This window comes from Plantibacter sp. LMC-P-059a, from assembly GCF_030209505.1.
Taxonomy (GTDB): Bacteria; Actinomycetota; Actinomycetes; order Actinomycetales; family Microbacteriaceae; genus Plantibacter.
This window is the reverse complement of sequence record NZ_JARVRZ010000002.1, coordinates 227,824-284,017: the sequence shown is the minus strand read 5'-3', so window position 1 is coordinate 284,017 and position 56,194 is coordinate 227,824. Positions and strand designations below refer to the sequence as shown.

52 protein-coding genes, 4 tRNA genes and 1 pseudogene (1 of these 57 cut by a window edge) are annotated in these 56,194 nt (G+C 69.7%); 40 read left to right on the top strand and 17 right to left on the bottom strand.

All coding sequences use genetic code 11. The features are described from left to right. Both coaBC and QRN27_RS04765 read left to right on the top strand, forming a co-directional pair. Positions 1-87: the 3' end of a bifunctional phosphopantothenoylcysteine decarboxylase/phosphopantothenate--cysteine ligase CoaBC gene (gene coaBC / locus QRN27_RS04770; protein ID WP_285040921.1), read on the top strand. 1,167 nt of this gene lie to the left of the window's left edge; only the last 87 of its 1,254 coding nucleotides appear in the window; its start codon lies off the left edge, out of view; it ends in the stop codon at positions 85-87. Between the two features lie 65 nt (positions 88-152). Next, the gene (locus tag QRN27_RS04765) at positions 153-1,454 is read left to right on the top strand and encodes a M23 family metallopeptidase (RefSeq protein WP_285040920.1); all 1,302 of its coding nucleotides are present in this window, start codon (positions 153-155) and stop codon (positions 1,452-1,454) included. A 27-nt stretch (positions 1,455-1,481) separates the two neighbouring features. Here the strand turns inward: QRN27_RS04765 and QRN27_RS04760 are convergent, their stop codons facing one another. Continuing rightward, positions 1,482-2,129, bottom strand: a complete 648-nt coding sequence (locus QRN27_RS04760) for an SGNH/GDSL hydrolase family protein (RefSeq protein WP_285040919.1) — start codon at positions 2,127-2,129, stop codon at positions 1,482-1,484. A gap of 125 nt (positions 2,130-2,254) precedes the next feature. On the opposite strand from QRN27_RS04760, the gene QRN27_RS04755 reads away from it, so the two are divergent. The 5 genes from QRN27_RS04755 to QRN27_RS04735 are packed head-to-tail and all read left to right on the top strand — an operon-like array spanning position 2,255 to position 6,224. Beyond that, positions 2,255-2,659 (top strand): TOBE domain-containing protein, encoded by a 405-nt coding sequence (locus QRN27_RS04755; RefSeq protein ID WP_194669190.1) that lies wholly within the window; start codon positions 2,255-2,257, stop codon positions 2,657-2,659. Next, on the top strand, positions 2,656-3,477 hold the full coding sequence (gene modA / locus QRN27_RS04750; RefSeq protein WP_285040918.1) for a molybdate ABC transporter substrate-binding protein: 822 nt from the start codon (positions 2,656-2,658) through the stop codon (positions 3,475-3,477). The genes QRN27_RS04755 and modA overlap by 4 nt, the downstream gene beginning before the upstream one ends. 4 nt (positions 3,478-3,481) lie before the next feature. Then, positions 3,482-4,324 carry an ABC transporter permease gene (locus tag QRN27_RS04745; RefSeq protein WP_285040917.1) on the top strand — a complete coding sequence of 281 codons (843 nt, stop codon included), beginning with the start codon at positions 3,482-3,484 and terminating at the stop codon, positions 4,322-4,324. Next, entirely contained in the window at positions 4,321-5,403 is a 1,083-nt protein-coding gene (locus QRN27_RS04740) for a sulfate/molybdate ABC transporter ATP-binding protein (RefSeq protein ID WP_285040916.1), read from the top strand. The genes QRN27_RS04745 and QRN27_RS04740 overlap by 4 nt, the downstream gene beginning before the upstream one ends. A gap of 59 nt (positions 5,404-5,462) precedes the next feature. Continuing rightward, the gene (locus QRN27_RS04735) at positions 5,463-6,224 is read left to right on the top strand and encodes a GH25 family lysozyme (RefSeq protein WP_285040915.1); all 762 of its coding nucleotides are present in this window, start codon (positions 5,463-5,465) and stop codon (positions 6,222-6,224) included. 27 nt (positions 6,225-6,251) lie between these two features. Here the strand turns inward: QRN27_RS04735 and QRN27_RS04730 are convergent, their stop codons facing one another. From QRN27_RS04730 to QRN27_RS04695, 8 genes and pseudogenes are all read right to left on the bottom strand, one after another. After that, positions 6,252-6,392, bottom strand: coding sequence for a hypothetical protein (locus QRN27_RS04730; protein ID WP_194669195.1), 141 nt, complete (start codon positions 6,390-6,392; stop codon positions 6,252-6,254). Positions 6,393-6,669: 277 nt separating this feature from the next. Next, positions 6,670-7,095: pseudogene (locus QRN27_RS04725) on the bottom strand (arsenate reductase ArsC); the annotation flags it as partial. Then, on the bottom strand, positions 7,092-7,691 hold the full coding sequence (locus QRN27_RS04720) for a TetR/AcrR family transcriptional regulator (RefSeq protein WP_285040914.1): 600 nt from the start codon (positions 7,689-7,691) through the stop codon (positions 7,092-7,094). The gene QRN27_RS04720 and the pseudogene QRN27_RS04725, both read right to left, overlap by 4 nt. A gap of 53 nt (positions 7,692-7,744) precedes the next feature. Next, a complete protein-coding gene (locus QRN27_RS04715; RefSeq protein ID WP_285040913.1) occupies positions 7,745-8,203 on the bottom strand; it encodes a hypothetical protein in 459 nt (152 codons plus the stop codon). 555 nt (positions 8,204-8,758) lie between these two features. Next, positions 8,759-10,030, bottom strand: a complete 1,272-nt coding sequence (locus QRN27_RS04710; RefSeq protein WP_285040912.1) for an HNH endonuclease signature motif containing protein — start codon at positions 10,028-10,030, stop codon at positions 8,759-8,761. Between the two features lie 465 nt (positions 10,031-10,495). Further along, positions 10,496-10,568, bottom strand: a tRNA-Phe gene (locus tag QRN27_RS04705). Between the two features lie 78 nt (positions 10,569-10,646). Further along, positions 10,647-10,720, bottom strand: a tRNA-Asp gene (locus QRN27_RS04700). A 116-nt stretch (positions 10,721-10,836) separates the two neighbouring features. Then, positions 10,837-10,912 (bottom strand) — tRNA-Glu (locus tag QRN27_RS04695). Between the two features lie 291 nt (positions 10,913-11,203). On the opposite strand from QRN27_RS04695, the gene QRN27_RS04690 reads away from it, so the two are divergent. Further along, the gene (locus QRN27_RS04690) at positions 11,204-12,499 is read left to right on the top strand and encodes a M23 family metallopeptidase (RefSeq protein WP_228506510.1); all 1,296 of its coding nucleotides are present in this window, start codon (positions 11,204-11,206) and stop codon (positions 12,497-12,499) included. A gap of 84 nt (positions 12,500-12,583) precedes the next feature. On the opposite strand, the gene QRN27_RS04685 is transcribed toward QRN27_RS04690, so the two are convergent. Next, the gene (locus QRN27_RS04685) at positions 12,584-13,075 is read right to left on the bottom strand and encodes an inorganic diphosphatase (protein WP_056008441.1); all 492 of its coding nucleotides are present in this window, start codon (positions 13,073-13,075) and stop codon (positions 12,584-12,586) included. 130 nt (positions 13,076-13,205) lie between these two features. On the opposite strand from QRN27_RS04685, the gene tilS reads away from it, so the two are divergent. The 11 genes from tilS (at position 13,206) to QRN27_RS04630 (ending at position 23,028) form a co-directional block, all read left to right on the top strand. Continuing rightward, positions 13,206-14,213, top strand: coding sequence for a tRNA lysidine(34) synthetase TilS (tilS, locus tag QRN27_RS04680; protein ID WP_285040911.1), 1,008 nt, complete (start codon positions 13,206-13,208; stop codon positions 14,211-14,213). A gap of 63 nt (positions 14,214-14,276) precedes the next feature. Further along, on the top strand, positions 14,277-14,828 hold the full coding sequence (gene hpt, locus QRN27_RS04675; RefSeq protein WP_056008438.1) for a hypoxanthine phosphoribosyltransferase: 552 nt from the start codon (positions 14,277-14,279) through the stop codon (positions 14,826-14,828). Between the two features lie 153 nt (positions 14,829-14,981). After that, positions 14,982-17,000, top strand: coding sequence for an ATP-dependent zinc metalloprotease FtsH (gene ftsH, locus QRN27_RS04670; protein ID WP_056008435.1), 2,019 nt, complete (start codon positions 14,982-14,984; stop codon positions 16,998-17,000). A gap of 5 nt (positions 17,001-17,005) precedes the next feature. Continuing rightward, positions 17,006-17,668 carry a GTP cyclohydrolase I FolE gene (folE, locus tag QRN27_RS04665; RefSeq protein WP_285040910.1) on the top strand — a complete coding sequence of 221 codons (663 nt, stop codon included), beginning with the start codon at positions 17,006-17,008 and terminating at the stop codon, positions 17,666-17,668. Between the two features lie 70 nt (positions 17,669-17,738). Continuing rightward, positions 17,739-18,530 (top strand): dihydropteroate synthase, encoded by a 792-nt coding sequence (folP, locus tag QRN27_RS04660; RefSeq protein ID WP_285037033.1) that lies wholly within the window; start codon positions 17,739-17,741, stop codon positions 18,528-18,530. Continuing rightward, a complete protein-coding gene (gene folB / locus QRN27_RS04655; protein ID WP_082455910.1) occupies positions 18,523-18,912 on the top strand; it encodes a dihydroneopterin aldolase in 390 nt (129 codons plus the stop codon). Before folP ends, folB begins: the two co-directional genes overlap by 8 nt. Then, positions 18,912-19,472: a 2-amino-4-hydroxy-6-hydroxymethyldihydropteridine diphosphokinase gene (folK, locus tag QRN27_RS04650; protein ID WP_285040909.1), complete on the top strand. Its 561-nt coding sequence runs from the start codon at positions 18,912-18,914 to the stop codon at positions 19,470-19,472. The genes folB and folK overlap by 1 nt, the downstream gene beginning before the upstream one ends. Then, the gene (locus QRN27_RS04645) at positions 19,469-19,948 is read left to right on the top strand and encodes a DUF3180 domain-containing protein (protein WP_056008427.1); all 480 of its coding nucleotides are present in this window, start codon (positions 19,469-19,471) and stop codon (positions 19,946-19,948) included. The genes folK and QRN27_RS04645 overlap by 4 nt, the downstream gene beginning before the upstream one ends. Further along, on the top strand, positions 19,908-20,519 hold the full coding sequence (locus QRN27_RS04640) for a PH domain-containing protein (RefSeq protein ID WP_285040908.1): 612 nt from the start codon (positions 19,908-19,910) through the stop codon (positions 20,517-20,519). Before QRN27_RS04645 ends, QRN27_RS04640 begins: the two co-directional genes overlap by 41 nt. Then, complete coding sequence (locus tag QRN27_RS04635) at positions 20,516-22,318, top strand: PH domain-containing protein (protein WP_285040907.1); 1,803 nt, start codon at positions 20,516-20,518, stop codon at positions 22,316-22,318. Before QRN27_RS04640 ends, QRN27_RS04635 begins: the two co-directional genes overlap by 4 nt. After that, complete coding sequence (locus QRN27_RS04630; protein WP_285040906.1) at positions 22,315-23,028, top strand: Rossmann-like and DUF2520 domain-containing protein; 714 nt, start codon at positions 22,315-22,317, stop codon at positions 23,026-23,028. Before QRN27_RS04635 ends, QRN27_RS04630 begins: the two co-directional genes overlap by 4 nt. Positions 23,029-23,112: 84 nt before the next feature. Here the strand turns inward: QRN27_RS04630 and QRN27_RS04625 are convergent, their stop codons facing one another. Next, entirely contained in the window at positions 23,113-23,619 is a 507-nt protein-coding gene (locus QRN27_RS04625; protein WP_285040905.1) for a DoxX family protein, read from the bottom strand. Positions 23,620-23,837: 218 nt separating this feature from the next. Here QRN27_RS04625 and lysS point away from each other — a divergent pair, with 218 nt between their 5' ends. The 6 genes from lysS to QRN27_RS04595 all read left to right on the top strand — a co-directional run bounded on the left by lysS (position 23,838) and on the right by QRN27_RS04595 (position 31,414). Continuing rightward, positions 23,838-25,358 (top strand): lysine--tRNA ligase, encoded by a 1,521-nt coding sequence (lysS, locus tag QRN27_RS04620; protein ID WP_285040904.1) that lies wholly within the window; start codon positions 23,838-23,840, stop codon positions 25,356-25,358. Positions 25,359-25,400: 42 nt separating this feature from the next. Beyond that, on the top strand, positions 25,401-25,547 hold the full coding sequence (locus QRN27_RS04615) for a hypothetical protein (RefSeq protein WP_157579829.1): 147 nt from the start codon (positions 25,401-25,403) through the stop codon (positions 25,545-25,547). Positions 25,548-25,647: 100 nt separating this feature from the next. Further along, positions 25,648-25,845 carry a hypothetical protein gene (locus QRN27_RS04610; RefSeq protein ID WP_327078811.1) on the top strand — a complete coding sequence of 66 codons (198 nt, stop codon included), beginning with the start codon at positions 25,648-25,650 and terminating at the stop codon, positions 25,843-25,845. 77 nt (positions 25,846-25,922) lie between these two features. Beyond that, a complete protein-coding gene (gene cls / locus QRN27_RS04605; protein WP_285040903.1) occupies positions 25,923-27,392 on the top strand; it encodes a cardiolipin synthase in 1,470 nt (489 codons plus the stop codon). Between the two features lie 187 nt (positions 27,393-27,579). After that, the gene (locus tag QRN27_RS04600; protein WP_285040902.1) at positions 27,580-28,713 is read left to right on the top strand and encodes a baeRF11 domain-containing protein; all 1,134 of its coding nucleotides are present in this window, start codon (positions 27,580-27,582) and stop codon (positions 28,711-28,713) included. A gap of 172 nt (positions 28,714-28,885) precedes the next feature. Further along, positions 28,886-31,414 carry an ATP-dependent Clp protease ATP-binding subunit gene (locus tag QRN27_RS04595; RefSeq protein WP_285040901.1) on the top strand — a complete coding sequence of 843 codons (2,529 nt, stop codon included), beginning with the start codon at positions 28,886-28,888 and terminating at the stop codon, positions 31,412-31,414. A gap of 127 nt (positions 31,415-31,541) precedes the next feature. On the opposite strand, the gene QRN27_RS04590 is transcribed toward QRN27_RS04595, so the two are convergent. Next, positions 31,542-32,468, bottom strand: coding sequence for a Ppx/GppA phosphatase family protein (locus QRN27_RS04590; protein ID WP_285040900.1), 927 nt, complete (start codon positions 32,466-32,468; stop codon positions 31,542-31,544). An 82-nt stretch (positions 32,469-32,550) separates the two neighbouring features. Between QRN27_RS04590 and QRN27_RS04585 the strand changes: the two genes are divergently transcribed. The 5 genes from QRN27_RS04585 to QRN27_RS04565 all read left to right on the top strand — a co-directional run bounded on the left by QRN27_RS04585 (position 32,551) and on the right by QRN27_RS04565 (position 40,953). After that, positions 32,551-33,927, top strand: a complete 1,377-nt coding sequence (locus tag QRN27_RS04585) for a glucose-6-phosphate dehydrogenase (protein WP_285040899.1) — start codon at positions 32,551-32,553, stop codon at positions 33,925-33,927. Positions 33,928-34,005: 78 nt separating this feature from the next. Further along, positions 34,006-34,524, top strand: coding sequence for an amino-acid N-acetyltransferase (locus QRN27_RS04580; RefSeq protein ID WP_056914186.1), 519 nt, complete (start codon positions 34,006-34,008; stop codon positions 34,522-34,524). A 260-nt stretch (positions 34,525-34,784) separates the two neighbouring features. After that, entirely contained in the window at positions 34,785-39,710 is a 4,926-nt protein-coding gene (locus QRN27_RS04575; RefSeq protein ID WP_285040898.1) for an ExeM/NucH family extracellular endonuclease, read from the top strand. Between the two features lie 110 nt (positions 39,711-39,820). After that, entirely contained in the window at positions 39,821-40,492 is a 672-nt protein-coding gene (locus QRN27_RS04570; protein WP_285040897.1) for a hypothetical protein, read from the top strand. Between the two features lie 56 nt (positions 40,493-40,548). Further along, positions 40,549-40,953 carry an SseB family protein gene (locus QRN27_RS04565; RefSeq protein ID WP_194669217.1) on the top strand — a complete coding sequence of 135 codons (405 nt, stop codon included), beginning with the start codon at positions 40,549-40,551 and terminating at the stop codon, positions 40,951-40,953. Positions 40,954-40,968: 15 nt separating this feature from the next. On the opposite strand, the gene radA is transcribed toward QRN27_RS04565, so the two are convergent. Then, on the bottom strand, positions 40,969-42,345 hold the full coding sequence (radA, locus tag QRN27_RS04560) for a DNA repair protein RadA (RefSeq protein WP_285040896.1): 1,377 nt from the start codon (positions 42,343-42,345) through the stop codon (positions 40,969-40,971). A 109-nt stretch (positions 42,346-42,454) separates the two neighbouring features. On the opposite strand from radA, the gene QRN27_RS04555 reads away from it, so the two are divergent. The 8 genes from QRN27_RS04555 (at position 42,455) to QRN27_RS04520 (ending at position 47,559) form a co-directional block, all read left to right on the top strand. Next, a tRNA-Ser gene (locus tag QRN27_RS04555) sits at positions 42,455-42,544 on the top strand. Between the two features lie 180 nt (positions 42,545-42,724). Then, positions 42,725-42,922, top strand: coding sequence for a hypothetical protein (locus tag QRN27_RS04550; protein WP_285040895.1), 198 nt, complete (start codon positions 42,725-42,727; stop codon positions 42,920-42,922). Between the two features lie 115 nt (positions 42,923-43,037). Beyond that, positions 43,038-44,003, top strand: a complete 966-nt coding sequence (locus QRN27_RS04545) for a nuclear transport factor 2 family protein (protein WP_285040894.1) — start codon at positions 43,038-43,040, stop codon at positions 44,001-44,003. Between the two features lie 44 nt (positions 44,004-44,047). After that, positions 44,048-45,043 (top strand): GNAT family N-acetyltransferase, encoded by a 996-nt coding sequence (locus QRN27_RS04540; protein WP_285040893.1) that lies wholly within the window; start codon positions 44,048-44,050, stop codon positions 45,041-45,043. Between the two features lie 9 nt (positions 45,044-45,052). Further along, the gene (locus QRN27_RS04535; protein WP_285040892.1) at positions 45,053-45,307 is read left to right on the top strand and encodes a DUF1653 domain-containing protein; all 255 of its coding nucleotides are present in this window, start codon (positions 45,053-45,055) and stop codon (positions 45,305-45,307) included. A 16-nt stretch (positions 45,308-45,323) separates the two neighbouring features. Next, positions 45,324-45,815, top strand: coding sequence for an SRPBCC domain-containing protein (locus QRN27_RS04530; RefSeq protein ID WP_285040891.1), 492 nt, complete (start codon positions 45,324-45,326; stop codon positions 45,813-45,815). Positions 45,816-45,865: 50 nt separating this feature from the next. Beyond that, positions 45,866-46,219, top strand: a complete 354-nt coding sequence (locus tag QRN27_RS04525; RefSeq protein ID WP_285040890.1) for a DUF6804 family protein — start codon at positions 45,866-45,868, stop codon at positions 46,217-46,219. 56 nt (positions 46,220-46,275) lie between these two features. Next, positions 46,276-47,559, top strand: coding sequence for an FAD-binding protein (locus tag QRN27_RS04520; RefSeq protein WP_285040889.1), 1,284 nt, complete (start codon positions 46,276-46,278; stop codon positions 47,557-47,559). 200 nt (positions 47,560-47,759) lie between these two features. Here QRN27_RS04520 and QRN27_RS04515 read toward each other — a convergent pair whose 3' ends face one another. The 4 genes from QRN27_RS04515 to QRN27_RS04500 form a co-directional block, all read right to left on the bottom strand. Further along, entirely contained in the window at positions 47,760-48,422 is a 663-nt protein-coding gene (locus QRN27_RS04515) for a pentapeptide repeat-containing protein (protein ID WP_285040888.1), read from the bottom strand. Between the two features lie 76 nt (positions 48,423-48,498). Continuing rightward, on the bottom strand, positions 48,499-48,804 hold the full coding sequence (locus QRN27_RS04510) for a hypothetical protein (protein WP_285040887.1): 306 nt from the start codon (positions 48,802-48,804) through the stop codon (positions 48,499-48,501). 9 nt (positions 48,805-48,813) lie between these two features. Then, a complete protein-coding gene (locus tag QRN27_RS04505; RefSeq protein ID WP_285040886.1) occupies positions 48,814-49,065 on the bottom strand; it encodes a putative acetyltransferase in 252 nt (83 codons plus the stop codon). A gap of 33 nt (positions 49,066-49,098) precedes the next feature. Next, positions 49,099-50,592: an SDR family NAD(P)-dependent oxidoreductase gene (locus QRN27_RS04500; protein ID WP_285040885.1), complete on the bottom strand. Its 1,494-nt coding sequence runs from the start codon at positions 50,590-50,592 to the stop codon at positions 49,099-49,101. Positions 50,593-50,701: 109 nt separating this feature from the next. Between QRN27_RS04500 and QRN27_RS04495 the strand changes: the two genes are divergently transcribed. Together QRN27_RS04495 and QRN27_RS04490 are read left to right on the top strand one after the other, a co-directional pair. Then, positions 50,702-54,337 (top strand): DEAD/DEAH box helicase, encoded by a 3,636-nt coding sequence (locus tag QRN27_RS04495; protein WP_285040884.1) that lies wholly within the window; start codon positions 50,702-50,704, stop codon positions 54,335-54,337. 65 nt (positions 54,338-54,402) lie between these two features. Beyond that, positions 54,403-56,139: a cation:proton antiporter gene (locus QRN27_RS04490; protein ID WP_194669242.1), complete on the top strand. Its 1,737-nt coding sequence runs from the start codon at positions 54,403-54,405 to the stop codon at positions 56,137-56,139. The last annotated feature ends 55 nt before the right edge of the window (positions 56,140-56,194 follow it).

Below are 56,194 nucleotides of genomic sequence, written 5' to 3'. Positions count from 1 at the left end.
CGGGAGGGCGAGGTGGTCGGCGAGGCGTCCGGCTCGAAGCGCGCCGTCGCCGACCGCCTGCTCGACCTCGTGCTCGCCCGCCGCTGACCCCGCCGCACCCCCATGGGCGAGCCTCCCCCCGAACGGGGCTCGCCACTGGCACCATGGGCACCATGCCACGCCTCCGTCCCGCGCGCCGCCGCGCATCCATCGCCGCGACCCTGGCCGGAGTCATCGTCCTCTCACTGGGACTCGCACAACCCGCTGCGGCGGTGGAGTACCCCAGCTGGGAGGACGTCGAGGCGGCCCGGTCGAGCGAGACGTCGAAGCAGTCGACCATCGTCCAGATCGAAGGCCTCGTCCAGGAGCTCAAGAACGCCGCGGCGCTCGCCGAGGCCGAAGCCGTGCTGCGTGCGGACGAGTACGAGGCGGCGCAGCTCGCCGTCGACGAGGCCAGTTACCGTGCCGTGTCGCTCCGCGAGCAGGCCGTCGCCGCGACGACCGTCGCCGAGACGTCCAAGCGGCAGGCGGGTGCGCTCGTCGCCGCGTGGTTGCGGTCCGGGAACGTGGACCTCTCGACCGCGGCGTTCCTGGACAACGAACCGGAGGCGCTCCTCGGCCGGCTGAGCACGATCTCGAAGCTCAGCGAGTCGACCGACGGGACATACGACCGCGCGAAGACGGACGCGAACACGGCCTCCCTCCTCACCGAGCAGGCCACCATCGCCGAAGCCGCGCTCGGCGACCTCGCGGCGGCGGCCGAGACCGCCCTCGGTGACGCGGTCGCGGCCCGAGCGGACGCCGAGACCGCCGTGGCCGATCAGCAGGAGTACCTCGCCACGCTCGAGGCCCAGCTCATCGTCCTCAAGGAGAACCGCGCGGCAACGGAAGCCGACTACCGCAAGGGCGAGGAGGTGCGCGCGGCGGCAGCGGCTGCTGCAGCTGCGGCCGCCGCGGCAGCCGAAGCGGCCAGGGTCGCCGCCGAAGCCGCCGCGAACGCCGCGGCGAACGCCGGTGGCGGTGGCGGCGGTGGTGGTGGCGGCGCCAGTTCAGGTGCGGTCGGCGGTCAGGGCTGGGCGCTGCCGATCTCCGGCCGGATCACGGACAACTACGGCCCCCGACCCGGGCGACCCGTGCCTGGCGTCAACGCGTTCCACTCCGGGACCGACATCGGAGCCGGGTGCGGTCGCGCGGTCTATGCCGCCAACGCCGGCCAGGTGGTCTACGCGGGGTGGCTCGGGACCTACGGCAACTGGGTCCTCATCGACCACGGCGGCGGAGTCATGACCGGCTACGCGCACAACAGCAGCATCCTCGTCGGCGAAGGCCAGTCGGTGTCCGCCGGTCAGAACATCTCCCTGGTCGGATCGACGGGTGCCTCCAGCGGCTGCCACGTCCACTTCGAGGTCAGGATCGGCGGCTCGCGCGTCGACGCGGTGCCGTTCATGGCGGACCGGGGCATCCGCCTGGGCTGAGCGGCGGGTCCGCCCGGAGGCGTCGCCTCAGAGGCCGAGGCGCTCGAGTTCCGCGTCCATGCGGCGCGCCATCTCGGCGTAGCCGTCGTCGTTCGGGTGCAGTCCGTCTGCGGCCATCCACTCCGGGTGTCCCTCGATCCAGTGCGACGCTCCGGGGACGGTGTCGGCGTCGATCTCGCCCGCGGCGTCGGCCACCCAGTCGATGATCGTCTCGATCGCCGCCGGTCGCTCGTCCGTGTACCAGAAGGGCTCGACGACGATGAAGCGGGCGTCCGGCAGGGCGTCGCGCAAGCGGTGCAGGTCGCTGTCGATCTGCTCGTGGATCCGATCGGCCGACTGGTCGAAGCTGAAGGCGTCGTTGAGCCCCATCGTCACGAAGACGATCTCGGGGCGTTCGGCGATGATGAGCGAGGGCAGGTCGCCGCTGTCGTCGCCGAAGCGGTCGCGGTGGTTGATGAATCCGAGGCCGTTCACGCTCGGATTGAACTCCCGCCAGCCGCGCTCCTCGCTGATGACGGTCGACCACCGGTTCGCCGGGTCGCTCGCGCCGGTGCCGAGCGTGTAGGAGTCTCCGTAGAAAGCGACGACCGGGCCGTCGTCGTCGGACCCGGCGCATCCGGTGAGGCCGGCGGCCAGGGCGAGCACCGCGGCAGCGGCGAGCAGTCGTGATCTCATGCGGATGCTTCGGAGCGGTCGTCGTCGCGGAGGGTCGCCGGATGCGTTCACGGTCGGCGAGTCCGTACGCGGATGCGGTCGAGGCTAGGGCGATCAGACGCGGATGCGTGCACTAACCTGACTCCATGCCGCAGATCCGAATCAGAGACGCCGCCCTGTTCCTCGGGGTCAGTGACGACACCGTCCGCCGCTGGATCGACCAGGGCGCGCTCGTGAGCGCGAAGGACGACGCCGGCCGTGCGGTCGTCGACGGCCTGTCGCTCGCGCAGCTGGCCCGGCAGAACGCCGTCCTCCCCGTCGACCCCTCGGAGATCGGACGCTCCGCACGGAACCGCTTCGTCGGCATCGTCACGGACATCACGATGGACACGGTCATGGCGCAGGTGGAACTGCAGTGCGGGCCGCACCGCGTGGTGTCGCTCATGAGCAGCGAGGCCGTGCGCGAACTCGGCCTCGAACTCGGCTCAACGGCCATCGCCGTCGTGAAGGCCACGACGGTCCTCATCGAGACACCGAAGGCCAGCTCATGAACCGCACCGCACCCCGTCGGCCCGTCCGCCTGTTCAGCGCCGTGGCGCTCGGCGTCGGGATCCTGCTCGCGGCATCCGCCTGCGCCGCGTCAGCGCCAGCGACGACGCCGACACCGTCCGGCACCGGCGTAGCGGACGACCTCAGCGGCTCCATCACGGTGTACGCCGCCGCATCCCTCAAGACGACCTTCACGACGCTCGCGAAGGACTTCGAACAGGTGCACCCCGGCACGAGCGTCGAGCTCACCTTCGCCGGATCGTCCGACCTCGTCACCCAACTCACGAACGGTGCCCCCGGCGACGTGTTCGCCTCAGCGGACGAGAAGAACCTGGCGAAGCTGACCGATGCCGACCTCGTCGAGGGCGACCCGGTCGACTTCGCGACCAACGTCCTGCAGATCGCCGTCCCCCCGTCGAACCCCGCGCACGTCAAGACCTTCGCCGACCTCGCCCGCCCCGGCGTCAAGACCGTCGTGTGCGCACCGCAGGTGCCGTGCGGCGCGGCGACGGTCGCTGTCGAGGATGCCACGGGCATCTCGCTCAGCCCGGTCAGTGAGGAGTCGTCGGTCACCGACGTCCTCGGCAAGGTGACCTCGGGGGAGGCCGACGCCGGGTTGGTCTACGTGACCGACGTCATCGCGGCGGGCGACGCGGTGCGGGGCATCGCCTTCGACGAATCGTCGAAGGCCGTCAACACCTACCCGATCGCGCCGCTCGCCGGGAGCGCGAACCCCGCACTCGCGGCGGCCTTCGCCGCCTTCGTCGTGAGCGCCGACGGGCAGCGCGTGCTCGCCGATGCCGGCTTCGGCGCCCCGTGACCGCATGAGGAACCCGGGCTCGGGGGTGCCCCGCTGGGTCGTCGTGATCGCGGCGATCGGAGCGGCGTTCGTGCTGCTCCCGCTCGTCGCGATCGTGCTGCGGGTCGACTGGGCCGACTTCGGCGCCCTCGTCACCTCGGAGTCGTCGATCGCGGCGCTCGGCTTGAGTCTGCGGACCTCGCTCATCGCGACGGCACTGTGCATCCTGTTCGGCGTGCCGCTCGCACTCGTCCTCGCCCGCACGCGGTTCCCGGGCCAGCGGCTCCTACGGTCGCTCGTCCTCCTCCCGCTCGTGCTGCCGCCGGTCGTCGGCGGCATCGCCCTGCTCTACACCTTCGGCCGGCTGGGCCTGCTCGGCCCGGCGCTCGCCGACGCCGGGCTCAGCATCGCGTTCTCCACGACCGCCGTGGTCCTCGCCCAGACCTTCGTCGCGCTCCCGTTCCTCGTGCTGAGTCTCGAGGGAGCGATCCGCACGAGCGGCGCCCGCTACGAGGCGGTCGCGGCGACGCTCGGTGCGCGGCCGACCACAGTGTTCCGGACGGTCACGCTGCCGCTCCTCGCGCCCGCCATCGTCTCCGGCGCCATCCTCTCGTTCGCGCGTGCGCTCGGCGAGTTCGGTGCCACGCTCACGTTCGCGGGCAGTCTGCAGGGCGTGACCCGCACACTCCCGCTCGAGATCTACCTGCAGCGCGAGACCGATCCGGACGCCGCGGTCGCCCTGTCGCTCGTCCTCGTCGTGGTCGCCGTGCTCGTCGTCGGGGTCGCCGGAGCCCGTGGAGCGGTGGCACGAGGTCCGGCTCGTGGGCTGCGTCCGTCGTCGCGACCCGCTGTGGGAGCCGAGCGATGATCCCGGGGGAGCATGGCGGATCGGCGCTCAGCCTGCGGGCGACCGTGGGCGCTCGCGACTGGGACGTCGCCATCGAGCTCGCGCCCGGCGAGACCGTCGCCGTGCTCGGCCCGAACGGCGCCGGCAAGTCCACGCTGCTCGCCGTCCTTGCGGGACTCCTGCGGCCGGACACCGGGTGGGCGACGCTCGGCGATCGCGAGCTGTTCCGGGTGGGTGAGGGCGGGCATGAGCGCTGGCTGCCGCCGCATCGACGAGGCGTCTCGCTGCTCGCGCAGGAGGCGCTGCTCTTCCCGCACCGGACCGTGCTCGACAACGTCGCCTACGGTCCGCTCGTCGCCGGGGCGTCGCGTGGCGAGGCACGTGACGTCGCCAGGCGGAGGTTGGCCTCGGTGGAGGCGTCCCACCTCGAGGACCGCCGGCCCGCTGAGCTGTCCGGCGGTCAGGCGCAACGGGTGGCGCTCGCACGCGCGCTCGCGCCGGATCCCGCCCTGCTCCTCCTCGACGAACCGATGGCCGCGCTCGACGCCTCGGTCGCCCCACAGCTGCGGCGGATGCTCCGTGAGCAGCTGCGCGGACGCACGACCCTGCTCGTGACCCACGAGGTGCTCGACGCGTACACCCTGGCCGACCGCGTCGTCGTACTCGATGCCGGGCGCATCGTGGAGCAGGGGCCGACGTCGGAGGTGCTCGAGCGGCCACGGAGTGCGTTCACCGCGGACCTCGCCGGCCTGAACCTGCTGACGGGCGTGCGGACCCGGGGCGGGCTCCGGCTGGCCGACGGGACGGAGGTCGCGGTCGGCTCGGTCGTCGCGGGGGAGCCCATCCAGCTCGGTGCGCCCGTCGCCTGCGCGTTCCGGCCCTCGCGGGTGGAGGTGTACGACGCCGACGGGGCTCCTGGCGGCGACGCCGTCCGGGCGGTGATCACCGACCTCGAACCCCGTGGCGACGTCGTCCGGCTCCGCACGGAGCTCCTCGCCGCCGACGTCACCGTGCCGGAGCTCGCCTCGGCCGGGTGGTCCACGGGTGATGTCGTGGACGTCGTCGTCGACCCGCGGGCAGCGGTCCTCTACCCGCGATGAGCCGTCGTGCAGCGAGTGCGACCAAGACGTGACCGACCGAGACGTGACACAGTGAGTCGATGAACCGATTCTGGAGACGCTGGTGGCCGCTCGTCGTCGGGGCGGTCGGCACGCTCGCGATCGGCGGGATCTGCGCGTCGCTCGTCGCCATGGGGCTCGTGCGGCCGAACGCCATCCTGGCCGCCTCCTACGCGGTGCGAGGGGTCGACGTCTCCTCGTATCAGGGCGAGATCGAGTGGGACGTCCTCGCGGCTCAGCGCATCGACTTCGCGATCATGAAGGCGACCGAGGGATCAGGCGATCAGGACGAACGGTTCGCCGCCAACTGGGCGGGCGCGCGGCGGGCCGCCGATGAGACCGGCTTGCTGATCGGGGCGTACCACTTCCTGAGCTTCGACAGCCCGGCCGAGACCCAGGCCCAGAACATCTTCGACACCGTCCCTGTCACCGCAGGGGCGCTGCCGATCACCATCGATCTCGAGTGCTACGCCGACTACTGTCGGACGCCACCGAGTGCCGAGCAGGTCGCCGCCGTCCTCGACCCGCTCCTCGCGGCACTCGAGGAGCACTACGGGCAGCCGCCGATCATCTACGCGACCATGCGGTACTACGACGCGTTCCTCGCGGGTGCGTACGAGCGGAACCCGCTCTGGATCCGCTCCGTCGTCACACCACCGGTCCTGTCGGACGGGCGAGCGTGGGACCTCTGGCAGTACACCAGTCGGGAACGCCTGGCCGGATACCGCGGCAAGAAGGAGTTCATCGACGTGAACGTCTTCGACGGCTCGCCAGACGACCTCCGAGCGCTCGTCGGCCCCTGAAACCGCGGCGTCCGATGGCGCCTCGGCTTACGGGGCGGGTGCGGGGCCGGTGGTCGGCTCTGCGACGGGGAGGAACGTGTCCTCGCCGTCGACCTCCTGCTCGATGGAGTCCTCGGTGGTCTCGGTGTCCTCGGGGATGCGGTCGTCGTTCGCTGCGTGCTTGCTCATACGACCACGATACGACGGCTGTCGCGCAGAGCAATGGGGTTGCGAGCCGACGTCGTGCGCCTGCCGACGATCGCGCTCAGGAGGCGAAGGCGAGCGAACGGGCGTCGAGTTCGGCGGCCAGGACGTCGATGGCCGTCGGGCCGACGCCGTGGATGCGCGCGAGCGCCGCGGGGGAGACCCTGGTGAGCTGCTCGAATCGGGTGAACCCGTGTGCGGACAGCGCCCTGCCTGCGACCGATCCGATGGCGGCCGGGAACTCCGACGTCTCGGCGGGTGTCAGCTCGACGAACAGTGCGGCGATGCGCTCCTCGATGTCGTCGCGGATGCGGCGGACGGCGTCGATCCCCTGACCGGCAGGGTCCTCGAGTTCCCAGTCCTCGTAGCGCTTACCGGGGAAGATCGGGCACGCGTCGCCGCAGCCCATGGTGATCACCGCGTCCGACGCCCGCACCGCTTCCGTGGTGAGGATGCGCGGGACGGCGGCCGTGATGTCGATGCCGTGCTCCGCCATCGCCTCGACGGCGACCTGGTTGATGCGGTCCTTGGGTTCGCTGCCCGCGGAGAGCACCTCGACCCGGTCGCCGGCGAGCGCCCCGAGGAAGCCGGCCGCCATCTGGGAGCGTCCGGCGTTGTGCACGCAGACGAAGAGGACGGTCGGTGTCGTCGGCGTCGGTGTCGTCGATGTGGTCGGGGCGGTGGTCATGGCGTCTCCTGGAGGTGGCGTGATCCGAGCGCGGACGAACGGTCGAGGAGGTCGACGAGGACAGCGTAGCTCGCGCCTGGCTCGGCACCCCGGGTGAAGCCGTCGACGAGCTCGAGGGACACGAAGCCGTGGAGGGCCGCGCGCACGATCCTGCCGGCGTCGGTCATCGCGACGCTGTCGAGCCCGCGTCCCGCGAGGGTCCGTTCGACGAGGAGGACGAGTTCGCGGTCGGCGGGGTCGCCTGCGGCGGTCCGGGCGTCGCTCGTCGAGAAGGCGAGTGTGTACCGGCCAGGGTAGGTGAGGGCGAAGCGACGGTAGGTGTCTGCGAGTGCTGAGAGCGCCGGCGTCCCGGAGAGGTCGCCGGTCGCGATGTCGATGCTGCTGGCCAGGTGGGCCAGGGCGAGGGACGCGACGGCGGCTCGGAGGTCCTCGGTGCTCCGCACGTGCTTGAGAAGTGCGGGCGCCGAGGTGTCCAGGTGCCGGGCCAAGGCTGCGAGGGTGAGTGCGTCGGCTCCGTGCGCGTCGGCGAACTCGGCGGCTCCGACGATCACCAGCTGGCGGGAGAATTTCGTCCGGGAGACAGGTGTGTCGGTCATCGGATCGAGCCTAACGGCTTGCCGGGGCTGTCCTGGGACGGCCCCTGTCGCTGTCAGACGGTGGGTGGCGTCGCCTCGTGGTGTGGAGCGCCGTGGGTGCGACGGTCCTCCTTCATGGCGGCTTCCGCGAGGTGGCGGCGTCCGCCCGCGAGTTCGTCGCGCACGTGTGCTTCGAGCGTGCGGAACGGTTCCCAGTAGTTGCCGTCGTAGTCCTCGACGATCTGGAACGTCCAGCGTCCGTCGATGACGTTCCGCCCGACGAGCTCACGATCGATGCGATCGGCGAGCTCGGTGTGCCCGGCGTCGCGGAGCGCGTCCGCGGCTTCTCCGAGCGCGAGGTCCGCCTTGCCGGTGAGGCGGTGGAAGCCGTAGAGCATGCCGCGTGCCTGCTCCACCACCTCGAGGGCCTCGGTCACCTTGCCGACCGCTTCCACGGTCGCGTCGTCGACGCGCTCGGGGACTCGGTGGGCGTCGTCGGGTCCGTCGGTGGTGCGGTCGTCTGCAGAACTCATGCCACCAGTCTGTCTCGATCGAACCTGGATGTCTGGGGCTTGCGAATGGAGGTGCACGATGTCAGCCGGGCACGGTCCTTGCGCGCACCGAGCGGGCGCACCCGACTGCCCTTGGACAGGCTCAGGGACCGGAGTGTGTCCGGTGAACCGCTCCCGGTCGCTGAGTGCGTCCCCGGTCGCTGAGCTTGTCGAAGTGCGCACGAGAAACCCTTCGAGACGCTTAGGGACCGAAGCGTTCTGGACACAACTTCCCGGTCACTGAGCCTGTCGAAGTGCCCACGAGAAACCCTTCGACAAGCTCAGGGACCAGAGTGTTCTGGACGCAACTGCCCGGTCACTGAGCTTGCCGAAGTGCGCACCAAGAGCTCGCTGACAGGCTGCGGACCCAGAGAGTGTCCGGTGGACCGTTCCCGGTCACTGAGCCTGTCGAAGTGCGCACGAGGAACCCTCCGACAAGCTCAGGAACCGAAGAGCGCCCAGTGAACCTCCTTTGATCACTGAGCTTGTCGAAGTGCCCACGAAGAACCCTCCGACACGCTCGGGGACCGGAGGTGGTCAGAACGGTGCGGGATCGGGTTCCGTCCGATGATGTTTCCCGTCGGGTGTCGTCCAGTCGAGGACCCCGCCGGGGCCGTGGTCGAGGTTCCATCCCGGGAGGTGCTTCATCCGGTGGTGATGTCGGCACAAGCACGCGAGATTCCCGACGTCCGTTGTGCCGCCGTCTTCCCACGCGAGCGAGTGATCCAAGTCGCAGGCCCGCGCGCGCCTGCCGCAGCCGGGTGCGCGACAGGTGCCGTCCCGGAGGCGCACCGCCCGTTGGAGATCGGCCGGCACGCGGTACTGCTTCCGCCCAACTGAGAGGACGGCGCCGGTTTCCGGCTGGACCAGGATCCGGGTCAGGCTGGGCGCGTTCACCGCGAGCCGGGCGGCCGTCTCAGGGTCGATCGGACCGTACCCGTCGAGGGTCGCCGGCGCATCGGAGACGCCGGCCAGGCTGAGCGCGGGGACGGTGATCTGCACGGTGGGCGTGATGTGCTCCTGGACCTCGATCGGGTGCGGGAGCACCGGGCTCGACATGACATCTTGCGGGGTCACGCCGGTGAGGGCCAGTGCCGCGAGGGCGTCGGCCTGCAGTTGTCCGCAGGCGCGGGTGTCGCTGGCGGCGCGTGACTCCGCGGCCGCTGCTTCGACGCGCTCGACGATGCCCTGCGCGATCGGCGCGGTGGTGAACAGGTGCACCCACGCCATACCGTCCGCGGCGGGCTCGAACTCCACCCGGCGGTCGGCCTCCGAGCGGATGGTGCGAGCGGTGATCGACTCAGGATGGAGTCGTTCGCGGAGGACACGGGCGCGCTTGCGGAGGTTGGCGTTGGTCAGCTGCTCCGCGACCGGCAACACCGCCTCTAAGAACGCCGTCCGCCCGGCGGTGGGCACGTCGCTGAGTTGGTCGACGATGGTCTGCGCGTGCCGGGCGGAGATGCGGCCGGCCTCGAGCGAGGCGAGCACTGCGGGTGCCTCGTTGACGAGGCGTTCCGCGTCGTTCGTCGCCCGCTGCACGGTCGGCTCGGGTGTCCGTGTCGCCATGGCGAGCGCTGCGCAGGTCGACCGGCGCGAGAGCGCCTGCCGTTCCGCAGGCGGGTACACGGCCGGGACGACCGAGTCGGCGAGGGCGTCGGCATACGCCGCCGAGCGAGCGAGGAGCCGCGCCGCCCGAGCGGCCAACACGGCTTGCTGCCGGCAGATCTCCGCGTACTCGTCCGAGAACTCCGCGAGCTGCGCGGCGTACTCATCGCCAGCTCGAACTGCGGAGGTGGTGCTCTCGGTCATGGATCAAGTCCACCATGGACCACTGACATTCCAGATGCTGAGAAGCCCCGTTGGTGGATGCTTCTCCGTGCGCCCTTCGACAAGTTCAGGGATCGGCAAAGGGGTGCTCAGGGATCGGAGGGGGTTGCTCGCGTGCCCTTCGACAAGCTCAGGGATCGGCGGAGGGTTGCTCAGGGACCGGGGGAGCGTCGCTGGGGAGGGGCGCCTCGCGTGCCCTTCGACAAGCTCAGGGACCGGAAGGGTGAGAGGTCCGCTGAGCTCGGGCGGGTCAGTAGTTCAGGCAGCGATCCGGATCCTCGATCTCCGGCGGATCACCCTGATAGAGCGTGAAGAAGTTCTCGGCCGGGCCGGACAGGGACCCGCGGGTGTGGACGCACAGGCGAATCGTGCTGGGCCTGGGCGGGCCGGGCAGCCGGCCGGGCAAAAAAAGAACCCCCACCATGTAGAAGCTAGGTGGGGGTTCCGTGGCTCCGACGGGCGTCGATCCCGTGACCTCACGATTTTCAGTCGTGCGCTCTACCAACTGAGCTACAGAGCCGAGTACATCAGCTGCACGAACGGCGACGATGTCTCAAAAGCAGAAGCCCTCCCTTGCGAGAGGGCTTCCGACCTTTTGCGACCCTGACGGGACTTGAACCCGCGACCTCCGCCGTGACAGGGCGGCACGCTAACCAACTGCGCTACAGGGCCATACATGTTGAATTGGTGATGATACGAACTGCGGTGATGCTGGTGTGCTCGGTGCTTCTCGCAGTCGCGCAGACTCACTATACCTGAATCTGAGCGGCTGTTTTTCCAGTAGTCGGTGGTGACCCCAACGGGATTCGAACCCGTGCTGCCGCCGTGAAAGGGCGGTGTCCTAGGCCGCTAAACGATAGGGCCGCGAAGCCCTGAAGCTTCATGACTACCGAGCGACAAGCATACGGATGAAACCCCGGAATCCAAAATCGGGTTCCCGCGGCCCTGCGCCTGGCTCGACGGCGGATCTCGCGACAGGCGCCGAATGACCGCTGAGCCGTACATCGCCGGGGTTAGCCTCGGGCGTGGCACCATGCCCGGCCGGCCGCGCCGCGCGGGGTGTCCGAGGGCTGTCCCCACCCCTCCGGGGGTACCGTGGACAGTGGTACAGATGTGACCGATGTGACTGCAGCGAACCGAGATGGGCCGTACTTCATGAGCAAGAGACTTCCCGGTGCCTCGCGCCGAGGCCGGACGACGACCGCCGGGACGGTGTCCTCCGCCCGTTGGCGCGGACGCCTCGCCGCCGCGGTCGTGATGTCCCTCGCGATCGTCGGATCCTTCGGGATCGCGGGACCGGCCTCGGCAGCCGACTACCCCTCGTGGGACGACGTCCAGGCGGCGAAGGGCAACGAGGCTGCGAAGGCCGCCGAGGTCACGAACATCAAGAACTTCATCGTCCAGTTGCAGGACGAACTGCAGGTGGCCCAGGACGAGGCCGAGAAGCGCGGAACCGAGTTCCAGGCGGCTGAAGAGGCGTTCTTCGAGGCCGACGCCCGTGCGACCGCGATCCAGGCCCAGGCCGACGCGAAGACCACCGAAGCCGACACGGCGACCAAGCAGGCCGGTCGGGTCGCCTCCCAGCTCTACCGCTCCGGCGGTGCCGACCTCAGCCTGAGCCTCTTCCTCGACGGGGAGAGCAAGGGCGCGACCGACCTGCTGTCGAAGCTCGGCAACATGAACCAGGTCGCCGAACACAGCAACGGTGTCTATGAGCAGGCCGTCGCCGCACGGAACACCGCAGCCGCACTCGGTGAGCAGGCCGGCGTCGCCCGTGACGAACGAGAGTCGCTGCGGCAGGCCGCGCAGGTCGCCATGCAGGCCGCGCAGGAGGCGGCATCCGCTGCAGCGGCGAAGCTGGAGCAGAACCAGGAACTCATCGTCACGCTCAACGCCCAGTTGACGGCGTTGCAGGACACGACGGCGAAGACGGTCCAGGACTACGAGGCCGGCGTCGCCGCGGCGAAGGCGAAGGCCGCGGCTGAGGCGGCGGCCCGCGGGCAGAGCGCCGACGGCGGTCAGCTGAGCAGCCAGGGTTGGGCCATCCCGGCGTCCGGTAGCATTTCCGGCACTTACGGGTATCGCGACCCGATCTCCACCGGCGGCGGCAGCTCGGGCAGCTTCCACCGCGGCACGGACATCGCGGGCGGGTGTGGGATCCCGATCTACGCGGCGACCTCCGGCACGGTGACCTACGCCGGGTGGTACGGCACCTACGGCAACTTCATCCTCATCGACCACGGCTCGGGTGTCTCGACCGGCTACGCGCACATCGTGGACGGCGGCATCCAGGTCGGTGTCGGCTACCAGGTCTCCGCCGGGCAGGTCATCGCCTACGTCGGCACGACGGGTGCCTCCACCGGCTGCCACCTGCACTTCGAGGTCCGCATCAACGGCAACGCGATCGACGCGCAGCCGTTCATGGCCGACCGCGGCGCACCGCTCGGCTGATCGCGGCACACCGCACGACGAAGCGGCCGACACCCGAGGGTGCCGGCCGCTTCGTCGTACGGGGAGAGGCTGAGCCTCAGAGGGTCAGTGCCCCTCCGCCTTGAGCTTCTCGAAGCCCGCGAGGATGATCTTCTCGGCGGCGGCGGCGTCGCCCCACCCGTCGATGCGAGCCCACTTGCCGGGCTCGGTGTCCTTGTAGTGGACGAAGAAGTGCTCGATCTCGTCGCGCGTCGCCTGCGGGATGTCGTTGAGGTCCTGGATGTGCGCCCAGCGCGGGTCCTTGTACTGCACGGCGATGACCTTGTCGTCGCCGCCGCCGTCGTCGGTCATGTGCAGCACGCCCACGGGACGGACCTTGATGCCGACGCCCGGGAACGTCGGGAAGTCGAGGAGGACCAGCACGTCGACCGGGTCGCCGTCCTCGCCGAGGGTGTTCTCGAAGAAGCCGTAGTCGGTGGGGTAGACGAAGCTCGTGAACAGCACGCGGTCGAGGAAGACCCGACCGGTCTCGTGGTCGATCTCGTACTTGTTGCGGCTGCCCCGCGGGATCTCGATGACGGCGTCGTACTCGGCCATAAGCCTGCTCCTTGCGAGGTTGGATGTCCTGGAATCGGCACGGTCGCCGACGAGGACCAACCCTAACCGATGCGCCCAGGAGCCACCGGTGCCGGGGGCGCGGCGGCCGTCGTGCAATAGCGTGGTGCGCGTGAACGACGTCCGACCTCCGCTCAATCCGTCCGTCGCCGTGCTGCGGAAGGCGGTCCGCGACGCGATCGGTCGGTGGCCGGCGGCCGGAGCCGGGGCGGAGGGGGAGGCGGACCTCCTCGTCGCCCTGAGTGGTGGGGCGGACTCGCTCGCGCTCGCCGCCGCGACCGCGTTCGAGGCGTCGAAGCTCGGGTTGCGGGCCGGTGCCGTCATCGTCGACCACGGTCTGCAGGGGGACTCCGCGACCGTCGCCGCCCGGGCGGCAGAGCAGGCGAGGGCGCTGGGTCTCGACCCAGTGCTCGTCCGGAGGGTCGAGGTCGGTTCTGACGGCGGCCCGGAGGCGGCGGCTCGCGACGCCCGGTACGCGGCGCTCGAGGGCGCACGCGTCGAGGCCGGGGCGTCCGCCGTGTTGCTCGCACACACGCTCGACGACCAGGCCGAGACGGTACTCCTCGGGCTCGCCCGTGGATCCGGTGCCGGCAGCCTGCAGGGGATGTCGCCCGTCAGCGGCACCCTCGTCCGCCCCCTCCTCGGCGTCCGCCGTGCGCAGACCCGAGAGGCGTGTGCGGCGCTGGACCTGGACCCCTGGAACGATCCGCACAACACGGACGCCGCGTACACGCGCGTCCGGGTGCGCGAGCGGGTGCTCCCCGTGCTCGAGAGCGAACTCGGGCCGGGCATCGCGGAGGCGCTCGCCCGCACGGCGGACGCCATGCGGGAGGACGCCGAGGCCTTCGAGGAGATGATCGAGGAGACCATTGAGGAGATCGTCGAGCACGCCGAGGCCGGGATCTCCGTCAGTACGGCAGCGCTCGCCGCGAACCCCGCCGCGCTCCGGCAGCGCGTCATCCGGTACATCGTGCAGAGCGAGTTCGGCGTCGCCCTCTCACGGACGCAGACGATCGAGGTCGCGCGGCTCGTGACCGACTGGGCAGGGCAGGGCCCGATCGATCTGCCCGGCTGTCGGGCCATGCGCCGCGACGGCCGCATCGTGTTCTCCGCGCGCTGACCGCAGGCCCCGCGAGGAGGAGGCGCGCACCGGCGTCCAGGTCATCTCGCATACACTCGACGCATGGAGCAGAGCGACATTTCGGACGACCTCACGACCATCCTCGTCACCGAGCAGGAGATCCGCGACAAGCTCGCCGAACTCGCCCGCCGGATCGAGGTCGACTACGCCGGGAAGGACGTCCTGCTCGTCGGCGTCCTGAAGGGCGCGGTCATGGTCATGGCCGACCTGGCGCGCGAACTCCGCATCCCGCTGTCCATGGACTGGATGGCCGTCAGCTCCTACGGGGCGGGCACGAAGTCGAGCGGTGTCGTGCAGATCCGCAAGGACCTCGACGCCGACCTCACGAACCGTCACGTCCTGATCGTCGAGGACATCATCGACTCCGGCCTCACCCTCTCCTGGCTGCTCGAGAACTTCGCCTCGCGCGGCGCAGCCTCGATCGAGGTCTGCGCGCTCCTCCGCAAGCCGGAGGCCGCGAAGGTCCACGTCGAGTGCAAGTACGTCGGTTTCGACATCCCGAACGACTTCGTGGTCGGGTACGGTCTCGACTTCGACGAGAAGTACCGCAACCTCCGCGACGTCGGCGTGCTCGCCCCTCACGTCTACGCCTGAGGCGAGCGACGAACCTCGCCTGGATCACTCGTTAAGCCCATGGCAAACATGGGGGAGGCATCCAGCAGCGAGGGGGTAGCCTGATTTCCGACGCGGCTCCGCCCGTCGACCCCTCCTGCAGAAAGGGAACGGGCCAGTCCCGGCCTCTCAACTATGAACGTCAAGCGCCTCTTCAAGGGTCCCATCCCGTACCTCATCATCGCTGCTCTGGTCTTCTGGATCGGCATCAGCCTGATGAGCATGAACGGCTTCCGTGAGGTCTCCACGCAGGAAGGCCTGGCCTTCCTCGAGAAGGGGCAGGTCAAGGAGGCCGTCATCACGGACGGCGACCAGCGCGTCGACCTCACGCTGACGAAGGCGGACGACGAGTTCGGCAAGCAGGTGCAGTTCTACTACGTCGGCGCTCGTGCCGCCGACGTGGTCGAGGCCGTCGACGCCGCGGACCCCTCCGGCGGGTACAACGACAAGGTCCCGCAGCCGAGCTGGCTGCTGTCGATGCTCGGTCTCCTGCTGCCGCTGCTCCTGATCGGTGTGTTCTTCTGGCTGATGCTGTCCGGCATGCAGGGCGGCGGCAACAAGGTCATGCAGTTCGGCAAGTCGAAGGCGAAGCTCGTCTCCAAGGAGTCGCCGAAGGTCACCTTCGACGACGTCGCCGGGGCGGACGAGGCCATCGAGGAGCTCGAGGAGATCAAGGACTTCCTCAAGGAGCCCGCGAAGTTCCAGGCCGTCGGCGCCCGCATCCCGAAGGGTGTGCTGCTCTACGGCCCTCCCGGAACCGGCAAGACGCTGCTCGCCCGCGCCGTCGCCGGTGAGGCAGGCGTCCCCTTCTACTCGATCTCCGGTTCCGACTTCGTCGAGATGTTCGTCGGTGTCGGCGCGAGCCGCGTCCGCGACCTCTTCCAGCAGGCCAAGGAGAACTCGCCGGCGATCATCTTCGTCGACGAGATCGACGCCGTCGGTCGTCACCGTGGTGCCGGCATGGGCGGCGGTCACGACGAGCGCGAGCAGACCCTCAACCAGCTCCTGGTGGAGATGGACGGCTTCGACGTCAAGACGAACGTGATCCTCATCGCCGCGACGAACCGTCCCGACATCCTCGACCCCGCGCTCCTGCGTCCCGGTCGCTTCGACCGCCAGATCGGCGTCGACGCCCCGGACCTCGCCGGCCGCAAGCGGATCCTCGAGGTGCACGGCAAGGGCAAGCCCCTGGCCGCGAGCGTCGACCTCGAGGTCGTCGCCCGCAAGTCGCCCGGCTTCACCGGTGCCGACCTCGCCAACGTGCTCAACGAGGCCGCGCTGCTGACCGCGCGCTCGAACGCACAGCTCATCGACAACCGTGCACTCGACGAGGCCATCGACCGCGTCATCGCCGGTCCGCAGCGACGCACCCGCGTCATGCGCGAGCAGGAGAAGCTCATCACCGCGTACCACGAGGGTGGTCACGCCCTCGCGGCAGCGGCGATGAACAACACCGACCCCGTCACGAAGGTCACGATCCTGCCCCGAGGCCGCGCCCTCGGCTACACGATGGTGCTCCCGCTCGAGGACAAGTACTCCGTCACGCGCAACGAGCTGCTCGACCAGCTCGCCTACGCGATGGGCGGCCGCGTCGCCGAGGAGCTCGTCTTCCACGACCCGACCACCGGCGCTTCGAACGACATCGAGAAGGCCACCGGCATCGCCCGCAAGATGGTGACCGAGTACGGCATGACGACCGACGTCGGCGCCGTGAAGCTCGGCCAGTCCTCCGGTGAGATGTTCCTCGGCCGCGACATGGGCCACCAGCGCGACTACTCCGAGGAGATCGCGCAGCGCGTCGACGCCCAGGTCCGCGAACTCATCGAGGCCGCACACGACGAGGCTTGGCAGGTCATCACCACCAACCGCGCCGTGCTCGACCGCCTGGCCGCCGAGCTGATGGAGAAGGAGACCCTCGACCACCTGCAGCTGGCCGAGATCTTCAAGGACGTCAAGAAGCTCCCGCCGCGTCCGGTGTGGCTGTCCAGCAAGAAGCGCCCGGTCGGATCCGGTTCCGCGGTCGGCTCGACGACGTTCACCGCCCCCATCGACTCGGGTGCGGCAGACGGCGGCGTGAGCTCCGAGCCGGAGCCGGAGGCGCCCGTGAAGCCGAAGCGCACCCGCGCCACGAAGCCGCGACCGGCGACCGCCTAGCCCGCATGACGCCCGGCGAGCACCCCGCGAACGCCGCGGTCGGAGCCGCGCAGGCCGAGTCTGATCCAGGCTCGGCCTCGCGGCCGTCCGTGGACCGCGCACGGATCGCTGCGGCCGTCCTCGAGATCCTCGACGCGATCGGCGAGGATCCGGCCCGCGACGGCCTGGCCGACACCCCGACGCGCGTCGCCGACGCGTACGCGGAGTTCTTCAGCGGCATCGGCCAGGACGCCGGCGAGCACCTGGCTCGCACGATCCCCATCGAGGAGGGCGCGACGAGCGACGCCGTGCTCGTCCGCGACATCGCCTTCCGCTCCGTGTGCGAGCACCATCTGCTGCCGTTCCTCGGCACGGCGCACATCGCCTACCTCCCCGACGAACGCGTCATCGGGCTCGGCGCCCTGCCGAAGGTCGTCGACGCGATCGCGTCCCGCCCGCAGGTGCAGGAGCGTCTGAGCGAACAGATCGCCGACGTCCTCGACGAGCGACTCGCACCGCGCGGCGTCCTCGTCGTGCTCGAAGCCGCACACGGCTGCGTGTCCATGCGCGGTTCGCGTCAGCTGACGAGCACCACCGTCACGATCGCCAGCCGCGGTGCGCTCGCGGATCCCGCCGCGCGTGCAGAACTGATGCAGCTGATCGGCACCCCCGCCGAACAGGCCCGGTGATCCGGTGACGAGCGACGACGGGCACGCCGTCACAGCAGACAGCCGGCGCACGACCACGCATCCCGAGATTATGGGCGTCGTCAACGTCACGCCCGACTCCTTCAGCGACGGCGGCCGCTACTTCGACGTCGACGACGCCGTCGCACACGGCCTCGAGCTGGTCGCGGCCGGGGCCACCGTCATCGACGTGGGCGGTGAGTCCACGCGGCCGGGCGCCGCGCGGGTCGACACCCGCGAGGAACAGCACCGGGTCGCACCCGTCGTGTCGGCCTTGGCCGCGGCCGGGGTGCGGGTGAGCATCGACACGATGAGCGCCGAGACCGCTCGGGCCGCGGCCGATGCCGGCGCATCGATCATCAACGACGTGTCCGGCGGGCTCGCGGACGACCGGATGCCGGCGTTCATGGCCGCGTCCGGCCTCGACTGCGTCATCAGCCACTGGCGCGGTCACTCGGTGGACATGGCGAGCCGCGCCTCGTACACGGACGCGGCGGTCGACGTCGCGCGCGAACTCGACGACCGCGTGTCGACCCTGCTCGGTCAGGGCGTCGATCCACAGCGGATCGTCGTCGATCCCGGGCTCGGCTTCTCGAAGCACACCGAGCACAACTGGCGCATCCTCGCGCGTCTGGACCTCCTGCTCGAGCTCGGCTATCCGGTGCTCGTCGGCGCCTCGCGCAAGCGGTTCCTCGGCGCACTCCTGCCGGACGACGCCCCGATGACCGATCGCGATCTCCCGAGTGCCGTGGTGAGCGTGCTGGCGGTGCAAGCCGGCGCCTGGGGCGTCCGCGTCCACGACGTCGCCGCCACGAGACTCGCCCTCGACACCCTCGATGCATGGCAAGGTGGAGCCGATGACTGATTCGATCACCCTCACGGGCCTGCGGGCCTTCGCCCACCACGGCGTCTTCGACTTCGAGCGCGAAGCGGGGCAGGAGTTCGTCATCGACGTGACGGTCACCCTCGACCTCCGCCCTGCGGCAGGCGGCGACGAACTCGGCGCGACCATGCACTACGGCGAGCTGGCGGAAGCCGTCGTCGCCGCGGTCGAACGCGACCCGGTGGACCTCATCGAGACGGTCGCGGAGCGCATCGCCGCGGTCGTGCTGTCGAACCCGCGCGCGGAGGCGGTGCGGGTCACCCTCCACAAGCCGAGCGCCCCGATCACGGTGCCGTTCGCGGACGTCGCGGTGACGATCGAGCGCACCGCCGCCGACCGCGCGGAGACCGGGCAGGCCGGCTGATGGTGTCGCGCACCCCGATCCACGACCCGGCACGACGCCCGGGGCCACCGAAGCCACGTGCGGTGCAGGCCGTCATCGCCCTCGGGGCGAACCTCGGGGATCGCCGCGCGACGATCGCACAGGCGTGTGAGGACCTCGCCGCCGTCGACGGCGTGCTCGAGGTGCGACCCTCGCCGCTCGTCTCGAGTGCCGCCATCAAGCCGATGGGCGTGGACGAGTCGGCACCCGCGTACCTCAACGGGGTCGCCATCGTCCGGACCCGGCTCCGGCCGCTCGAGCTCCTCGACGAACTCCAGCGGATCGAGCTGGCCCACGGCCGCGTCCGTGAGGAGCGCTGGGGCGACCGGACGCTCGACCTCGACCTCCTCGCCTACGACGACGAGACGATCGACGACGACCGCCTCACGGTCCCGCACCCGCGTGCCGCCGAGCGCGGTTTCGTCGTCGTGCCCTGGCTGTTGCTCGACCCCGATGCGACGTTGCCCGGTGTGGGTCGACTCGACACCCTCGCCGCCGCCAAGGATGGATCCGTGGTCCCCGACGACGGAGTGCAGCCGTGAGGCGGACCACCGCGACGCCGCTCATCGTCCTCGCCGGGGTCGGCGTGGTCTTCGGGTTCCTCGTCGAGGTGGCGTCGGTGTCCGCCGGGCGTGCCTCGATCATCCCGCCCGTCACCCTCACGGTCTCCCTCGTCGCGGTCGCCATCATCCTCATCGCCCTGTCCTGGCCGATCCGGCGCAGCACGACCGGGCACGCGACCCGACGGATCGACCCGTTCCGGGCGATGCGGGTGGCCGCCCTCGCGAAGGCGTCGAGCCACGCGGGCGCCCTGGTCGCCGGTGCAACCGTCGGGATCATGCTCTTCCTCCTGACCCGCCCGATCCTGCCCGCGCTAGGCTCGTTGTGGCTGGTGATCGCGTCCATCGTGGGATCCGTCGCGCTCGTCGTCGCCGCTCTGGTGGCCGAGTGGTTCTGCACCGTTCCGAAGGATGATGATGACGACGCCGCACCCGGGGGAGCCCCGTCCCACACCTGAACCGATCGTCGAGCGGCCGCTGATCGACACGCCGCTCGAGGAGACGTCGGCCCCGGAGGTCGCGCACGCCGACTCCTCCGCCCCCGTCGGACACCGGCTGGACCTCCCTGACGTCGAATGGCGGCGGGTGAGCCGCAAGCTCATCGCCATCGAGTTCATCTCCGAGGGTGCCGGCCTGCTCATCGTCACCGCGGCGGTCGTGTTCGTCGCGCTCGTCTGGGATTGGACGTGGATCTGGTGGCCGTTCGCCGCCTTCGCGGTCATCTCGCTGATCACCGCGGCGTTCATCCCGCGTCGGATCCGAGCCATCGGCTACCAGCTCCGCGCTGACGACCTCCTGTTCCGCCGGGGGATCATGTGGCAGCGCTTCGTCGCCGTCCCGTACGGTCGCATGCAGCTCGTCGACATCAACCGCGGGCCGCTCTCTCGTGCGTTCGGCCTGGCCGACCTCAAGTTCGTGACCGCCTCCGCCTCCACCGGCGTGGTGATCAACGGGCTGCCCGAGGCCGAGGCGGAGGGACTGCGCGATCACCTGGTCGCCGTGGCGGAGAGCCGGCGGACCGGCCTGTGAGCGAGCAGCAGCCACAGGTGCCGCCACCCCGGTTCGAGGTGCCCGCGGCCGGGCCACGCGTCAAACCGACGGCCGAGGCGATCGTTCCGCGCGTCGCCGGGCAGAGCCTGGTCGACGGTCAGTGGCACCGCCTGCACCCGGCGACCCCGCTGCTCCGCGGCGGGATCGCGTTCGTCGCCATCCTCGGCATCGTCATCGCCAACTTGCGCGAGCGGCTCATCGAGTTCTTCATCCCGGCGCCTGGCATGGAGCAGCCGACCGACCCGATCGACTACATCCTGAACCACGGGTTCGTCGGCTGGGTGCTCCTCGCGATCGCCGTCGGGCTCATCGTGGTCATCGCCGTGTTCTGGTTCTCGTGGCGCATGCACACCTTCCGCGTGACGGATGAGGCGGTCGAGGTCCGCAGCGGCATCCTCTTCCGCACGAACCGCAAGGCCAAGCTCGACCGCATCCAGGGCGTCTCCATCGAGAAGCCGTTGCTGGCCCGGCTCATCGGCGCCTCCCGCATCAACGTGAGCGTCGCCGGGCAGGATGCGAACGTCAAGCTCGAGTACCTCTACACGGCGGACGCCGACGGCCTGCGCCGCGACGTGCTCACCCTCGCGAGCGGTGTGAAGCTCGCCGAGCGACAGCAGCGGCCAGCCGCCGCTCCGGTCGACCCGAGCCTGCCGGCGACGGAGGCCGCCACATCGGACGGCGGTGGCGTCTCACGGTTCGTCACCGAGCGTGTGGACGATTTCATTGCACCGGAACTGGACCCCCAGGAGGCGGTGCCCGACTCAGTTGTCCGGTTGACCCTCTGGCGCCTCGTCGGCTCAACCGTGGTGAGTCCGTTCACCGTCATCGTCCTGATCTCGGTGGTGGTCGGGGTCGTCCTGCTCGTGAACGGTCTCGACTGGGCCTGGTTCTGGCTGGTGCCGATGGTGTTGAGCCTCGGTGCCTACATCTGGTCGAGCGTGACGAAGTCGCTCCGGTACAGCATCGCCGCGACCCCCTCGGGCGTGCGCGTCGGGTTCGGACTGTTCTCGACGACCAACGACACCATCCCCCCGGGTCGCATCCACGCCATCGAGGTGTCGCAGCCGATCATCTGGCGTCCCTTCGGCTGGTGGAAGGTCCGGATCAACAAGGCCGGTCTCTCGCTCGAGCAGGCAGCCCGCGGTGCGAGCAACAACACGGTGCTGCCGGTCGGGTCGCTCGTCGACGCCGCCCAGGTCGTGGAGCTGATGCTCGCCGGTCGCATCGACGGCAGCGCCTGGGCGCCACTGCAGTCCGCCCTCTCGACGCGTGACGGCGTCGGGTTCGTCGGGTCGCCCCGACGCTCGATGTGGATCAACTGGTTCTCGTGGCGGCGCACCGGCTATGCACTGCGCGACGGGATGCTGCTCTTCCGGCAGGGGGTCGTCTGGCGGAAGCTCCACATCCTGCCGCTCGCCCGGCTGCAGAGCATCCGCATCAACCAGGGGCCGCTTCTGCGGGCGCTCGACCTGGCCTCCGCGACCGCGCACACGGTGCCCGGTCCGGTGGTCGCGAAGCTCCCAGCCATGGCGCGGGACGAGGCGGTTCGCATGTTCGAGGCGGCCTCCGAGGCGATCGTGGTCGCGCAGGCGACCGATCGGAGTCACCGGTGGGCGAGCTTCGACCCCGAACACCAGCCCGGTGACGAGCCGGTGACGGCCCCGTACCTCGCGGAACCGTCGGCACGGCCGGAGGGCGTGGCGATGCCGGAGGCCGCGGGACCGCGCGAGCCCTCCGCAGGGCCAGCGCCGGCCGAGCACGATGGGACGACGCGGTGAGCGCCGACCGACGGAACGCCCGCCTCGGCGTCGGGATCATCGGCAGCGGTCGGGTCGGCCCGGTCATCGGGGCAGCCCTCGGTGGCGCCGGACACGCGATCGTCGGCATCACCGCCGTGTCCGACGAGAGTCTCGACCGCGCGAACGCCCTCCTGCCGGACGTCCCCGTGCTCGATCCGACCGAGGTCGTCGAGCGGAGCGAACTCGTCGTGATCGCCGTGCCGGACGAGCAACTCGCGTCGTTGGTCGAGGGGCTCGCGGCAGTGGGTGCGTGGCAGCCGGGTCAGCTCGTGGCGCATACCTCCGCCCGTTTCGGCACCGCGGTCCTCGCTCCGGCCGCTCGTGCGGGCGCCATCCCGTTGGCGTTGCACCCGGCGATGGTGTTCACTGGGACGAGCCTCGATCTCGCCCGCCTACATGAGACGTCCTTCGCGGTCACCGCTCCGGCACCCGTGCAGCCGATCGGCCAGGCGCTGGTCGTGGAGATGGGCGCGGAACCGGTCATCATCGCCGAAGCCGATCGTGAGGCGTACGCCGAGGCGGTCGAAACGGCTGCGAGCTTCTCCCGGGCCGTCGTGCAGCAGGCGACCGGACTCCTCCAGGAGATCGGGATCGAGAACGCCGGCGGCTTCCTCTCCTCGCTCGTGCGGTCCTCGGTGGACGAGGCCCTGCGCGGCGCCACGACGCCCGACGTCGACGAGTTGCTCTGACGGAACGGCCGCCCACTCGTCCGAAGGGGCGAGCGAGCGGCCGTGGTCGCACCCGACGGTGCGGGCGACGTCGTGGTGCCGGGGTCAGCGACGACCGCGGATGAGCGCGTCGACCGCGAACCGGCCCGGGCCCGTGAAAGCGAGGGCGAGGGCTGCGACGCCGAGCACCATGACGTACTCGAAGCCACCCTCGATGGCGGAGAAGCCGGCCGGCAGATGCACGAGGACCAGGGCGACCGCCATCGTCACGGCGAGCAGCGCCCCGATGACGCGGGTGCCGAGTCCGACGATGAGCAGGAGTCCACCCACGAGTTCGAGTCCGGCGACGACGACCGCGGTCACGTCGGGGAGCGGGATGCCCATCCCGCCGAAGCCGGCCGCGACGCCCGGGATCGTGTCGACGAGGAACTTCTGCAGCCCGTGCGCGATGAAGACCACGCCGAGGACCACGCGGAGGAGGACGAGTCCGGCGTCGAGGCCGACGGAGTGCCGAGCGGCGGCGGCCGAGGCCGGTACCGGTGGGACGACGGTGGCGTCGCGGCGGTCGGTGTGCTGATGGTCGGTGTGCTGGTGGTCGGAGAGCGTCGTCATGACGAGCCTTTCGAGTTCGTTTCCGGCGTCGGTGCCCCCGATCGGGACTCCTGGCCTCCGAGCCAAGCACGGGCCGTGGGCGCGACGGGGTGCTCGGAACGGTTCTTCGAGACCCTTGTCAGGCCGTCGATAGCGGGTTCATAGGAAACCCGCCGTGCGCGCAGGCCGAGCGTGGTCCCCGGTAAACTCCAGTGACCGCACGAGGAGAATCGCACCGCATGACTGACACGACGCCAGAGCCGATCGACGACGCAGCAGAGCAGGCAGAGCTCTCCGAGCAGAAGGCCGTCCGCCTCGCGAAGCGCCAGCGCCTCATCGACGAGGCGACCTCCGGTGCCGGTGGTGCCTACCCGGTCACCCTGCCCATCACGGACACCATCCCGGCCGTGCGCGCCCGCTACGGTGACCTGCAGCCCGATGAGGCCACCGGCGAGACCGTCGGCGTCGCCGGGCGGGTCGTGCACCTGCGCAACACCGGCAAGCTCTGCTTCGCGAGCCTGCAGTCGGGTGACGGCAGCCGCATCCAGGCCATGGTGAGCCTCGCCAGTGTCGGCGACGAGCAGCTCGCCGCGTGGAAGGAGCTCGTCGACCTCGGCGACCACGTCTTCGTCTCCGGTGAGGTCATCTCCAGCCGCCGTGGGGAGCTGTCGATCATGGTGGCCGAGTGGACCATCGCCGCCAAGGCGATCCTCCCGCTGCCGAACCTCCACAACGAGCTGAACGAGGAGACCCGGGTCCGCAGCCGGTACCTCGACCTGATCGCCCGCGACCAGGCGCGCAAGAACGTGCTCGACCGGGCGAAGACCGTCGCGAGCCTCCGCCAGACGTTCACGGAGCGCGACTTCGTCGAGGTCGAGACGCCCATGCTCCAGGTCATGCACGGTGGTGCGTCGGCCCGGCCGTTCGTCACGCACTCGAACGCGTTCGACACCGAGCTCTACCTGCGCATCGCTCCGGAGCTGTACCTGAAGCGTGCCGTCGTCGGCGGGATCGACCACGTCTACGAGATCAACCGCAACTTCCGCAACGAGGGCGCCGACTCCACGCACAGCCCGGAGTTCGCGATGCTCGAGGCGTACGAGGCCTACGGCGACTACGGCACCATGGCCGACCTCACGCAGACGCTCATCCAGAACGCGGCGTTGGCCACGAGCGGCAGCCACGTGGTCACCTGGGCGGACGGTACCGAGTTCGACCTCGGCGGCGACTGGGACCGCATCTCGATGTTCGAGAGCCTCTCCGCCGCAGCCGGTGTGGAGATCACCCCGCAGACCCCGATCGAGGAGCTCAAGGCCCTGGCGGAGCGCGAGGGGGTCGAGGTGCCGCACCCGATCCATGGCAAGTACGTCGAGGAGCTGTGGGAGCACTTCGTGAAGGGCGGCCTCGAGCGCCCGACCTTCGTGATGGACTTCCCGGTCGACACGAGCCCCCTCGTCCGGGCGCACCGCTCCATCGAGGGCGCCGTCGAGAAGTGGGACCTCTACGTCCGTGGCTTCGAACTGGCGACCGGCTACTCCGAGCTCGTCGACCCGGTCGTGCAGCGCGAGCGCTTCATCGAGCAGGCGAAGCTCGCCGCGCAGGGCGACGTCGAGGCGATGCGTCTCGACGAGGAGTTCCTGCGGGCCCTCGAGTTCGGCATGCCGCCATCGGGTGGCATGGGCATGGGCATCGACCGTCTCCTCATGGCGCTCACCGGTCTCGGCATCCGCGAGACGATCCTCTTCCCCCTGGTCAAGTAGCGGCCCAGCCGGCAGCACGACCACGAACAGTCAGGCGCGACGATGAGCATGATGGACCCGGGCGACCACCAGGACCCGAAGAAGCAAGGACCGACGACAGCGCGGATCACGATCTGGATCGTGGTGAGCGGCATCGGCCTCTACCTCGTGGTGAGCGGCCTCTGGGGTGCCCTCGCGGGCGGTTCCTGAGCCTGTCAAAGGGCGGTTCCTGAGCGACCCGCCCTTCCGGTCCCTGCCCTTCGACAGGCTCAGGAACCGCAACCCTGTCGAAGGGCGGTACGATTGACGGGTGATCGAGGACTACTGGCTGAATGCGCTCTGGTCGCTGCTGCCCACCGTGGTCGTCGGCGTCATCTTCTGGGTCGTGATGCGCGCCATCCTGCGCTCCGACCGCAACGAGCGCAAGGCGTACGCGCAGGTCGAGGCGGAGCAGCGCGCGAAGCTCGGTCTGCCGCCCGTCGACTCGACGGCCCCCCGCGAGGTCTGAACGCCCGTCCGACGCCGCGGTGTCGCAAGCCCGCAGTCCGGGGTGGTCAGTAGGCTGGAGCCTCGGCACCTGAGCGGATGGGCGACATGACGATCGAGTTCTCCTGGAACTGGCTGGGCATCACGGCCCTCGTCCTGGACTTCATCATCCGTGTCATCGCGGTCATCGTCGTCCCGCGCAACCGGCGCCCGACCGCCGGGATGGCCTGGTTGCTCGCCATCTTCCTCATCCCGTACCTCGGGGTCATCGTCTTCCTGCTCATCGGCAACCCGAAGCTGCCCCGGGTGCGTCGGCGGAAGCAGTACGACATCAACGTGTACATCCGTCAGACGACCCGCGACCTCGTCAAGGCGAACCTGACCTCAAACGCGCCGGCGTGGTTCCGCTCGGTCGTGACGCTCAACCGGAACCTCGGTTCGATGCCGCTCCAGGGCGGGAACGCCGCGAGCCTCATCGGCGACTACGAGGCCTCTCTCCACGCGATGGCCGGGGACGTCGACCGTGCGCAGCACTTCGTGCACGTCGAGTTCTACATCCTCACCTGCGATCGGACGACGAAGCCGTTCTTCGACGCGCTGGAGCGCGCGATCGATCGCGGCGTCACCGTCCGAGTGCTCCTCGACCACTTCGCGAGCTGGCGGACCCCCGACTACAAGCACACGCTGCAGCGGCTCACGGCGATGGGGGCGCAGTGGGCGCTCATGCTGCCGCTCCAGCCGTTCAAGGGGAAGTTCCAACGTCCCGACCTCCGGAACCACCGCAAGATGGTCATCGTCGACGGCGCCGTCGCCTACATGGGGTCGCAGAACATGATCGACCGGAGCTACAACAAGCCCGGGAACATCAAGCGCGGGCTCCAGTGGCAGGAGCTCATGACCCGAGTGGAGGGTCCGGGGGTCGCCGGCATCAACACGATCTTCCTGAGCGACTGGTACAGCGAGACCGGCGACGTACTGTCGCAGGAGGTCGGACTGCTCGATGCCCGACCCGTCGGTGACCTCGAGCTGCAGGTGGTGCCGAGCGGCCCAGGGTTCGACGGCGACAACAACCTCAAGCTCTTCCTCGCGCTCATCTACGCGGCGCAACGGCGCATCGTCATCACGAGTCCGTACTTCGTCCCCGACGAGTCCTTGCTCGCCGCCGTCACGACCGCCGTGCAGCGCGGGGTCCCGGTCGACCTGTTCGTGTCCGAGATCGGCGACCAGGCGGTGGTGTGGCACGCGCAGCGCTCGTACTACGAGGCGCTCCTGCGGGCCGGGGTGCGGATCTTCCAGTACCCAGCGCCGTACATCCTGCACGCCAAGCACTTCACGATCGACGACGACGTCGCGGTCATCGGCTCGAGCAACATGGACATGCGGTCCTTCGGTCTCAACCTGGAGGTGTCGCTCATGGTCCGCGGGCGTGAGTTCGTCCGCGAGATGCGTGCCGTGGAGGACGGATACCGCGAGATCAGCAAGGAGCTGACGCTCGCGGAATGGCTGAAGCAGCCGCTGCGCTCGACGGTCCTCGACAACCTCGCGCGGCTCACCTCGGCGCTCCAGTAGCGGCCGGCGTGGCGCGGCACCAGGTGCGCTGAGCGAGCCCGACGACGTCCGCGCCGCCTCCGAATCCCCGGCGAATCCGCCAAGGCCGCGCTGCGACCGCGTCCCTATACTGGGGGCAAGTCAGGCCCACGACGGCGTCGCCTGCTCCCGGTCGACCCTTCGCCTGACGCGATCGAAGGAGGCATCAGTGCACCACACCGATATTCCGACCCGCTCCGACATCGTCGAGCTCGCGAACGCCCGAGAAGCGTCGAGCGTGTCGATCTACCTCGAGACGAGCACCAACCCCGCGGACACGAGCCACATCCGGCTCGACCTGAAGAACCAGGTCAAACAGGCGGTGGAGCAGTTGGCTGCGGCGGGAGCGGATCGTGCCGCGATCGGGCGGTTCACCGACGAGATCGACCGCCTCCTCGAGGACCCGGACTTCCTCCGGTACCTGTCCTCGAGCCTGGCCATCTTCGTCAGCCCATCGACGACCCGGTACTTCCGCGTTCCCAACGTGCTGCGCTCGTGCACCGAGGTGTCGGACCGCTTCTACATCAAGCCGCTCATGCGCGCGCTCACCTTCCCGCAGTCGGCCTACGTGCTCGCGCTGGCGCAGAGCGGGGTCAGGCTCGTCGCCGTCGCGCGCGACCTGCCGGCGACAAGCATCGAGCTGGACATCCCGGAGGACGTCGCGGCAGCCGCGCACGTCGACTCCATCCGGGGTCGCGGCTCGAACGGCCGCGAGCAGCTCGGACGCATCCAGGGGTCCGAGGGTCAGAAGATCCGGATGCAGGAGTACGCGCAGATCATCGACAAGGCGATCGCGCCGATCCTCGCGAACTCGAAGGAGCCGCTCATCCTCGCGGGCGCCGAACCGATGACGGGGATCTTCCGATCGGTGAGCACCTGCAAGCACCTGGTGAAGCCCGAGATCGAGGGCAACCAGCAGGAACGCTCCGACGAACAGCTCGCCGCCGCGGCACGACCGATCCTCGACGAGCTGTACGCCGCTGAGCTGCACGCGCTCTGCGAGGAGTTCGGCACCCGGGCGTCGAACGGACGCGCGGTGACCGACCTGGGTGACGTGGCACGCGCGGCGACCGCGAACGCCGTCGACACCCTGTTCGTCGACATCGACACCAACCTGCCCGGCACGGTCGACGAGGCCACCGGTGTCGTCACGCTCGGCGAGGAGGCCGACGCCTCGAACTACGGTGTCATCGACGAGATCCTCCGACGGGCGCTATTGTCCGACGCGAGGATCCTCGCCGTGCGAGCCGAGGACGTCCCCGGCGGTGGCGCGCTCGCCGCGACCGTCCGGTTCCCCGTCTGACCGACGCGCGATCGGTCCACGCCGCAGCGCACGTGCCAGGTGCACGTGCGCTGCGGCGTTCCCGGACCCCCGGCATCACGCCCACGGCGAACAGGGGCGATGAGAGCTGCGGTGGTCGTTACGCTCCTACTAACGGCATCACCACCCTGCCCGGTGCCGGAGGAGAGTGATCATGTTCGAGAGATTCACCGACCGTGCGCGTCGTGTCGTCGTCCTGGCCCAGGAAGAGGCCAAGATGCTCAACCACAACTACATCGGGACCGAGCACATCCTGCTGGGCCTCATCCACGAGGGCGAAGGAGTGGCCGCCAAGGCGCTCGAGTCCCTCGGGATCTCCCTGGATGCCGTGCGCGAGCAGGTCACCGACATCATCGGCACCGGCCAGCAGCAGCCGACGGGACACATCCCGTTCACGCCGCGCGCCAAGAAGGTGCTGGAGCTGAGCCTGCGCGAAGCGCTGCAGCTCGGCCACAACTACATCGGCACGGAGCACATCCTGCTCGGCCTCATCCGCGAGGGTGAGGGCGTCGCCGCCCAGGTCCTCGTCAAGCTCGGCGCCGACCTCAACCGGGTGCGCCAGCAGGTCATCCAGCTGCTCTCCGGCTACCAGGGCAAGGAAGCCGCGCCCGTCGGCGGCAACCAGAGCGAGCAGCAGGCCCAGGGAGGATCCCAGATCCTCGACCAGTTCGGTCGCAACCTCACCCAGGCCGCGCGCGACAACAAGCTCGACCCGGTCATCGGTCGCGACAAGGAGATGGAGCGGGTCATGCAGATCCTCTCCCGTCGTTCCAAGAACAACCCGGTCCTGATCGGTGAGCCCGGTGTCGGTAAGACCGCGGTCGTCGAGGGCCTCGCCCAGGCGATCGTCAAGGGCGACGTCCCGGAGACGCTGAAGGACAAGCAGCTGTACTCGCTCGACCTCGGCTCGCTCATCGCCGGAAGCCGCTACCGCGGTGACTTCGAGGAGCGCCTGAAGAAGGTCACCAAGGAGATCCGCACCCGCGGCGACATCATCGTCTTCATCGACGAGATCCACACCCTCGTGGGTGCCGGTGCCGCCGAAGGCGCGATCGACGCCGCGTCCATCCTCAAGCCGCTGCTCGCACGCGGTGAGCTCCAGACCATCGGTGCCACCACGCTCGACGAGTACCGCAAGCACTTCGAGAAGGACGCCGCACTCGAGCGCCGCTTCCAGCCCATCCAGGTCATGGAGCCGTCGCTGCCCCACACGATCAACATCCTCAAGGGGCTGCGCGACCGCTACGAGGCCCACCACAAGGTGTCCATCACCGACGGTGCACTCGTCTCGGCCGCGAACCTGGCCGACCGCTACATCTCCGACCGCTTCCTGCCCGACAAGGCGATCGACCTGATCGACGAGGCCGGCGCACGCCTGCGTCTGTCGATCCTCTCGAGCCCTCCGGAGCTGCGCGAATTCGACGACAAGATCGCCGGCGTCCGCGAGGCCAAGGAGACGGCCATCGAGGAGCAGGACTTCGAGAAGGCCGCTTCGCTCCGCGACGAGGAGAAGAACCTCCTCGGCGAGCGTCTGCGTCTCGAGAAGCAGTGGCGCTCGGGCGACGTGAAGACCACCGCCGAGGTCGACGAGGGTCTGATCGCGGAGGTGCTCGCCCAGGCGACCGGCATCCCCGTCTTCAAGCTCACGGAGGAGGAGTCCTCGCGGCTCGTCTTCATGGAGAAGGCCCTGCACCAGCGCGTCATCGGTCAGGAGGAGGCCATCTCGGCCCTCTCGAAGACCATCCGACGCACCCGTGCCGGTCTGAAGGACCCGAAGCGTCCGTCCGGTTCGTTCATCTTCGCCGGCCCCACGGGTGTCGGTAAGACCGAGCTGGCCAAGGCGCTCGCCGAGTTCCTGTTCGACGACGAAGGCGCGCTCATCTCGCTCGACATGTCGGAGTACGGCGAGAAGCACACGGTCTCGCGACTGTTCGGTGCTCCTCCCGGGTTCGTCGGCTTCGAAGAGGGTGGCCAGCTCACCGAGAAGGTGCGTCGCAAGCCGTTCAGCGTCGTGCTCTTCGACGAGATCGAGAAGGCGCACCCCGACATCTTCAACTCGCTCCTCCAGATCCTGGAAGAGGGCCGGTTGACCGATGGCCAGGGCCGTGTCGTCGACTTCAAGAACACCGTCATCATCATGACCACCAACCTCGGTGCTCGCGACATCGCCGGTGGTCCCGTCGGCTTCCAGATCGAGGGCAACGCCTCGACCGGGTACGACATCATGCGCGGCAAGGTGAACGAGGAGCTGAAGAAGCACTTCAAGCCCGAGTTCCTCAACCGCGTCGACGACATCATCGTGTTCCCGCAGCTGTCGAAGCCGGAGCTCCTGCAGATCGTGGACCTGTTCACGAAGCGTCTGTCGGAGCGTCTGCTCGACCGCGATATGACGATCGAGCTCACGCTCCCGGCGAAGGAGCGACTCATCGAGGTCGGGTTCGACCCCACCCTCGGTGCGCGTCCGCTGCGTCGCGCCATGCAGCGCGAGGTCGAGGACCAGCTCAGCGAGCAGATCCTCCACGGCGAGCTGAACGCCGGAGACCACGTACACGTCGACTTCGTGAACGGCGCGTTCGCCTTCACGACTTCGGCTCGCGGCGAGTCCGTCGGCGCCGGCGTGAACTCGCAGGCGGCGCTCGGGACGGGGTCGGCCACGCCGGATCTCGCGATCACGGGCGAGTAGTCACCAGCAGCACCGAAGGCCCCCACTCCGCGGAGTGGGGGCCTTCGTCGTGCCTGGCCGCGTTCGTTCGTCCATCTTTGGGCGACTCGGAGTTCACTGGCCCGAACATGGGCGAACGAACGGGCGGTCAGCCGAGGCGGTCGAGGTAGCGGAGGATGATGCCCTCGCGGAGGGCCCAGGGGGAGACGTCGAGCTCGCGCACGCGGAAGGCGGACATCGCCTCGGAGAGGACGATCCCGCCGGCGACGATCTGGAAGGTGCGGTCTGCGGTGATGCCGGGGAGCGCCGGTCGAGCCTCGGCAGGGATCCTCGCGAGCCTGGGGATCCAGTCGTCGAGCTGGCTGCGGCGCAGCAGGGACCGTTCGGTGCCGCCGATGCCGTCGGCGACCGAGCCGGCGAGGCGTGCCAGCGAGCGGATGGTCTTCGACGATCCGACGACGTGATGTGCGTCGGGTTCGGCGGCGAAGGCCGGCAGGGCGTCGGCGAGCACCTGGCGGGCGTGCAGCCTGAGCGCGTCCTGTTGAGCGGCGGTCGGCGGGTCGTCGTGGAGGAAGCCGACGGTGGACCGCCCGGCGCCCAGTGGGAGGGAGATGGCGACGTCGGGGACCTCATCGCCGCCGGCGGCGATCTCGAGAGATCCGCCGCCGATGTCGAGCAGCAGCATCTCGCCGGCGGACCAGCCGTACCAGCGGCGGACGGCGAGGAAGGTGAGTTTGGCCTCGTCGTCACCGGACAGCACCTGGAGCGCGATGCCGGTCCGCTCCTCGACCAGCGCGAGGACCTCGGGCCCGTTGGTGGCCTCGCGGATGGCGGACGTCGCCATCGAGAGCAGCTCGTCGAGGCCGCTCTCCCGGGCGATCGCCGCCGCGGCGCCGATTGAGTCGAGGATGACGGCGACGCCCTCATCGCTGATGGAGCCGTCCGGCAGGAGGTACCGCATGAGCCGGAGAACCGACTTGTGCGACGACTGGGGGATGGGTCGAGCGCCGGGGTGGGCGTCCACGATGAGCAGGTGGACGGTGTTCGATCCCACGTCGAGGACTCCGAGTCGCATGCCCTCACCGTACCGGGCCGGGGCATCGCCGGCGGCGCGCAAGGTCGCGCAGACGATCGACCGCACCCCGTAGGATCGCCGCATGACCGCCGCCACTTCGGAATCCTCCGCCCCACGCACGCTCGTCATCCTCGGTGCCGGGGGAGACCTCACGGCACGACTCCTGCTGCCGGGACTCGCGTCGCTCCTCGCCTCGCCGCGCGGCGAGGCGGTGCGTCTGATCGGGGTGGACCGCTCGGAGTCGACGGACGAGGCGTGGCGCAAGCGGGTCGCGACCTCCTTCGCCGACGCGCCCTCGAAACTGGCCGATTCGATCGTCTCCGAGACCACCTACCTGCAGGCCGACGTGTCCGACCCCGCGTCGCTCGAGCGGGTCCTCGCGGCCGCCGGCCCGAACGTCGCGCTGTACTTCGCCCTGCCGCCCGCCGTCACGCTGCTCGCCTGCAAGGCGCTCCGGAAGCTCGAACTCCCGAAGGGCATCATGCTCGCCTTGGAGAAGCCGTTCGGGACCGACTATGCCTCCGCCCGGTCGCTCAACCGCCTGCTCCAGCACCTGGTGCCGGAGGAGCAGGTGTTCCGCGTCGACCACTTCCTCGGCAAGTCGACGGTGCTCAACCTGCTGGGCCTGCGCTTCGCGAACCGCATCTTCGAGCCGCTGCTGTCGGCCGACAACGTCGAACGCGTGGACATCGTCTTCGACGAGCAGCTGGCGCTCGAGGGTCGCGCCGGGTACTACGACCGCGCGGGCGCCCTGATCGACATGATCCAGAGTCACCTGCTCCTCGTCCTCGCCTTCGCCGCCATGGAGCCACCGGCGAGTGTGCACGCCGAGGACCTGCGCGGCGGGATGGCGCAGGTGCTCCGCGCGACGCGACCGTGGAAGGCCGACGGCACCGAGAGTCGCCGTGCCCGGTACGGCGCCGGCACGGTGGGCGACCGCAAGCTGCCCGCCTACATCGACGAGCAGGGCGTGGACCCGTCGCACCACACGGAGACACTCGCCGAGATGACGCTCGCGATCGACAATTGGCGTTGGGCCGGTGTCCCGTTCGTGCTGCGGTCCGGGAAGGCGCTGGCGGACACCCGTCAGGAGATCGTCTTCACCTTCAAGCCGGTGCCGCACCTTCCGTCCGGCCTGCACGGCATGAAGACCCCGGCGCGGCTCCGCATCGGCCTGAAGCCGGCATCGCTCGACCTTGACCTGATGATCAACGGCGAAGACGACCCGTTCGAGCTCGACCCCGTCGCCCTCCACGCGGAACTCCAGGCCGGGCAGCTCAGTGCGTACGGTGAGGTCCTGTCGAGCATCCTCGAGGGTGACCCGACCCTGTCGGTGCGCGGCGACGTCGCAGAGCAGTGCTGGCGGATCGTCGCGCCGGTCCTGAAGGCGTGGCGTAAGGACGAGGTGTCGATCGACACCTATGCGGCAGGCACGGCGGGCCCGAGGTCCTGGCACTGAGCCGGAGACCCGCGCTCGGTCGGGAGCACCGCGCTGGCGTCAGTAGACTTCTCGGAGGTTCTGACGCTGGGAGGCGAGATGGTCGAGCAGGCTCCGCAGGGATACACGGTCCGTCGCGCCCGCACCGGCGACGTCCGCCGCATCCAGCAGCTCGTCGAACCACTCGTGCAGCAACGCATCCTCCTCGGTAAGGACGACGTCGTCTTCTACGAGGCGGTCCAGGAGTTCCGCGTCGCCGAGACCGCCGACGGTGAGCTCATCGGATGCGGCGCCCTCCACGTCATCTGGGAGGACCTCGGCGAGGTCCGCACCCTCGCCGTCTCGGCCGACCACCTCGGAACCGGTGTCGGCCACGCGCTCGTCGAGCGCCTCGAGCACGACGCGATCGAGCTGGGCCTGCGTCGCCTGTTCTGCCTGACGTTCGAGACCGGCTTCTTCACGCGGCACGGGTACCAGGAGATCGGCGAGGAGATCGTCCCGCCGGAGGTCTACGCGCAGCTCGTGCGCTCCTCCGACGAGGGTGTGGCCGAGTTCCTCGACCTCGCGCGGGTGAAGCCCAATACGCTCGGTAACACCCGGATGCTCAAGCTGCTCTGAACCACCGCTTGAAGGTTGGTCCTCCGCGGGTGGGGTCATGAGACCGTTCACAATCAGCGGCTGACCAGGCGTTCGAGTGCCTCGGGACGAAGTCGGTCTGCTCAGATGAGCATGCCCGGGTTTACGTGCCGTTCACATTTCCGGTGGTCTTCCGTCACGCATGTCGGTTAGCTTGTGAGGCACTACCCATCGTCTGTGCCTCGAATGGGGGGTGCGTTGTCGCGCGCCCCGAACGAGGACGGCCCTCGATTCGGAGCCAAATGTCGTTCAAACACCCGTGGAGGCTGTCCGCCTTCGCCGCCCTTGCCGGGCTCGTCGCCGCACCGCTCGTGGCGACACCCGCACTCGCCTCGACGGACGGCCTCGGCGTCGTCATCAACGAGGCCTACCTCTCGGGTGGGAGCGCGAACGCGCCCTACCTGAACAAGTTCGTCGAGCTGTACAACCCGGGCGCGACGCCCGTCGACGTCAGCGGCTGGTCGATCCAGTACCGGAAGCTCGACGGTGTCGGCGCCTCCTCCACCGTGGTCCCGCTCACCGGCTCCATCGCGGCCGGCGGGTACTACCTCGTCTCCGGATCGTCGAACGGCGCCAACGGTGTCGCGCTGCCGACCCCGGACGTGACGAGCTCCCTGAGCCCGCAGGGGCAGAACGGCACGCTCGCACTCGTCGCCTCGACGGCCGCGGTGACACTGCCGACCGGTTCCGTCGTCGCCGACCCGGCCATCGTCGACCTCCTCGGCTACGGCACCTCGAACACCTTCGAGACGGCCGCGTCGCCGTCGCCGTCGGGGAACGCCGTGCCGCAGTCGATCGTGCGCACCGACTTCGCCGACACCGACAGCAACGCTGCGGACTTCGGCCTCAGCGACACGGTGACCCCGCAGAACAGCGCCGGTGACACCCCCGTCGACCCCGAGCCGACCCCCGACCCGGAGCCGAGCCCCGAGCCCTCCGACCCGACCACGCCGGCCGAGCCAGGCATGGCGACGATCGCCGAGATCCAGGGCACCGCGGCCGCGAGCACGATGGTCGGCCAGACGGTGACCACGAAGGGCTTCGTCACCGCCAGCTTCCCCACGGGCGGCTTCAACGGCTACTACCTCCAGACCGAGGGGACCGGCGGCGCGATCGACCCGGCCACCCACCTCGCGTCGGACGGTGTCTTCGTCTACTCACCGGCCACCGTCGGTTCCGTCACGGTCGGACAGTATGTGCAGGTCACCGGCGTGGTGGACGAGTACTACGGCCTCACGCAGCTGAAGGTCACCGACGCCGCCGCGGTCACCCCCCTCGACGCCACCGGGGTCACGGCTCCGACCGCAGCGACGGTCGCCTTCCCGGCCACCGACGAGGAGCGCGAGCGCCTCGAAGGCATGCTGCTGGCTCCCGCGGGCGACTACACGGTCACCGACACCTACGCCACCAACCGCTACGGCGAGGTCGGCCTGGCCGCGTCGGACAGCCCGTTCGTCACCCCGACCGTGCTCGGCAAGCCCGGCTCCGCTGAGGCCCTCGCCGCTGCTGCACGGGTCCCGGCGGAGAAGGTCGTCCTCGACGACGGCTCCACCGTCGACTTCTCCAAGGCGGAGAACACCGGCATCCCGCTCCCGTACGTCTCGACCACCGCTCCCGTTCGCGTCGGTGCCGCCGTCGCGTTCACCGCGCCGGTCGTCTTCGACTTCCGCAACAGCAACTGGAAGTTCCAGCCCACGCAGCACCTGACGGGCGCCAACACGGCCGAGGCGCAGCCGGCGACGTTCGAGAACACGCGCACCACCTCGCCTCGCGGGGTCGGCGGCGACGTCTCGCTCGCGACCTTCAACGTGCTGAACTACTTCGCCACCACCGGCGACTCGCGCACCGGTTGCACCTTCTTCACTGACCGTGAGGGTGGCAAGACGACCGTCGACGACTCCGACGCCGCCGGGTGCGGCGTGCGTGGAGCGGCCACGGCCGAGAGCCTCGCGCGTCAGCAGGCGAAGATCGTCTCGGCGATCAACGCGCTGGACGCCGACGTCGTCTCGCTCGAGGAGATCCAGAACTCCGCGTCGATCGGTCTCGACCGCGACGACGCCCTCAAGACGCTGACGGCTGCGCTCAACGCCGCCGCCGGCGAGGGCACCTGGACGTTCGTCCCCTCGCCCGCGAAGGTCCCCGCGGACGAGGACGTCATCCGCACGGCGTTCATCTACAAGTCCGCCACCGTCGAGACGGTCGGTGAATCGCGCATCCTGCTCGACGAGCCCGCCTTCGACAACGCCCGCGAGCCGGACGCGCAGGCGTTCAAGCCGAAGGGCGCGGACGACGCGGCGACGTTCCTCGTGATCGCGAACCACTTCAAGTCGAAGAGCACCTCGAAGGCCGCGACAGGCGACAACGCCAACACCGGTCAGGGCGCCTTCACCGGCGACCGTACGCGTCAGGCCAAGGCCCTCGTGGCCTTCGCCGACACGGTCTCGAAGGACGTCGGCACGAAGAAGGTCTTCCTCGTCGGTGACTTCAACTCCTACGACGCCGAGGACCCGCTGGACGTGCTCCGCGACGCCGGCTACCTCAGCCAGGAGGCGAAGACCGGCGAGTACACGTACGCGTTCGACGGCGCGGTCGGTTCGCTCGACCACATCTTCGCGTCGCCGGAGGCCGACCAGAGCGTCACCGGTGCCGACGTGTGGAACATCAACTCGGTCGAGTCGATCGCCCTCGAGTACTCGCGGTACAACGCGAACGTGACCGACTTCAACGTGCCGGACATGTTCCGTTCGAGCGACCACGACCCCGTGATCGTCGGCATCAGCGCCGACGCGAGCGAGTCCGCGACGGTCAACCTGTTGAACATCAACGACTTCCACGGTCGGATCGACGCCAACACGACGAAGTTTGCCGGCACGATCGAGCAGCTGAAGTCGATGTTCGCGCCCGACCAGACGGCGTTCATCTCCGCCGGCGACAACATCGGAGCCTCGCTCTTCGCCTCGTCGTCGCAGGAGGACCAGCCGACGATCGACGTGCTCAACGCACTCGGTCTGGCGGCCTCCGCGGTCGGCAACCACGAGTTCGACCAGGGCTACGGCGACCTCGTCGACCGCGTCATGGCCGACGGGAAGAACGCGGCGTGGCCGTACCTCGGGGCCAACGTGTACGAGAAGGGTACGAAGAAGCCCGCGCTCAAGGAGTACACGATCCTCGACATCGACGGGGTGAAGGTCGCCGTCGTCGGTGCCATCACGCAGGAGACGCCGACGCTCGTGTCGCCCGCCGGCATCGCCGACCTCGACTTCGGGGACCCGGTCGAGGCCGTGAACCGCGTCGCGGCCCAGCTCAGCGACGGCGACGAGTCCAACGGTGAGGCCGACGTCATCGTCGCCGAGTACCACGAGGGCGCTGGAGCCGGCACGCCGGACGGCGCGACCCTCGAGCAGGAGCTCGCCGAGCAGAGCGCCTTCACCTCGATCGTCACCACGACGAGCGCCGAGGTCGATGCGATCTTCACCGGTCACACGCACAAGCAGTACGCGTGGGACGCTCCGATCCCCGGTGTCACCGGCAAGACCCGTCCCGTGCTGCAGACCGGCAGCTACGGCGAGTTCATCGGCCAGATCACGCTGACGGTGGACCGCGAGAGCGGTGACGTCACCGCCTACACGGCGAAGAACGTCGCGCGCACCACCGTGGCCGAAGCCGACCTCGTCAAGCAGTACCCGGCGGTCGCCACGGTCAAGACGATCACCGACAAGGCCCTCGCGGTCGCTGCGGAGATCGGCAACCGGAAGATCGGTGAGGCCAAGGCCGACATCACCCGCGCGTTCAACAACGGGGTGAAGGACGACCGCGGTGCGGAGTCCACGCTCGGTGCGCTCGTCGCCGACTCCCTCCGGGCCTCGCTCTCGAGCGCGGACCGCGGCGGGGCCGACATCGGCATCGTCAACCCGGGTGGCATGCGTGAGGAGATCCTCGCCGGTGACATCACGTACGCCGAGGCGAACGCGGTGCTGCCGTTCCTGAACAACCTGTGGACGACCTCGCTCACGGGTGCCCAGTTCAAGACGGTGCTCGAGCAGCAGTGGCAGCTCGATGCGGCCGGGAACGTGCCGTCTCGTCCGTACCTGCAGCTCGGGCTGTCGTCGAACGTGCAGTACACGTTCGACCCGACGAAGGGCCAGGGCGAGCGCATCACGAGCATCACGGTGAACGGTGCGCCGATCGACCCCGCGAAGAGCTACCGGATCGGCTCCTTCAGCTTCCTGCTGCAGGGTGGCGACAACTTCCGTGAGTTCGCGAACGGCACCGACACGCGCGACTCGGGTCTCGTCGACCGCGACGCGTGGGTCTCGTACCTCACGGCGAACAGCCCGGTCGCTCCGGACTTCGCCCGCCAGAGCGTGCAGGTCACGAACGTACCGACCGCGGCGATCGCCGCCGGCGGGAAGGTCACGTTCGACGTCGCGAAGCTCGACCTGACCTCCACGGGCAGCCCGGTGAACACCTCGCTCGCCATCGAGGTCAACGGTGCAGCCGTCGGAACGGTCCCGGTCACGGCCGGTGCCGCAACGGTGTCGTTCACGCTGCCGGCCGGCACGGCCGACGGTGCGGCGACGGTGCGCCTCACGGCGCTCGAGTCGGGCACCACGCTGACGGTGCCGCTCACGGTCTCGACGCCGCCGGTGGTCACCCCGCCGACGCCCGCCCCGGACTCGGCCCTCATCCAGGCGCTCAAGGACCTCATCAAGGCGATCACCGACTTCATCATCGGCAAGCTCGCCACGATCCACGTCGGCAAGGAATACGCCGGCACCTGGGTGAGCGTCTGGCTGCACTCCGACCCGATCCTCGTCAGTGACGGCCTCGTGCAGGTCGACGCGGACGGCAACGTTCAGGTCACTGTTCCTGAGGACGCCCCGGTCGGCGCGCACCGCCTGGTCGTCCAGGACGTCGACGGCAACGTCATCGGTTGGCAGGACATCGTCGTGCAGGCTGCTGCGGTCGACCCCGGCACCGACCCGGGCACCCAGCCCGGTGCGGGCGGCGGGACCGGCAGCGGTTCCGGCACGGCCGGCGGCAGCCAGGACGGCAGCCTGAGCAACACCGGTGCCGAGCCGTGGGGGAACGCGGCGCTCGCCGCACTGCTCCTCGTCGGTGGGCTCGCGCTCGTGATCGCCCGTCGTCGCTCGGCGCAGCAGCTCTAGCGCTCGCGACACGTCAGCACCATCCCGATGCCCCGTCATCGGTCGGACCACGGTCCGCACCGACGGCGGGGCATCGGGCGTTTTCGCGTTCCGCCGCTTAATCTGTGACCATGTCGAGCCTCACGAATCCCCGCGGACCGGAGCGGCCCGCCGTCTACTGGCGACGCAGGCTGATCGTGTTCGGCGCCCTGCTCGCCGTCGTCATCCTGGTCGTCGTGCTGATCGTCCGGCTGGCGTCGGGTTCCGGTGCCGAGCCGGCTGCCTCCTCGTCGTCGCCGACCCCGTCGGCGTCCGCGCCGCCGGTCGCGAGCGCTGCGCCCGAGACGGCGACGACCGCGCCGATCGACGAGGCCGCGACCACGGACCCCGGTTCTGCCGCTGCGTGCACCGCGGATCAGATCCGGGTCGAGGCGGTCGTCAACGGCACGAGCTTCGCGGCGGGGGAGCTGCCCCAGCTGTCGCTGAGTGTGACGAACACGGGTTCGGCGGTCTGCACGATGAACGCCGGCACGAGCCAGCAGGTGTTCACCGTCTCCAGTGGTGACGAACCGTACTGGACGTCCACCGACTGCCAGACGGCGCCGAGCGACCAGCAGGTGCTCCTGGAGCCGGGCAAGACGGTCTCGTCGAACCCACCGATCACCTGGGACCGCACGCGGTCCGCCCCTGACACCTGCGATGCGCCGCGCGATCCGGTGCCGGCAGCCGGTGCGTCGTACCACCTCAACACCTCCATCGGTGGGTTCGCCTCCGCAGACAGTGCGCAGTTCCTCCTGAACTGAGCGAGGGGCTCGCGGGGCCACCCCGCCGCCCGGCACCAGCCTGCGACAATGGAGGCATGGCGAAGCAGAAGCGACCCGAGTTCCGTTCCGAGCCCTTGGCCGCGGCCCTCGCCGCCGGTGACATGGTGGCGGTGGCGCTCGCGTTGCGCAACGGGCGGTTCGTCGTCCCGCTCATGAAGCCGGGCAATCCCGACAAGCCGACGGAGACCGGCGAGGTCTGGATGTTCCGCCAGCCGGAGACCGCGAGGCTCGCACTGCTCCTCTTCTCCGACGCGAAGAACAAGCCGGCCGCCCTGCCGCCCTACGTGGGCCTGCACGACGGCGCCTGGCTTGCGAGCTTCCTCCGCACCTACGGTGACGACATCGAGACGGTGCTCTTCGACGTCGCCGGTCCGCACTCCCTGCAGGCGTCGCCGGAGGAGTTGCTTCGCGTCCTCGAGCTCGAGGCGCCGACGGAGTAGGCGCGGGCGGTCGGCTCAGAAGGCGGCGTCGAGCTCGCGTTCGCGTCGGGCGGGCCGTGCGGCTTCGGCGGCGTTCTTCGCAATGCCCAGGACGGACTTGAGGTCGTTGCTGACGTCGGAGTTGAGCAGCAGCTTGTAGCCGAGCCGGTTGCCCTCCGAGCCGCGTTGCTTCGCGACGCTCACGGGGCGCACTTCGCCGCTGAGGCTGATCTCGCCGTAGGCCGCGAGGTCGCGGGGGAGTGCGAGGTCGCGGATGACGGAAACGAGGGCGAGCGCGATCGCGAGGTCGGCTGCCGGTTCGGTGATCTTCACGCCGCCGACCGTGGAGATGTAGACGTCGTGGTCGCTGAGGTCGTAGGAGTACCGCCCGTGGAGGACGGCGAGGATCATCGCCACGCGGGACGGGTCGACGCCGTTGGTGACCCGGCGGGGGTTCGGCGCCTGCGTCTTGTTGATGAGTGCCTGGACCTCGACCGGGAGAGCGCGGCGGCCTTCCATGACGATGGTGACGCAGGTGCCGGCCACGGGCTCGTTCTGGCTGAGGAAGAGGGCGCTCGGGTCGGGGACCTCGGCGATGCCGTCGCCGGCCATCTCGAAGCAGCCGACCTCGTCGGTCGCGCCGAAGCGGTTCTTCTGCGCGCGGAGGAAGCGCAGTGCGGTGTGGCGGTCGCCCTCGAACTGGCAGACGACGTCGACGAGGTGTTCGAGGAGCCGGGGTCCTGCGATCGAGCCGTCCTTGGTGACGTGGCCGACGAGGAGGATCGGGAGGTCGCGCTCCTTGGCGATGCGGGTGAGGACGGCGGAGACCTCGCGGACCTGGCCTGGTTGGCCGGCGAGGCCGTCGGACTGCGAGGAGGAGACCGTCTGCACGGAGTCGACGATGAGGAGCTTCGGGTCGACCTGGTCGATGTGGCCGAGGATGGTGGCGAGGTCGGTCTCGGAGGCGAGGTAGAGGTCGTCGTGGAGGGCTCCCGTGCGTTCGGCGCGGAGTCGCACCTGGCTGACCGACTCCTCGGCGCTCACGTAGAGCACGCGGGCTCCGGTCTTCGCGGCGCGGGACGCGACCTCGAGCAACAGGGTCGACTTACCGACGCCCGGCTCGCCGGAGAGCAGGATGGCTGCGCCCGGGACGATGCCGCCGCCGAGGACGCGGTCGAACTCGGCGATCCCGCTCGACCACCGGGGAGCCTCGACGGAGCGGGCCTCGGTGATGGGGCGGGCGGCGCGCTCGTCGGTCGCGCGGATCGGGGTCAACTTGCCGAGGACACCGGTGGGGGCCGTCGCCTCGACGACCGTTCCCCACTGCTGGCATTCGCCGCATCGGCCGGCCCACTTGGCGGTGGTCCAGCCGCATTCGGTGCAGCGGAATGCAGGGGAGTGTGCCTTGGCCATGCGGCCAGCCTAGGCGTGGCCACCGACACCACCGGCCCTCCGCGCCGCCTGTGGATGAGCGGCATCGCTCAATTCGCGTCGGCGCTCGTCTTCTATTACACTCGACCCCGGTACCGTGTCCGAGCGGCCGAAGGTGCAACTCTCGAAAAGTTGTGTGCTTGAAAGAGCACCGTGGGTTCAAATCCCACCGGTACCGCCAGCAGAAGCCCCCTCCACCCGAGCAACACCGGGACGGAGGGGGCTTCTTCGTTGTCGCGCACCACCCAGACCCCGTCGCCCAGCTCCTTCGCCTCCGCGTTTGCGATCCTTGGTTCGCAAACGATCCCGTGCGTGCTCGGAGCTTCCGTGGCAGGCTGAGAGCGATCGAGGAGGTGTGCTGATGGTGACCGGATCGATATTGTTGGCGCTCGCAGGCGGGGTCGGTGTCGCTGTTGCCGTCCTCCTCGCCGCGGTGTCGCGGAGGAGTTCCCGCCCGCGCTCGGCGGATCAGCACCTGCAGGCGACCGACCCGGAAGCGGCTGCAGCACTGCGGGACTTCCAGGCCCAGATCGATCGCGGTCGCGGGCCACTCGGCTGATCATCGCGGGCGAGTATCGCGCTGATCGACCCTCATCGAACTGAAAGACACGGATTCTCAGCTTCGCCCAGGGACGCCTCATCTGAGGCACAGCACCGCGTCGCACAGTGAAGTCATGACCAGATCACGCCCCGTCCTCGTTCCGCTCGTCCGCACCGCCGTCGTCCTCGCCGGCGTCTCGATGCTCGCCGGCTGCCAGGCCACCTCGGCGGCCACCGCCGACCCCTCGTCGTCCGCCTCGTCGGCGACGAACGGACGCGACGACGGTGGCTCGATGGGCGATCGCGCGGATTCGCAGACCGAGCAGAAGAACCTCGCCGCCGTCCTCAAGCTGTACACGGACGCGTTCCCCGACCCCACGTCCTCGCAGGCGCAGGCCACCGCCGACAAGCTCGTCGCCGCCGACGCCGTCGCGCACGGATCGGGGCAGAAGGCCGGGCCGGGCGGGCTGCTCAGCGAGTTCACCGCCGACCGGGGCCGCGTCCCCGGTGCGCAAGCGGTCGTCAAGCACACGGCAGCAGACGGTGACCTCGTCGCCGTGCACTACCAGGTCGCCTCCGATCCGGCCGATGAGCGGACGGGCGAAGCGGCCGTTGACCTGTTCCGCCTCCGCGACGGCGCCGTGGTCGAACGGTGGTCCTTCGATCAGCCGATCGCGACGGGTACCCCGGCGAGCGGCAACACCAACACGATGTTCAGTGACCTCTACAACCCGTCGAAGCCCGGGGTCGCACCGTCGGAGAAGCAGGAGGAGCAGAACCGGACCTTCGCGGTGAGTGCGTACAACACCCTCTTCCGTGACCAGGACGTCTCCATCCTCGACAAGGCGTTCGACCCGGCATACCTGCAGCACAACCCGGTCGCGCCGAACGGTACGGCGGCGCTCAAGTCGTTCTTCTCCGGATCCTCCGCGTTCCCGCCGCAGGAGTCGGTCATCTCGCTCAGCGACGGCGACATCGTCTGGACCTTCTCGCAGAGCGTGGGAGCGAAGTCGGGCGACCCGGTCCTCGCGGCGGACCTCTTCCGCGTCGACGACAAGCTCATCCGCGAGCACTGGGACGTGGTGCCGACCGCCGGGTGAGTGCCTGGCCGATGGGTGAGCCTCGCCTCTACGATGGGGGCACCGTGACGACCCTCGACCCGCATCCGTTCGCGATCCGCCCCTACGAGCCGACCGACGAACCATCCTGGGTGCGTTGCCGGGTGCTCGCCTTCCTCTCGACGCAGTATTACGACGACGTGTGGCCTCGCCGCCCCGATGTCGTGGCGCCGTCGTTCGGGCTGGTCGCGGTCGACACCGACGGACAGGTGCTCGGCCTGCTCGACGTCAGGGTCGACGGTGATGAGGCCACGATCGACTCGGTCGCGACACATCCCGATCATCAGGGCAGGGGGATGGGCACCGCTCTGCTTGAGGTCGCCGTGGAGCGGCTGGTCCGGGCAGGCATCACGAGGCTCGATGCGTGGACCCGCGAGGACCAGGCAGCGAACTCCTGGTACCGGCGCAACGGCTTCTCCGAGGCGTTCCAGTACCTGCATGTGCACCTGGAAGACGGAGACGATGCCGAAGGGTTCACGACTCCGGCCGGGTTCAGCAGCCCGGTCCGCGCGTTCGTCCATGCGGGCATCGAGCGCGAGCAGGAGCTCAGGGAACGCTTCGCTCGGGTGTATGTGTGCCGCCAGTATGTCCGGGACCTGTCCGCCGGAACTCCAATCGAGACAAGCATCGAAAGCGCTGATTATGCTCTGGGGATGACTCAGGACTTCGCAACGCTGAATGCCCACGCCATGGAGGTCGCCGCCGCCTACGACGATCTCAGCACGAAGCGGATCGGACGCCCATGGACGAACCAGGAGGTCGCTCTCGGCTTCGTCGGTGACGTCGGTGACCTGGCCAAGATCGTGATGACGCTCGACGGGACGCGTCGCATCGACGGCATCGGACTCGAACAGCTCGAGCACGAACTGTGTGATGCCATCTGGTCCTGTCTCGTGCTCGCCGACCGGTTCGGCATCGACATCGGCGAGTCGTTCCCCCGTCAGATGCAGGACTTGGTGCGGCACGTGTCCGAGCTCCGGGCCGACGAAGAGAGCACTGACTCCGCGACGCTCGCTGGCTAGAATCGCGACATGAGCGACGACAGCACGGCCAGCACCGACGACGGCGAGTCCTTCGGCGTCGAACCCGGCACATACCGGCACTTCAAGGGGGCGCTGTACGAGGTGATCGGCGTCGGGCGTCACAGCGAGACGGAGGAGCCCCACGTCTTCTACCGGACGACGACGACCCCACCGACGTCATGGGTGCGGCCGCTCGCGATGTTCGTCGAGCCCGTCTCACGAGCCGGTTACGACGGCCCGCGCTTCGCCCGCGTCGACGACTGAACGAGGAGGATCACCCATGGACGAGACCCGTGAATCGCAACCCGAACCCGCCGACGCACGAGACCTCCTGGTCGAACGGGTCATCCGTGCGCCCCGGTCCGTCGTCTGGGCGGCGTGGAGCGACGCTGCGACACTCGGCCGTTGGTGGGTACCCGCACCCTCGGTGTGCCGGGTCCTCGACCTCGAGCTGAGGCCAGGCGGGTCGTTCCGCACGGAGTTCAGTGAGGACGGGGAAGCGTTCGTCCCGCAGATCACCGGCTGTGTCCTCGAGGTCGTCCCCGAGCAACGACTCGTGTGGACGACGGCGCTCGTTGCCGAGTGGCGGCCCGCCGAGGACCCGTTCATCACGGCCGTGATCGAGATGGAGGACCACCCCGACGGCACCCGGTACCGGGCGACCGCCCTCCACAGTGGCATCGCACAACGTGACCACCACCTGGAGCTCGGTTTCCACGCCGGGTGGGGGATCGTCACCGAGCAACTCGCCGCGCTCGTCGAGCAGGCGTGAGCAGTTCAACGCGACGGCCGACACCACCTCCCTCCGCGTAAACTCGGGGGATGCCCAGTCCGACCCCTGCACCCGCACCCTTCGCCCTCCGTCCCGCGCTCATCCCGGGCATCCTGGGGGCGGTCGCGCTCATGCTCGGACTCGCGCTGCTCGAACTCGACGCGTTCACGATCGTGCTCTTCGTCGTGAGCATCCTCGCGCTCATCATGGCCGTGTTCGCGTGGCAGGCCAAGCAGCCGCTCTGGCTGATCCCGACCCTGCTCGTCGCGATCGTGTGGAACCCGATCCTCCCGCTGCCGTTCAGCGGCATCCCGTGGGTCATCGCGCAGTTCCTCGGTGCCGTCGTGCTCGTCGCCGTCGGCGTCCTGCTCGAGAACAAGCACGCCGCCCCACCCGCCGCCTGAGCGGAAATGTTTCGGGAACGCCTGCGGGTCGTCCCGGCTCTGGCAAGCTTGCGCTCATGACGCTTGAACGCAACTGGGCCGGCACACACACCTTCGCAGCGCCGCGGATCGTGAACGCCACGTCGATCGACCAGGTCCGCACCCTCGTGGCCGACGCGGCCCGCAACGGCACGCGCGTCCGCGCCCTCGGCACCCGACACTCCTTCACCGACCTGGCCGACTCCGACGGCACGCTCATCACCGTGATCGACATCCCCGCCGACCCGGTGTTCGACGAAGCAGCCGGCTCCGTCACGATCGGGGCAGGGACCCGCTACGGCATCGCCGCCGCCTGGCTCGCCGAACACGGCCTCGCCTTCCACAACATGGGCTCGCTCCCGCACATCTCCATCGGCGGCGCCATCGCGACCGGCACCCACGGCTCCGGCAACGACAACGGCATCCTCTCCTCAGCCGTGAGCGGCCTCGAATACGTGGACGCCACCGGCGAACTCGTCCACGTCCGCCGCGGAGACCCGGGGTTCGACGGCCTCGTCATCGGCCTCGGGGCGTACGGCATCGTCGTCCGCGTCACCGTCGATGTGCAGCCCGCCTACCGGGTGCGCCAGGACGTCTACCGCGACGTCCCGTGGGACGCGGTCCTCGCCGACTTCGAGGGCGTCACCGGCGGCGCGTACAGCGTGAGCATCTTCACGAACTGGCTCGGCGACACCATCGAGCAGATCTGGTGGAAGACCCGGCTGTCGGCCGGCGACGACACGCTCCCCGTGGTCCCGGAGTCGTGGCTCGGTGTGCCGCGCGACGTCCTGACCGCCGGCAACCTCGTCGAGACGGACCCCGACAACCTCACGCTGCAGGGCGGTGTGCCCGGCGACTGGTGGGAGCGGCTGCCGCACTTCCGACTCGAGTCGACACCGAGCAACGGCGACGAGATCCAGACCGAGTACTTCATCGACCGCGCCGACGGTCCCGCGGCGATCACTGCGCTGCGTGCCATCGGCGACCGCATCGCCCCGCTGCTCCTCGTGACCGAACTGCGCACCGCCGCGCCCGACAAGCTGTGGCTGAGCGGGGCGTACCACCGCGACATGCTCGCCGTGCACTTCACCTGGCGCAACCTGCCCGAGGAGGTGCGGGCCGTGCTGCCCGCGATCGAAGAGGCACTCGCGCCCTTCGGCGCGCGACCGCACTGGGGCAAGCTCAACCTCCTGACCGCCGAGCGCATCGCCGAGGTCGTGCCGCGGCTCGCCGACGCCCGGGACCTGTTCGAGCGGTTGGATCCCGCCGGCACCTTCACGAACGCGCACCTGGAGCGCATCGGGGTCCGTCTGCCCCGGTAGTCGGTGCTGACGGGCCGGGTGTCAGCGCGGTGCGGCGGCGTTAGCGCGGGTCATCGGGCGCCAGCGCGGTGCGCTGACGCGAGCGCGGGAAAACCGGCGTGGGCGCGAGGCGTGCGCGTGAGCGCGGGTCTCCGGAGACCCGCGCTCACGCGGCAGACCCGCGGTGACGTCAGCGCACCGCGCTGGCGCAACCCGGGAGGTCAGTCCTCGACTCGGATACCGAACTGCTCGGCGAACATCGCCGCCAGTTCGCCTACCTGGAACGGCGTCATCGTCGCGCCCCGGAGATGCTCGACCCCGGCGATCCGCCGCAGCTCGAGCGTGCGGAGGTCGACGTCGGCGAGCTTGGCCCTGGTGACGTCGAGGCTGTTGAGCGTGCAGTCGACGAACCGGACCCGGGTGGCCGTCGCGTCCGCGAGGTCGAGCTCGTCGATCGTGCAGCCCTCGAAGAGGACGTCCTGCAGCACCGCGCCGCGCAGGTTCACGAATCCGAGCTTGCACCCGCTGATCCGCACGGACTGCCAGTTCGCGTCGTAGCAGTCCGCTGACCCGACCCGAGAACCGTCGAGCTCCACATCGCGGAGCCTGCTCCTCGGCGCCAGCAGGATGGGCGCGTCCCAGCGCTCGAGTCGGGTGTCGAGGAACGACGCCGCACGGAAGTCCGTCTGATCGGCGGTGATCCCCGACAGCGACGACTCCGAGATCGTGATGCCCGAGAGATCGCGGTGCGACAGGTCGAGGTCGGCGAACCGCAACCCTTCGACGGCGTCGTGCGCCTCGAGGTCGCGTTCCTCGCCGTCCGTCAGCCCGATGAGCCGGACCGGGTCGAGTCGTGGTGCGGTCGTTCCGGTGCGTTTCGCCATGTCGTGCTCCGATGCTGATGCCTGAGGGTCGCGGACCAGCCTAGGTGCGGCCACCGACGCCCCTCGGGGTGATCGCTCAGCTCGTTGTGAACCGACCGGGCAGGAACGGGAGCAGGGGAGCGCGGTAGACGAGCGAGGTGTCGACCCCAGCGGTGACCGTGGTGCTGGCGGCTCCGTACCGCCACATGCGGTTGAAGAGGAAGACCTCGAACGACACCTCGCCGCCGGTGATCCGCCAGCTACCGGTGCCCCACTGCGCCGGCTGCCCGCGCCCGTCGAACACCACCGTCGGACGCTGCAGCGCGCCGTACCAGGGGCGCCGGAGCGTGACCTCGATCCGGTCCTGCGTCGGCACGGTGTCCTCGGAAGCCTCGGTGCTCATCCGCTCAGCCTAGGGCGAGCGGCGACGTCCGCGGGGCGCCGGTGCGGGAGGGACGGCCTTCGCCGCGACGACGTCGGCGTCCGGGATCGTGACCGACCCCCGTCTCGTCTCGACCGTGCTGCCAGCGGGCGTCCGCTCGACGAGTTCACCGAGCGCGTCGGTCGCCCCGGCCTCCGACCCCTCGGGCAGCCGGTAGCGGACGACGACGCGGGTGCCGAGCGGTGCGTCGTGGAGGAACCGGACGGCGGCCGGACCGATCATCGCGTCGCCTCCGACCAGACGCTCACCTGGAACTCACCAGGAGCTCGGGCGGTAGTCCTTGAGGAAGACGCCGAACAAGTGCTCGCCGGCCTCGCCGCGGACGATCGGGTCGTAGACGCGGGCCGCGCCGTCGACGAGGTCGAGCGGGGCGTGGAAGCCCTCCTCGGCCAACCGGACCTTGGTGGGGTGCGGTCGCTCGTCGGTGATCCACCCGGTGTCGACACTTGTCATGAGGATCCCGTCGGTTTCGAACATCTCGCGCGCGCTCGTGCGGGTGAGCATGTTGAGCGCCGCCTTCGCCATGTTCGTGTGCGGGTGGCCGGGGCCTTTGTACCCGCGACCGAAGACGCCCTCCATCGCGGAGACGTTCACCACGTAGGTGTGGTCGAAGTCCGACGACGCCATCGACGCACGGAGGCGGCTGATGAGGATGAACGGGGCGGTGGCGTTCGCGAGCTGGACCTCGAGCATCTCGATCGGCTCCACCTGGTCGACGTTCTGCACCCAGCTGTTGCTGTGGTCGACGTCGGGTACGAGTCCGCCCGCGTCGATCGCGGTCCCGGCGGCGAGCCGCTCGAGCGACGATGAACCGGCGGTCATGGCGGCCTCGGTGAGGGCGTCGGCCTTCGCCGCGGCGGCAGCGAGGATCGGGTGCGCGGAGACGGACGCCGCGAGCGACAAGGGGTGCGCGTCGTTCGTGTGGCCGAAGGTGACCAGCTCGGGCAGCGGGCCGTCGGGCAGCGGCGCGAGCTCCGCGTCGACGAGCGGCTGGTAGGCGCCCTTCGTGCGGCGCACCGTCTGGGCGGCGTTGTTGATGAGGATGTCGAGCGGCCCCTGCTCGGCGACGGAGTCTGCGAGCGCGATGACCTGGGCCGGGTCGCGGAGGTCGATGCCGACGACACGGAGGCGGTGCAACCAGTCGCCGCTGTCGGGGAGGGCGCTGAAGCGGCGGACGGCGTCGCGCGGGAAGCGGGTCGTGATCGTCGTGTGGGCGCCGTCGCGTAGGAGCCTCAGCGCGATGTACATGCCGATCTTGGCGCGACCACCGGTGAGCAGAGCGCGCTTGCCGGTGAGGTCGGTGCGGGCGTCGCGCTTCGCGTGGCTCATGGCGGCGCACTGCGGGCAGAGCTGGTGGTAGAACGCGTCGACCGTCGTGTAGGGCTGCTTGCAGATGTAGCAGTTGCGCGGCACGAGGAGCTCGCCGGCCGTCGGGGCGGTGGTCGTGGTCGCGAGCGGGATGCCCCGCGTCTCGTCGTCGATGCGGTCGGGCGCGCCGGTCGCGGTCGCGGCGATCACCGCGCGGTCGGCGTCGGCGATGCGGGCGCGGCGGTCGAGCCGGCGCTCCTTCTTGACCGCCTTGAACATCTTGGCGGTGGCGCGACGGACCTGGAGGTAGTCGGGGTGCTCCTCGTCCATCGTCGCCATGTGCTGGAGGACGCGGAGGGTGACCTCGAGATCGGTGGGATCGATGCCCGCGTCGTCGCCGGTCGCGGGGCTCGTCGGCTCGTCGTGGGGGAGGGAGGTCATTGCTTCATTCTACGAGCCGAGCGCGCCTCACCGGTCCGCGGGCGAGCGCCTCCGTCACCGGATCCCGGGGACGGAGGGCGGTGTCCGGCGTGCGTGAGACCATGGGGCGGTGACCCCCGATCCCGCACCACTCGTCGACGTGGCCGACCTCGTCAGACTCGTCGGACGGGTGGCGTTCGATCGCGGACGCGGATACGCGAGAGACGGCCGCGTGACGTCGGTGGACTGGAACGCGGACAAGCGCCGGGTGCACGGGATCGTCGAAGGGTCGACCGACATCCCCTACGCGTGCATCATCGACCTCGGAGACGACTCGGGCGGGATCGCACGCATCGAAGGCAGCGCCTGTTCGTGCCCCTTGCGCGGTGACTGCAAGCACATCGTCGCCACCCTGCTCCAGAGCAACGCGGCCCACCTTCGTGCCGAGGGCCGGTCCGACCGTTGGGTGGCTCCACAACGGCCGCCTGCGGAGCGGGAGGCGTCCTGGCGTTCCGACCGGCGGTGGACCGCGCCGATCAACGACCCCGAACTCGACGAGCCGGTCGAGCACCGACCGATGTACGCGGACGACGAGCTCGAGGCCCTGCCCGAGGCATGGCGTCCGGCCGTCGGCCAGCGCCCGGCGCGATGGGCGCCGAGTCCACCGACACCCCCGGAACCGCCCACCTGGCGCAACCGCCTCGACTCCCTCACGGGCGAGGGCGGTCGCGCCGTCGCACCCACCGCGATGGGCCTGCAGTTCGAGGTCCGGGAGAGCATCCCGCGCACGGCCGAGCGCTGGCGCGGCCCGACGTCCCGCACCGCCGACGGCCCGCCCGACCCACGGCACCCGCGCCGCATCGCCGTCCGACCGGTCGTCCGGAAGGCCGGCGGCGGCTTCGTCAAGTCGACGATCTCCTGGACGTCGTTCACGCACCAGGGCCACCGCCTGGCGCTCGACCCGGCGCACCAGCAGTGGTTCACCCAGTTCCAAGCGCTCCTGCGCGCCACCCGTCCGCCGGCCGGGGCGTTCGCCGGAGCAGGCGACGCGGACTGGCTCGTCATCGACGACTTCGGCAGCCCGGTCCTCTGGCATCTGCTCGAGGAGGCGGCACAGCTCGGCATCGAACTCGTCGGCACGCGGAAGGGCACGGTCGCTCTCGGAGCCACCGCCGCCATCCGGCTGGACGCCGCACACGCCGAGGGTGGAGTCGTCCTCCGCCCGGTCGTGACGATCGACGGCACGGACGTCGACGCCTCCACGAGCGGCGCCATCGGCGACCACGGCCTGTACCACTACGCCCTGGAGCCGCGGCAGGCGATCGTCCTCGCGCCACTCGCGGAACCGTCGTCCGACGAAGCGCGCGGGTTGCTCGGCCCGGGCGAGCCCGTCCTCGTGCCAGCGGCCGAGGTGCCGGAGTTCCTGGAGCACTACGTCCCCCGACTCCGCCGGACGATCGCGCTCAGCTCGACCGACGGCGCGGTCGTGCTCCCGGAGATCGTGCCGCCCGTGCTCGTACTCACCGCCTCCTTCGAGCCGAAGCAGTCCCTCCGGCTCGCCTGGGCCTGGCAGTACGCTCCGGCACAACGCATCCCGATCGGCGGGACGTCCACGGCGCTCGCCGCAGGCCGATCGCTCTCGACGACGGTCGCCGACGCCGGTTCCGCGTCGACCGGTTCGGTGTCGTCCGGTTCCGGGAACGGCGGGGACGTCCTCCGCGATGAACGGGCCGAACGATCGATCCTCGAACGTGTCGGAGCCGCCCTCGCCGCCGCTGCCGAGCCGGAGCGCCGCGCGATCACCGCGGGAGCGCTCGACGAGCTCATCATGCCGAGCATCTGGCCGCCCCGAGCGCAGCAGCTGAAGGAGTTCGACGCGGCGCTCGTCACCGAACGGGCCATCCCGGTACTCGAGTCGCTCGACGACGTCCTCGTCGAGATCGTCGGCGAGCGCCCGGAGTACACGGAGCTCACCGGGACCCCGCACATCTCGGTCACGACCGTGGAGACCGAGCAGCGCGACTGGTTCGACCTCGGGATCGTCATCCACATCGGCGACTACAGCATCCCCTTCGAACCACTCTTCAAGGCGTTGTCGAAGGGCCGCACGAAGCTGCTCATGGTCGACCACACCTACCTCTCGCTCGAACACCCCGCGTTCGACCGCCTGCGCGAGCTGCTCACCGAGGCTGCGGCGCTCACCGAATGGGAGACGAAACCGAGCATCAGTCGCTACCAGGCGAGCCTCTGGGCCGACTTCGAGGACCTCGCCGACGAGACCGAGCAGGCCGTCTCCTGGCGTGAGGCCGCTGCAGGACTGAACGCCATCGACGCCGTGCCGGACACCCCGCTGCCGGCCGGGCTGCAGGCGGAGCTCCGCCCCTACCAACTCGAGGGGTTCCGCTGGCTCGCGTTCCTCTGGGAGCACGGCCTCGGCGGCATCCTCGCCGACGACATGGGTCTCGGCAAGACGCTGCAGACCCTCGCCCTCGTCGCCCATGCCCGCGAGACGACCGGTGCTCCGACGCCGCCGTTCCTCGTGGTCGCGCCCACCTCGGTGGTGTCCAACTGGGTCGCCGAAGCCGCCCGATTCGTCCCGGGTCTCGTCGTCCGCAGCATCACCGCGACGCAGGCGAAGGGCAGTGCGTCCATCGCGGAACTCGCGAACGGCGCCGACGTCGTGGTCACCAGCTACGCGCTGTTCCGGCTCGACGCCACGGCGTACCAGGCGAGCGACTGGTCGGGGCTCATCCTCGACGAGGCCCAGTTCGTCAAGAACCACCGGGCCAAACTGCACGATTGCGCGGTCGAGCTCCGTGCACCGTTCAAGCTCGCCATCACGGGCACGCCGATCGAGAACACCCTCATGGAGCTGTGGTCGCTGTTGTCGATCGTCGCGCCGGGTCTCTTCGCCTCCGCCTCGCGGTTCACGGAGCACTACGTCAAGCCGATCGGCAAGGGGCTCGACTCGAGCCGGCTCCAGACGCTCCGACGACGCATCCGTCCGCTGCTGATGCGCCGGACGAAGGAGCTGGTGGCACCGGAGCTCCCGCCGAAGCAGGAACAGGTGCTCCGCATCGAACTCGCACCGGCACACCGGAAGCTCTACGATCTCGTGCTGCAACGGGAACGGCAGAAGCTCCTCGGCCTCGTCGACGACCTCGATCGCAACCGGTTCATCGTGTTCCGGTCGCTCACCCTGCTGCGCATGCTGAGTCTCGACGCGAGGCTCATCGATGCCGAAGAGCACGCGGGCATCCCGTCGAGCAAGCTCGACGCCCTGCTCGAGCAGCTCGACGACGTCGTCGCCGAGGGGCACCGCGCGCTCATCTTCAGCCAGTTCACGTCGTTCCTCGGCATCGCCGCCCGCCGACTCGAGGAGCAGGGCATCGCCTACGAGTACCTCGACGGGTCCACGCGGCGACGCGGTGAGGTCATCGACCGGTTCCGCGAGGGCGATGCGCCGGTCTTCCTGATCAGCCTGAAGGCGGGTGGGTTCGGTCTGAACCTGACCGAAGCGGACTACGTCTTCCTGCTCGACCCGTGGTGGAACCCCGCGGCCGAGGCGCAGGCGATCGACCGCACGCACCGCATCGGCCAGCAGCAGAACGTCATGGTCTACCGGCTGGTCGCCGCCGACACGATCGAGGAGAAGGTCATGGCGCTCCAGGCGAAGAAGTCGGAACTGTTCGCCGCCGTCCTCGACGACGACGCGGTGTTCAGTCAGGCCCTCACCGCAGAGGACATCCGAGGTCTCCTGGAGTGATCCCCGCCCCATGACCGACAGCTGCGGGGAGTGCGGCGGGCGGCTCGGGCGATAGCCTGAAGCGTATGGAACTCGGGGTGTATGCAGTCGTCGGCATCGCCGTGATCGTTGCCGTCGCGGCCTTCTCCCGCAAGCTCGGGGTCGCCGCGCCCATCATCCTCGTGATCGTCGGCGTCGGCCTCTCCTACCTCCCCGGTGTCCCGGAGATCGAGGTCGAGCCGGAGCTCGTGCTCGACGTCGTGCTCCCACCGATCCTCTACGCCGCGGCGATCAGCGTGCCGATCATGGACTTCCGCCGCAACCTCGCGACGATCACGAGCCTGTCCGTGGTCCTCGTCATCGTCACGGCGTTCGGTGCCGGGTTCCTGCTCTTCAGCCTGCTGCCCGACCTCAACCTCGCTGCCGCCATCGCCCTCGGTGCGATCATCAGCCCGCCCGATGCCGTCGCCGCGACCTCCATCGGGCGCCGACTCGGGCTCCCGCCCCGGCTGCTGACGGTCCTCGAGGGGGAGGGCCTCGTGAACGACGCGACCGCGCTCGTGCTGCTGCGTTCGGCCAGCGCGGCGGCTGCGGGCGGCCTCCTCACGCCGTGGGCGACCGTCGGCGACTTCCTCTACGCGGTCGTGCTCGCGATCATCATCGGGTTCATCGCGGGGTACGCGACGGTCTGGCTGCGGTCGAAGCTCAACGACTCGGTCCTCGACACCGCGATCTCCATCGCCGTCCCGTTCGTGGCGTTCATGCCGACGGAGGCGCTCGGCGGTTCCGGGGTGCTCGCGGTGGTCGTCGCCGGCCTCTACACGGGGCATGCGAGTTCGGCCGCGTTCTCGGCGCAGGCGCGCATCAGCGACCGCATCAACTGGCGGACCATCCAGTTCCTCCTCGAGAACGCGGTCTTCCTGCTCATCGGACTCGAGATCCGCACGCTCATCGGTGCCGTCGACGCCGAGATCCTGTCGGTCGAGGACTCCATCGGGATCGGCCTGGTGGCGACGGCCGCGCTCATCGCGCTGCGGTTCCTCTGGGTCGGCCCGCTGGTCCTCGGACTCCGCGCCCGGGAACGCTGGGCGGAACGCCAGACGCTGCAACGGTGGCTGTCGATGGGGTACTCCGAGCGGTTCCCGAGACAGAACCGTCGATGGCATCGCCGACGCCGCCGCGAGCGGGCCTACGAGCGGCAGCGCGCCGACCTCGAGCAGCTGCGACAGGAACAGATCGACTGGCGCGGCGGGGTCATCCTCAGTTGGTCGGGGATGCGCGGTGTCGTGACGCTCGCTGCCGCGCAATCGTTGCCGGAGAACACCCCGTACCGCGAACAGCTCGTCCTCATCGCGTTCACGGTCGCCGTGGTCACGCTCGTCGTCCAAGGCGGCACGCTGCCCTGGCTCATCCGACTGCTGCGGGTGCAGGGGATCGACGAGTCGGAGGACCGCCGCCAGCTCGCGACGCTGCTCGACGAGATCAGTTACGCGGGGATCACCGTGCTGGAGGATCCGGCCACGTCCGTCGGCATCGAGGAGGAGATCGACCCCGACCTGCTCGAACGGGTCCGGCAGTCGACCTTCCTCCGGGCCGAGGCGGCCTGGGAGCGCTCGCGGGAGTCGGTCTCACCGAGCGAGACGCACGCCGAGACTCCGCACCGGCTCTACCGGCAGCTGCGGCTCGCCGTCGTGCAGGCCGAGCGCGAGCGGTTGCTCGACGCCCGGGCGCGCGGTGCGTACCCGTCGCGGATCCTCGCGGAGGCGCAGACCATGCTCGACATCGAGGAGACCCGCCTGCGCCCGCCGCGCGCCGACCACTAGGCCGATCCCAATCACGACCCCCACCCCGTCCCCGGTTCCCTAACTCAGGATTCCC

Coding starts and splice junctions, on each gene's coding strand:
- QRN27_RS04765 (WP_285040920.1), top strand. CDS start 153: ATGCCACGCCTCCGTCCCGCGCGCCGCCGCGCATCCATCGCCGCGACC.
- QRN27_RS04760 (WP_285040919.1), bottom strand. CDS start 2,129: ATGAGATCACGACTGCTCGCCGCTGCCGCGGTGCTCGCCCTGGCCGCC.
- QRN27_RS04755 (WP_194669190.1), top strand. CDS start 2,255: ATGCCGCAGATCCGAATCAGAGACGCCGCCCTGTTCCTCGGGGTCAGT.
- modA (WP_285040918.1), top strand. CDS start 2,656: ATGAACCGCACCGCACCCCGTCGGCCCGTCCGCCTGTTCAGCGCCGTG.
- QRN27_RS04745 (WP_285040917.1), top strand. CDS start 3,482: ATGAGGAACCCGGGCTCGGGGGTGCCCCGCTGGGTCGTCGTGATCGCG.
- QRN27_RS04740 (WP_285040916.1), top strand. CDS start 4,321: ATGATCCCGGGGGAGCATGGCGGATCGGCGCTCAGCCTGCGGGCGACC.
- QRN27_RS04735 (WP_285040915.1), top strand. CDS start 5,463: ATGAACCGATTCTGGAGACGCTGGTGGCCGCTCGTCGTCGGGGCGGTC.
- QRN27_RS04730 (WP_194669195.1), bottom strand. CDS start 6,392: ATGAGCAAGCACGCAGCGAACGACGACCGCATCCCCGAGGACACCGAG.
- QRN27_RS04720 (WP_285040914.1), bottom strand. CDS start 7,691: ATGACCGACACACCTGTCTCCCGGACGAAATTCTCCCGCCAGCTGGTG.
- QRN27_RS04715 (WP_285040913.1), bottom strand. CDS start 8,203: ATGAGTTCTGCAGACGACCGCACCACCGACGGACCCGACGACGCCCAC.
- QRN27_RS04710 (WP_285040912.1), bottom strand. CDS start 10,030: ATGACCGAGAGCACCACCTCCGCAGTTCGAGCTGGCGATGAGTACGCC.
- QRN27_RS04690 (WP_228506510.1), top strand. CDS start 11,204: ATGAGCAAGAGACTTCCCGGTGCCTCGCGCCGAGGCCGGACGACGACC.
- QRN27_RS04685 (WP_056008441.1), bottom strand. CDS start 13,075: ATGGCCGAGTACGACGCCGTCATCGAGATCCCGCGGGGCAGCCGCAAC.
- hpt (WP_056008438.1), top strand. CDS start 14,277: ATGGAGCAGAGCGACATTTCGGACGACCTCACGACCATCCTCGTCACC.
- ftsH (WP_056008435.1), top strand. CDS start 14,982: ATGAACGTCAAGCGCCTCTTCAAGGGTCCCATCCCGTACCTCATCATC.
- folE (WP_285040910.1), top strand. CDS start 17,006: ATGACGCCCGGCGAGCACCCCGCGAACGCCGCGGTCGGAGCCGCGCAG.
- folP (WP_285037033.1), top strand. CDS start 17,739: ATGGGCGTCGTCAACGTCACGCCCGACTCCTTCAGCGACGGCGGCCGC.
- folB (WP_082455910.1), top strand. CDS start 18,523: ATGACTGATTCGATCACCCTCACGGGCCTGCGGGCCTTCGCCCACCAC.
- folK (WP_285040909.1), top strand. CDS start 18,912: ATGGTGTCGCGCACCCCGATCCACGACCCGGCACGACGCCCGGGGCCA.
- QRN27_RS04640 (WP_285040908.1), top strand. CDS start 19,908: ATGACGACGCCGCACCCGGGGGAGCCCCGTCCCACACCTGAACCGATC.
- QRN27_RS04625 (WP_285040905.1), bottom strand. CDS start 23,619: ATGACGACGCTCTCCGACCACCAGCACACCGACCATCAGCACACCGAC.
- lysS (WP_285040904.1), top strand. CDS start 23,838: ATGACTGACACGACGCCAGAGCCGATCGACGACGCAGCAGAGCAGGCA.
- QRN27_RS04615 (WP_157579829.1), top strand. CDS start 25,401: ATGAGCATGATGGACCCGGGCGACCACCAGGACCCGAAGAAGCAAGGA.
- cls (WP_285040903.1), top strand. CDS start 25,923: ATGGGCGACATGACGATCGAGTTCTCCTGGAACTGGCTGGGCATCACG.
- QRN27_RS04595 (WP_285040901.1), top strand. CDS start 28,886: ATGTTCGAGAGATTCACCGACCGTGCGCGTCGTGTCGTCGTCCTGGCC.
- QRN27_RS04590 (WP_285040900.1), bottom strand. CDS start 32,468: ATGCGACTCGGAGTCCTCGACGTGGGATCGAACACCGTCCACCTGCTC.
- QRN27_RS04585 (WP_285040899.1), top strand. CDS start 32,551: ATGACCGCCGCCACTTCGGAATCCTCCGCCCCACGCACGCTCGTCATC.
- QRN27_RS04580 (WP_056914186.1), top strand. CDS start 34,006: ATGGTCGAGCAGGCTCCGCAGGGATACACGGTCCGTCGCGCCCGCACC.
- QRN27_RS04575 (WP_285040898.1), top strand. CDS start 34,785: ATGTCGTTCAAACACCCGTGGAGGCTGTCCGCCTTCGCCGCCCTTGCC.
- QRN27_RS04570 (WP_285040897.1), top strand. CDS start 39,821: ATGTCGAGCCTCACGAATCCCCGCGGACCGGAGCGGCCCGCCGTCTAC.
- QRN27_RS04565 (WP_194669217.1), top strand. CDS start 40,549: ATGGCGAAGCAGAAGCGACCCGAGTTCCGTTCCGAGCCCTTGGCCGCG.
- radA (WP_285040896.1), bottom strand. CDS start 42,345: ATGGCCAAGGCACACTCCCCTGCATTCCGCTGCACCGAATGCGGCTGG.
- QRN27_RS04550 (WP_285040895.1), top strand. CDS start 42,725: ATGGTGACCGGATCGATATTGTTGGCGCTCGCAGGCGGGGTCGGTGTC.
- QRN27_RS04545 (WP_285040894.1), top strand. CDS start 43,038: ATGACCAGATCACGCCCCGTCCTCGTTCCGCTCGTCCGCACCGCCGTC.
- QRN27_RS04535 (WP_285040892.1), top strand. CDS start 45,053: ATGAGCGACGACAGCACGGCCAGCACCGACGACGGCGAGTCCTTCGGC.
- QRN27_RS04530 (WP_285040891.1), top strand. CDS start 45,324: ATGGACGAGACCCGTGAATCGCAACCCGAACCCGCCGACGCACGAGAC.
- QRN27_RS04525 (WP_285040890.1), top strand. CDS start 45,866: ATGCCCAGTCCGACCCCTGCACCCGCACCCTTCGCCCTCCGTCCCGCG.
- QRN27_RS04520 (WP_285040889.1), top strand. CDS start 46,276: ATGACGCTTGAACGCAACTGGGCCGGCACACACACCTTCGCAGCGCCG.
- QRN27_RS04515 (WP_285040888.1), bottom strand. CDS start 48,422: ATGGCGAAACGCACCGGAACGACCGCACCACGACTCGACCCGGTCCGG.
- QRN27_RS04510 (WP_285040887.1), bottom strand. CDS start 48,804: ATGAGCACCGAGGCTTCCGAGGACACCGTGCCGACGCAGGACCGGATC.
- QRN27_RS04505 (WP_285040886.1), bottom strand. CDS start 49,065: ATGATCGGTCCGGCCGCCGTCCGGTTCCTCCACGACGCACCGCTCGGC.
- QRN27_RS04500 (WP_285040885.1), bottom strand. CDS start 50,592: ATGACCTCCCTCCCCCACGACGAGCCGACGAGCCCCGCGACCGGCGAC.
- QRN27_RS04490 (WP_194669242.1), top strand. CDS start 54,403: ATGGAACTCGGGGTGTATGCAGTCGTCGGCATCGCCGTGATCGTTGCC.